Genomic DNA, 57,671 nt, shown 5'->3' with positions numbered 1-57,671 from the left:
CGGTAAATCCAGGCTGGACGGCCACTGCATTCGGAGGACGAGATACCAAACAGCCCGTGCCGGATGGAATGCAGACTGTTCAAGAAGGGGCACGACAGATTGTTAAATTAGCGAGTGATCCTCGAAATGATTTGAACGGAACATTTACAGAGAATGATGGCAGTTTGCCATGGTAATAAAAAAGAGGCTGGGAAAAATCCCAGCCTCATTTTCTTTGTTCAATCAATTAAAGTTCTACGCCGTTTACGATGTAGTCTGGCTTATCGCCTTTATCCATTGCAACGGTATTTTTAGCAACAATCTCAGCCATTGCGTCACGGGCTTCAACGGTTGCGTTACCGATATGTGGCGTTAAGATAACGTTCTTCAATGACTTGAAGCCATCGTCAACTTTAGGTTCGGCTTCATAAACGTCCAAGCCGGCACCGGCAATTTCATGGTTCTTCAATGCTTCAAGTAACGCAGCTTCATCAATCAATGGACCACGAGCGGCATTGATTAACATTGCACTGTCTTTCATTTCCTTGAATTGTTTTGCTCCCAGCAAATGGTGGGTTTCAGGGGTTGCGGGTGCATGAAGTGTAATGACATCAGCATTCTTAACGATGTCATCAACACTGGCGAATTTGGCACCCAACTTTTCCTCAGTGGCTGGATCGAGTTGGTGACGTTGGTTGTAGAGAATCTTCATGTCAAATGCATGCATTCTCTTGGCAACGGCTTGGCCAATTTGACCCATTCCAATGATTCCCAAAGTTTTCCCGGCCAATTCATGGCCTAGGAAGAATAGTGGTGCCCAGCCGGTGAAGCCCTTTGTCCGCATCAGTTGGTCGCCTTCAACAACCCGGTGAGCCAAGCTGATCATTAATGCGCATGCGACTTCAGCCGTTGAAGTGGTCGAAACCTTTGGGGTGTTGGTAACGGGGATGCCTTTTGATTTGGCATACTCGGTATCAATATTATTAAATCCGGCACCATAGTTGGCAATCAACTTCAAATTTGGTGCGGCGTCAATCACATCAGAATCAACTTTTGTGGAAAGTGGCGTGATCAAAAAGTCCTTATCGGCAACCCGTTTGCTCAACTCATCCTTTGTGATGAGGTTTTGACTATCATCAAATACATCAATATCCAATCCGGCATCCTTGAGAATGTTCATTGCGTGTTCCGGAATCCTACCTGCGATTAATACTTTTGACATAAACTCACTCCCTATCAAATATTTCATACAGCTATATTATAGGGCATGAAGGGGTTGGATTGGGACCGCTTCCTCTTTTTCTTTGAAATAGAAATTCCAATTATTTTAAGTTTACATGTTGACATGGTTATGACAGAAGGTTAGTATAATTGTTAAATAATTAGAAAACACTGTGAGAAAGTTGAGTAGCGTTGTGACATCCTGAAGCGAGCTTCGTTTGGTGAGAGGAAGCAGGATCAACGACGTGAAAATCCCTTTTGAGCGATGTACCGAAGAATGATAAGTAACGTACATTGGTGACACCCATTATCGTGTTAGCGTATCGCTTCTTTGAGGCCGTACGTGAAAGGCAGAGTTAGTGATAATTCTGCAAATATAAGGTGGTACAGTGCAGTAGGCGCCCTTAGTTCAGCATTAGCTGGAGTAAGGGCGCTTTTTATTTTCTTCAGGACATAGTTTTCTAATAATCTATTTTAAGAAAAGAGTTGGTGGAAATGAAATCTCAGATTGATATTAGTCAGATTAAAATCGAAATTCGCAAATTTTTAGACATTAAAGGAGAAATACATCTATGGAAAAATTACACGACTTGAATCCAAAACCATTACGAAAACGTGATTACTTTTTAGTGAGCTCCATGCTCTTTGGCCTGTTCTTTGGTGCCGGCAACCTGATCTTCCCAATTCATTTGGGACAGCTTTCCGGTGCTCATTGGGTACTGGCAGCCCTTGGCTTTCTGGTAACGGCGGTGCTGTTGCCATTGCTCTCAGTGCTGGCTGTCAGTGTGACCCGTTCAGAAGGGGTTTATGATATCGGTAAACCACTGGGCCCGGTCTTTGCTTTGGCCTTTATGGTCATGATTCACGCGACTATCGGTCCGTTATTTGGAACACCTCGGACTGCGACAGTTCCATTCACCGTTGGTGTTCAGCCATTATTGCCATCATCGATGGCCCACGTTGGCCTGTTGGTATTCTCGGCAGTATTCTTTGGATTGGCCTTCTTGGTTTCTTACAAAGAATCCAATGTCATGACATCAGTTGGTAAAGTTTTGAATCCTGTCTTTTTAGTGCTATTATTCAGCGTTTTTGCTTTAGGATTTGCCAATCCAATGGGCGTTGCCGGCAAACAGGCAGTGACAGCCGCCTACAAGAGTAACTCATTTTTCAACGGTTTTCTCCAAGGCTATAACACAATGGATGCCTTGGCTGGCTTGGCATTCGGGGTTACGGTTGTGACTGCCGTCCGTCAACTTGGTAAAACCAAGCCCAGCAGTAATGCCAAAGTGACTGCCAAAGCCGGTGTCTTTGCCACTGCGGCAATTGGTTTGATCTATCTCGGCTTGATCTGGTTGGGTTCAACCACCCTTTCAACTTACAAAGTTTCCGCTGACGGTGGGGTGGCGTTTAACCAGTTGGTTACCTATTATCTCGGTGGCTTCGGTCATGCCTTGCTGGTAACCTTGCTGACCGTTACATGTTTGACAACCGCCGTTGGGTTGGTTGCTGCTTTCGCTCAGGATTTCCACAATCATTTTTCAAAGGTCAGCTACCGCGGGTGGTTAGGATTCATGTGCCTGGCATCGTTTGGAACTGCCAACTTTGGTCTTGATACCATCATCCAATGGTCAACACCAATGCTGATGTTCCTCTATCCATTTGCGATGGTACTGATCTTGTTATCAGTCTTCTCACCATTGTTTGACCGTGATCCATTGGTTTACGCTTTGGTCGTTGGGTTCACGACTGTTCCAGCTCTGTTGGATATGGTTGCAGCATTCCCACCAGTTGTTAGTCAAAGTGGCTTTGGTCAAGCATTAGGTGCTTTCCAACAACACGTTCTACCATTCGCAAGTTTGGGGATGGATTGGGTTGTTCCAGCAGCCGCCGGTGCCGTGCTTGGACTGGGATTGCATTTTCTCCGTCCAACTTTGGGCAGAGCAAAAGCTGCTTCTTCAGAAGAAAATAATGATTAATTAAATCGTTCGTAATAATCCAAAAAGATCATTGGGCATGCCATTTCTGACAGCTCAATGATCTTTTTGCGTTGGTAAATAGTATTTTATAAATTAGTAAATGCACCATTCTCCTGTAGTAACTTCACGAATCCAGGGACGGTGTCTTTTCTGTTCCAGTCACGCTGTAACTCACACAATAATTGTGGAATGGTAATCAGGTGAGCACCTGCTTGTTCAACACGTCGGAGTGCCGTTTCGTGGGCAATGGTGGAAGTGCCACCAACTGCGTCGACAACCGGATAGACATCGTAGCCTTCAGCGAGTGCATCTAAAGTTGGGAAGGTTAGGCATGCTTCAGTCCATAAGGCCAAGATGATAATCTTCTTTCGGCCAGTGGCTTTGATTGCTTCATTGTAATCTTTATCTTCCCAGGCGTTAATTGATGAACGGTCATAGGAAGGGATGTCGCCAACAACGTCTTTAATTGGTTTGACGGTATCCGAGTTACGTTGGTTATGGGCGTTTACAGTTGATAGAATGATTGGTAAATTGAACAATTTAGCGGTCTTTGCAACCAACGAGGCATTTTCAAGCAGATCTGAATGCCTCATTGAGCCAATTGATCCGACTTGAACCGGTTGGTAATCAATAATTGTTAATAATGAATTGTCAGGTGATAATAAGCGGTCATCTGTCCCTCGTTTGTCAAAACTTGTCATAGATGAAATCCTCCTTATTCATAAATCAATACTGTCTTCTGAATTCGCTTACATCATACAACCATCGGTAGGCTGATACCACTAATTGCATCTCGACCATGATGGCTCGGAGAAGGGGGGCTAAATGTTGAAAAAAATACCCTAAAGACTAACATAGAAAGTAGACACGAAAGATATAAATAACAAAAAAAGCGGCGATAAATAAGATGTTTAAGAAAGTATTTTTAACAGTTTTTACAATCATGGTGACAGTATTGGCACTCGGAAGCATCAACACTCAGGCGAGTTCCAGTAAGCTCAATAACTACATAGCGAGTCACAATATAAAGCACAATAAAGTATCGAGTAAAGTGTGGGGCGGCTTTCCCCACTATAAATATCGTCATGGCAAGAACAAGCCTGAAGGGGTCGTTGTTCACGAGACGGGTAATCCCAATTCAACAATTTTTAACGAAATTGCTTATATGAAGAAAAATTACCGGAATGCGTTTGTCCACACATTTGTTGATGACGATCACATCATTAATATCGCTAGTACCAAGTATCTCTGCTGGGGTGTCGGCTATCCGGGAAATGCCCGGTTTGTCCAATTTGAACAGGTTGAAATGCACAGCAAGAAGAGCTTTGCCAGTGAAGTGGAAAATGCTGCATACTACACGGCTTATATTTTGAAGAAATATCACTTAAAGCCAAATGATGCTTGTTACGATGGCAAGGGGACTGTCTGGTCTCACAAAGCAGTTGCCCATTATCTTGGCGGGTCTGACCACACCGATCCGGCTGGTTATTATAAGAATCGCGGCAAAAAATATTTTCACCAGTCATATACTATGAAGCAGTTCTACAAGCTGGTTTTGACGAATTATGGCAATTTGTAATGTGATTAATTAAGTAAAAAAGTGAATAACTGCTTTACAACCATAACCTTTTAGATTATTATCAAAGAGTAACGATTACGATTTAAAGAGGAGAGGATATTTCATGTTACATAAGTTTTCAGGTTTAAAGGCAGTGCTGCTAGCCGTTCTGGTTGTTGCACTTGGAATTGGCCTGGCTGGATGTTCAAGCAAATCATCATCCAGCAATGGAAAGATTAAGATTACCGCAACGACTGACTTTTATGGTGAGGTTGCCAAGAAAGTTGCCGGCAATAAGGGTGATGTTACATCAATTATTACCAACCCCAACGTTGATCCACATGATTATCAACCATCAACCAAGGTTGCAAAAGAAACCGTTGGTTCAAAAATCGTGATTGCCAATGGAATCGGCTACGATGGCTGGATGAGCAAATTAGTAAAGGATTCCAACAAAGTCGATTACATCAGAGTCGGTGAAGATTTGATGGGCAAACAAAATGGTGATAATCCGCATCTTTGGTATAATCCAGCAACCATGCCTAAGTTAGCAAACACAATTGCTGCCAAGTTAGGTAAGATTCAACCAAAGAACAAGGCTTACTTCAAGAAGAACGCTAAGAAGTACATTGCTTCATTGAAGCCGGTTAACGCCAAGATTGCTCAACTTAAGAAGATTGCTGCAACTAAGCAGAACAAAGAAGTTTATGTCAGTGAACCAGTCTTTGACTATGCACTTCAAGCAATTGGATTTAAAGTTGGTAACCCACAATTTGAAAACGATACTGAAAAGGGTGTCGATCCATCACCTCAAACGATTCGAACAATGCAAAATGGCATCAAGAATCACAAGATTGCCTTCTTCGTATTTAAAAAGCAAGTTGATAGCAAGACAGTTAATAATTTGGTTGCCTTAGCTAAGAAGAATAAAGTTCCAGTATTGCCTGTTACCGAAACGTTACCAGCCAACAAAGATTACGTCAGCTGGATGGATTCACAATATAGTGAATTAATTAATATCCTTAAATAATTGAGTAAAGAAAAAAGTTCGAGACGGTTATTGATCGTTTCGAACTTTTTTGTGTTTCGGGACTGTTGGTGTTTGATGTTAATTTGCTGAAACGTGCTATACAAGCCAGCTTGTTTCGCACTCTAACTATTTCAAATACCCACGCCAGATCCAGCCGCCGTGATTGCCGACCGTGCTCTTAACGTGATAGTAAATAGCATATTTACCGGTATTCTTCTTATATAATTTTTCGTGTGCATCAGTTACCCAGGTAACGTTAGGTAAGTCGGCGTTATAACCATAACGGGTTCCTAAATGCTTTGAGTAACGTGCACCTTTGGTTGTTGTGTAATAGTGACGACCCATCGAAGTTCTCCAAATCAACTTAACTGAAGCTGATCGAGTAGCCGAATATTGTTTTCCGGCAGATGGACCTGGCACTATGACAATTGAACCTTTCTTCTTGGAATTGCTGGATGGTGTTGATGACGAGCTTGCTGATGAAGCGGAACTTGCACTCGAACTGCTGCTCGATGAACTTCCGTTGGCACCATTATCAGAGGTATCAATCGTTCCAGAATTCAAATAGTAGTTATTATTCATTTGGCTGACATCCAAGTTTTGAGTAATGGATGGGAACCGATAATCGGATGCCCACTGCCATGCGTTGGCGTTAGGGTATTTGTTGCCGGTAGGGTTAGCTGGATAATCGGCAATCCATCCTTGGTTAGTGGTATTGGTGTCAATATGAACACCTAACCAGCTGGCCATGGTATACAAATCTGTCTTATTATAGCCGGCTTGATTCAGCGTTGAATCAAACGCTGCCAGATTAGCATCATTCTGGGCTTTTGAAACGCCAGCTAATTCTGAAGATTCAAAATCGGCGACCATGACAACGTTAGTTGAACTGGTAACTGATTTTACAGAATTGATAAACTGTTGGGCCTCGGCCTGAGCTTGGGCAACAGTGGTGAAATGAACAAAGTGGTAGAAGTTAACACTGAGGCCAGCCTGTTGGGCATATTGGACTTGCTGAAGCAGGTATGGGTTGGTATACCCGGTGCCTTCTGACGCTTTGATTGTAACGGCTTTAACGCCATTTTGAGCTAATGTTTGATAGTTTGCTGCGGTTAAATTGGACTGCCAGCTTGATACATCGACCATATTGGCAGATGGCTGCGTACTTGATGGTGTCAGCGCAGCATGAGCAGCTGTCGTTGATGTGCCCAGAAGAATTCCGCCGGCAAAGAGTCCAAGGACTGCGGCGCCATTTTTAATAATTTTCTTCATAATGTTTCAACTCCCATCTATGTATATATACGTCAAGTTGATACTAACATGAATGGGTAGGTTTCGAAAGCATGTTTACTTATTGTTGCGGCTTCGTCGATCAAGTGAAAAAGACCAGTAAATTGCCAGTAATAATACGGCGGCAATTGTAATGGTTGTAATGTTATTTGGTTAGCCAGGGCATCTTCAAAATGGTCAACAGCGCTTGGACTGAGTGTATAAAAAGAGTTTAACAAATTAGTAAACGCCTTTTATCATTTGCTGATTTGATGTATAGTATAAACAGGTCCTGATGTTATTTCTGACATGACATCACTAACGAACCCCATTTGTAAAAAGGAACATTATTTAACACAAAAAGTCGACCATTTTTTTAGGTGATCGACTTTTTTATTTATCGAGCGTAATTGACACTTAAAAAAGCATTAGGGATTAATCGTTGTCAAAAATACGTCCCATTGTAAACTATCTTGACAAGGATTTTGACTTAAATCATACTTGCTTACATTTTATTTTCATTCTTAACGCTTACATCATGAAAAGATACTATAAATCTATATACGGTCTTTTTATTATGGAATATAATGGTCGGGAAAGCGGAAGAAGTGTAGAATATCGCTACTTTATGTGTTGAATGGGGAGGGTATAGTTATGAATAAAAAATCAGGAATGATGGCTTTTTCAATCTTAATGCTGTCATTATTACCAATGTCCACTGGTGCAACTGCTGCAACAATTCCTGGATTAATGAAACAATTTTCATCAGTTTCATCAGAAACCGCAGAGCTAACCGTTACGATTCCATCGTTTACGATGGCACTTATGATCGTGATTGCCAGTTTCATCGTTAAAAGAATTGGAACCAAGAAAATGGTTCTTACAGGAACGGCATTAACCGCTGTTGGTGCAGTTCTGTCAATGACTGCGCCAAGTGTTTCGGTATTACTGATTGCTCGAGCAATTATGGGGGCTGGAATTGGTACCTTCAATACATTGTGTATTAGTTTGATTGATCGTTTGTATAGCGGTCAGCAACGTGAAAAATTATTGGGCTTTCAGAACACATTTCAAGGACTTGGTGCCGCAGGTGGTGCGTTGGGCGTTGGCCTGATCTTGATGTACAGCAATTGGCGGATGGCATTTAGCATTTATTTAGTAAGTATTGTTCTATTTGTCCTATATTTGCTGTTTGTTCCAGAAGTTCGTTACGATGCTGAAAGCGTCGAGAAAAATACTAATGAAAATGAAGATGTAAAGGTACCGTTAACTTCTAAAGTTCAGTTTGGCTATTATTGGATTGTCATGTTTATCCTGATGGTCTTTTATATGACAGTTAACGTTAAGATCCCAACCTTTATTTTAAATAATAACTTTGGACCACTTTCTGTTGGATCCAGTGCTGTTGTGGTCATGTCAGTTGGAACAATTATCGGTGGTTTGATTTATGGTTATGTTGAATCAATCGTTAAGGAAGCAACTTTGGTCATGGCAATTGTCATCGAAGCAATTGGCGTGTTTATGATTAGTACTTCCGGTTCTGCAACGGCGTGCTTCATCGGTGCATTCTCAGTGGGCTTCAGCTTTGGTTTGTTTATTCCATTTATCTTTTCAAAAGGGCTGTCCTTTGTTCCTAAGAAATATGGTAATGATGCAACGACCATTTTGATGCTGAGCACAAATGGCGCAAACTTCCTTTGCCCATACGTCAGCAAGTTTATCAATGTCGGTGGAACCGATCGAAGCTTGTTCATGATTGCCGGTATTATTGCATCAGTTCTGGGAGTTATTGAATTGATTAAGCTATTCGCAAATAATTCTCGGCGAACGGTTACTGAATCATAAAATATTTAAAGCTTGTAAATCAAAAAAATGTTTGTGAAACCATGGATACGTATTAGTATCCATGGTTTTTGTTTCTCATGGAATCAAGCATCATTAATTATCGGAAGTGTTAGACTTAAATCAGATTGTAACGGAAGCGTTGTAATTAAAGTTAAATTCAAAGATGAATATGATGGTGATCAAATGACAACAATTAAAGATGTTGCGCGTGAAGCTGGCGTTTCAATATCAACGGTTTCACGCATTCTGAACTTTGATGAAACCCCTTCTGTGGGGGAAAATACACGAAGAAGAGTTTTGGAAGTTGCAGAAAAGCTACAATATAAGAAACGAAATCGTCACGTTCCAAAAGACAATAAGAAGATTGGCATTATTCAATGGCATTCAGATAAAGAAGAGTTATCCGACCTTTATTATCTTCAGATTCAATATGGCATTGAAAATAAGGCTGCCAGTTTGGGTACTGCCGTGGAAAAGCTCACATTTGAGTCGGTTGATAAGAATCGGGTCAAGACTCTTAGCGGTATGATTGCCGTTGGTAAGTTTGATAAAACCGAAGTCTTGAGCTTGAAATCGTATGGGGTTCCACTAATTTTCATTGGGGAGAATTATTTGTCGTACGATTGTGACAGTATAAGAAGCGATTTTGAATCACCTGTTCGTAAGATCATTGACCGGTTTATCGATCGTGGTATCAAAGATATTGGGATGATTGCCGGGAAAGAAAATACTGTCACTGAAAAGCAAGGGGTTCGCGATCCCCGGGTTTCCACTTTTGATTCATATTTGTCGGAAAAAGGATTGTTCAATGACGCGTTTGTGTTTCAGGGACCATTTGGGCCGGATTCTGGTTTTGAACTGATGAATCTCGCAATCAAACAATTGGGAGACAAATTGCCCCATGCGTTCTTGATCGGCAGCGATTCAATGGCTGTTGGTGTGTTACGAGCGCTTCAGCAGCAACACATCAAGGCTCCGGATCGGGTCAGCATCATCAGTTTTAACAATGTGGCGATTGCCAAGTATACCAGCCCGGCACTGACAACTGTGCATGTTCATACTGAATTGATGGGCGAGCGGGCAATTGAAATGTTAACAGATAGAATTAAAGATCCCAAGAAGGTTCCTGAGTTGACGGTTATTGCGACCGAATTAATGGAACGGGAAAGTAGTTTATAAGTCATAACATAAAACGGCTGCGAGTTAATCGCAGCCGTTTTTTTTACTTTTTATATTGGCGAATCTTCGGTGGAACGTAAGTGGTCATGAAGCTGTATATCTCATCCAGTGAATCTGAGAAGAGGACTTTTTTGCGGTCCTCTGCAGATAAGAATCCTTCGCTTGTCATCTTGTCGAACATTTGTGCCAAGGGATCATAATAACCGTTGACGTTGTAAAAGACGCAAGGATTGGGGTTGTCTCCCAAACGTGCCCAGGAAAATGCCTGAGTAATTTCTTCAAGCGTTCCGATCCCACCGGGAAGGGCAATGCATCCGTTAGAGATATTCATCATCTCTGCTTTTCGGGCGGACATATTGTCGGTAATGGTTAAATCTGCCAAGCCCTTTAATCGTGGTGACTCTGCTCCCCGCGCAACTAATTGTTTGGTGGTAACACCATGAACCTGGCCACCTTCAGAGAGAACCTGATCGGAAAGAATTCCCATTAGGCCAACTCCGCCACCGCCATAGATAAGTTCGATATGGTGTTGAACCAGCCATGAAGCAAGCTATTTGGTCGCATCTATGTATATGTCTTTATTTCCAGTTGAAGCGCCGCAATAGACCGCAATTCTTTTCATAACGTTACTCCTTTACGCGTAATATAGTATTATTTTAACAGTTTTTCTGAAAACAATTTTTGAAAATTTGGTTAGTGGTCTATAATTGAATTACGATTTCACGAAATTGTAAGAGGAGGTCACCATGGAAACCTATATTTTAGATGATTCAGATGACATGTGGAGCCATTTTGCCAAACTAATTGGTGATGTTTCCTGGCCTGCGGGCAAATACTTGGCAAACGAAATGCTGGGTGGTCGCTTGTCTGACTGGGAGCGGGTCATTGTTTTAATGGATCACGATCATTTAGTCGGCTTTTGTGCGGTTGTTCAAGAAGATATTGTTAAGAATACCGGATATTCACCATTTATCGCATTCGTCTTTGTGAGTGAGCAATACCGTGGAAAAGGACTCAGTCAAACATTAGTTAAGTTGGCGGAATCACAAATTAAGCAAACTGGTTTTCATAAAGCATACATTGTGACAAAGCATGTTGGTCTCTATGAAAAAGTTGGGTATCAACAAATTGATACTTCAGTGGATCAGATGGGAAGAAAGATGAGGATATTAGCTAAACAGCTATAATTTAATTGAGGAGAGAGTTTAATAATGAGAGAAGAGACCCCCGTAACAAATCGTCAAAAAGTATTTTTAGGTGCCCTCCTGATTTTTCTGGTAGGTGCCAACATGCGGACGGCGATTACGATTGTACCGCCAATTTTAACCAACATTCAAAATACCTTTAGTATGCCGGAATGGTTTCTCGGTAGTTTGACGACAATTCCATTGATTTGTTTTGGAATCTTGTCACCAACCGTTACGTACTTTATCAAACGTTTCGGTATTCTGCCGGTTACGATCGTCGATTTGTTGCTGCTGACCGTTGGAAACTTTATTCGAGTGTATTCGTTCACCAGTCTCATTTGCGGAACGATTTTAATCGGTGGTGGAATTGCCATGTTAAATGTTCTCGCTCCGACCTTGGTATCGTATTTATTTCCAATGAAGATTGGAACATACACAGGGATGTATGTCTTTGCACTTTCACTTTCCAGTTCAGTTTCTGCTGGGTTCAGTGCGGTTATCAGTCATTTGATTACATGGCAGACAATGATTCAGTTTGTTTCTGTTATTCCAGTTATTACGATTGTCGTTGCCTTAGTGTTGCGGAGCTCTGGTAAAAAGACAACCGTGAAGAAAGCAAAACGCAATTCCTTAAATCCTGAGGTGCAAGGCAGTGTATGGAAACGGCCATTAGCTTGGGCATTAGGTGGTTTTATGGGACTCCAGTCGTTATTATTTTATTCGATTTTGACCTGGTTGCCACCAATTTTGATGGCATCAGGAATTAACCAAAATACTGCAGGTTACTTATTAGGGCTGCTTCAGCTGGTTGCCTTACCAATTTCATTTGTCGTTCCGAGAATTATTAGTTCAGTTGCAAAACAATCGATTATGATTTGGACAATTTCAGGCCTATTCATTGTGGGACTGGGATCGTTAATGCTGGCAGGTCAGAGTTTCTGGTTTGCGGTTATTGCATGTATATTATTGGGACTATCCACAAATATCGCTTTTAGTGAGGCAATGACACTTTTCTCATTGAAGACAAGAACACCAAATGAAACGGCTTCGGTTTCCGGTATGGGCCAGTCATTTGGGTATCTCCTAGCTGCAACCGGACCAATGATTTGTGGCTGGATGCATGGACTGACTACAAACTGGTTTGCAGTTTTGATTTTCTTGTTATTGGTCACTTTTGTTATGACCTTCGTTGGTTTGCTGGTTGATCGAGAAGAATATGTATTTGAAAAATAATTCAAAAAGCTATCAAGATAATAAAATCTTGGTAGCTTTTTTTCTATACACTCGTATTAGGATTTGTTGTATAAGCAGCCCACGCTTGCACACCAACCGTTCCTAGAATAAGTACCGCACCGAATGTTTCAGGCAGTCCAAAGCTGACGCCCAAGAAGACAATCGATAGGAAAGTTGCCGATAAAGGTTCAAATGAGCCAAGCACACTCGCTGTTGTTGGCGTTATGAAGCGCAAACTTTGAAGATAAAAGAGATAAGCCAACATTTTCCCAAAAATCACCACAAAGCCGATACTGCCATATGTTGTCCAACTGAAAGCCGGCATATCGTCCCAAATTTTATAGTAAATACTGAATGAAACACCACCTATCAGCATTGACCAGCCAACAATTGGGATCGACCCATACTTTTTAAGGAGGTATCGTGGCAATAATGTGTACAACGTCGAACTAACTGCTGCTCCGAGACCCCATAGAAAGCCTCCCAGAGGCATTGTCAGTGTCGTTAACCGGCCGTGGGTAACCAATAGGATTGTCCCCAACAATGCCATGATGACGGATAATACATCGATTCTGCGGGGAAAACGGCGGGTCCACAGCGCCAGGTAAATAATAATAATTGCAGGTGATAGGAATTGTAAGATGGTTGCCGTTGCGACATTTCCCGCCTCAATTGCCATGAAATATGTATATTGTGACGCCGCCATTCCAACGAAGCTAAAGAAGATGAGACTCATCGAATCTTTTTTATGATGCCATACTGCCATTTCGGCACTTCGGTTGCCTAGCATGCCATAAATGACTAATAATATTCCGGATATCAGCATTCTCACTGAAACTAGCCAGTGTGAGCTGACATGAATATCTTTAAATAAAAATTGAGCAACCGTTCCTGAGATCCCCCATAATAAAGGTCCAAGAATTGCCAGCATAATCCCTCTAAGCTTCATGTTTTTCACAAAATTCACCTCCAATCCACAATGCAATAATTATATTACAAAGATAATGGTTTTAGAATAACCCTTTGTAAAATAAAGTGAATTGCGTTAAAGTATCATTAATATTTAATGATAAAATAAAAAAGGAGGCCTGCCAATGTTTGACACAATAGGCCAGATTATCTTCAACAATGAAATTGTGGCGAAAGCCAGCGACTTTAACATGGGAATCGAAGTTGAAACGATTCGAATTGATTCTGCGGGGCGATTAACGAAGGAGCCTTATCCAAAGGCACTTGGTAATCAGCGCAAGAACCACTTTATTAAAACGGATGTTTATCAAATTCAGAGTGAAATTATCACGCCAACAGCTCGGAAGTCCCTGGATGCCATGCATTATTTGATGGCCCTAAATGATACCTTGAGGAATGCCTTGGAGCCAAATGAATTATTATGGCCATTAAGTATGCCGCCGGTTTTGCCCAAAGATAAGAGCACGATTCCAATTGCCGACGTTGATCCTGATCAAAAAGCTTACTATGAGAAATGGATTAAGACTCGAAGCGATACGCAGGGAATTCCAGTTGGGGTTCATCTGAATGTCAGTATCAACGATGGTGTTTTGAAGACTGTTTGGCAGGCTGTCCAGAGTCAGTATGATTCATATGCCGACTTTGTTAATTATCTCTATATCAAAATTGCTCAAGGCTTTGATTATTACCGTTGGCTGATTACCTATTTATTTGGCAACAGTCCAATTGCCGAGAAAAACTTCTTTAAGCCGGATGAAGATCAACCTCAACGAGAAGTTCGCAGTATTCGTTCATCAAATTATGGATTAACTTCAGATGTTACCCATAACTATCGAAGTGTCCCTGATTACGTCAAAAATATCGAAAAAAACATTGCTGACGGCAATTTGTTTAGTGAAGCGGAATATCATTCCAGTGTTAGGTTAAAGACAATGCACGGCGATCTAACGAATATGGTGAAAAATGGAACTGACTACATCGAACTTCGAATGCTTGATTTGGATCCGACGACTGCCCTTGGGGTTCGGACATCAGCCATCCGATTCTTCCGAATTTTACTCAGCTACTTTATGATGATGCCGACTTTGGAAAGTGATGACAAAATCAATTTGAAGCTCGAACAAGGCCGGGCAATGAATGAAGTTGTCGCAATGGAAAGTCCAACCCAGCAAACAATTTATCACCATGAATCTCAAAATTTCTTGGATAAACTGCAAATGTTTGGTGCCCAAATTCAATGGGGACCGGAATATCAAGAAGTTCTGGATACCATGCAGGATCGCCTTGATAACCCCAATCTGACACCCGCTGCCACTCTGTGTGATCACGAGGTCGACGGTTCATTGATGTCATATGGATTGGCAATGGCCAATCGTTATCAAAATCGGGCTCATGAAAATCCAAATCCATTTACCGGATTCGAAGAAAAGCCGGATATGAATGCCAATGAATTAAGGCAACGTCTATTTGGCGTGATGGGAAAGCCTGAGAATTACAGTAAAGGTTAGGATTGTTGATTTATGCCTTTAAACGATGAATAATGATGTCAAAAGTGGTTGGCAGTCTCTCAATTGCGAAGCGTCCCCACAATCCGGTGTTGTGCGGGCGCTTTTTGGTAAGGAGGGTAATCTAATGAAACAGTCAAAAGTAGTCTCTGATTTTATTAATTCAACGGTTGGCTTGGAAGTTGAAACCCATCGTATCGATTCAAAGGGTGAACTAAGCCATCAATCATATCCACAAGGGTTACTAAATGAAAAGCAGCATAAATTTATAAAAAATGATTTTTTGGAAACACAGTCCGAACTGATTACTCCTCCCACTAAAACAACTGTTAAAGGGTTAAAGTATTTAGGAGTTTATCATCAAGCCCTCAGAAGTGAGTTGAAGAGTAAGGAGTATCTCTGGCCATATAGCATGCCCCCTAAGTTAAAGTCAGACCACTCAGATATTGTGATTGCGAAAACCGATCAAGAAAGTTATGAGTATCGGAAACGGGTTGCGAAAATTCGCAAACTGGCGCAAACCGCAGAAACAGGTGTCCATGTTAATATTGGTTTTACAAAAAAGGCGATGAGTGACTTAAAAGCTAAAGAGCCAGACGTCAATATTAACGAGTTGTATCTGCAGGCAGCAGTGGGCTTTATGCGCTATCGTTGGCTGTTCACATACTTATTTGGTGCAACGCCATATGCCTTTGATAATTACTTTCCAAATGACGCAGGGGTTCCCAAACATGCAGTGAGATCCCTGAGAAATTCCCATTTTGGGTTTGGAAATGGCTTTATATCAAGCTATCAAAGTGTGCAGGAATACGTTGACGGTATTTTGAAAGCGGTAGATGATCAAAAGCTTATTGCTCAACGTGAATACTACGGGACAGTGCGGCTCAAGGGTAGTGATGATGTTCGAAAACTGCTTACCGATGGCATTGGATATATTGAACTTCGAATCTATGATTTGGATCCATTTGAGCCATTAGGCGTTTCAGAAGATGCTGTCGATTTGGTTCGACTGATGTTTGCCTACTTTATCTACAAGCGCCCATTTGATTTGAAGTCCGCAGATCAGGATATTGCCAAAGCGTGCGAAAAAAATGATCAGGTGGCACTGGAAGATCCATTGAAAACCAGCGCATATCATGATGAAGCATCCGCATTTATTGATCAACTTGAGAAATTTAGTGCGCAAGTTGTCATTCCATTTAATTCCCAGCATTTGTGTTTTAAATTACAAGAGATGATTGATGATCCGGTCCTCACTCCAAGTGGGCGTTTGATCAATTGGCTGAGTGAAAATCCAGATAAGGCTTTTAAACAGCTGCTAAAGTTTGCCAAAGGTTACCAAGATGATTTGATCCACAATCCGGCCATTGGTTTTGAGTCCCTGAGCAAGAATGAGCAACAGGGGATCTTGGCAACTTTGAAAAAAGGCATTCCCGTTAGAATTAAATCCTGGTATAAATAAAGAAGCGTTCCCCAAAAGCAAAACTTTTGGTGGAACGCTTCTTAATTTAGGGATTATTCCTCCCAGCGGCCACCGCCACCTAAGCGTTCAACCATCTTAGGATCCCGGTGATCGAAGAACGCGGACTCTTTCATGTCTAATTGTTGAATCAGCTTCATCTCTTCGCTCGTTAATTCAAAGTCGAAGATGTTGATGTTTTGTTCCATTCGTTTTTTGTGGACCGATTTGGCCAATGTGACAACCCCACGTTGATAAAGCCAACGCAATACAACCTGGCCAACACCCTTTTTGTGGTTGTCAGCAATTTGACTCAACACATCATTTGTAAACAAACCATGCTTGCCTTCTGCAAATGGTGCCCAAGCTTCCGGTTGGATACCCAATTTTTTCATCCAATCCAGTTCGTCTTGCTGCTGGAACCAAGGGTTTAGCTCTACTTGGTTAACTTGAGGGGTGACATCATTGTGTTGAGTAAGATCCACAAATCGATCAGCGTTGAAGTTAGAGATCCCAATGGCGCGAACTTTACCTTCTTTTTGGAGATCTTCCATTGCCCGCCATGAGCCGTAGACATCACCGTATGGTTGATGGATTAAATATAAATCCAGATAGTCCAGCTTGAGCTTGATCAATGCTTCCTCAAATTCTTTTTTGGTTGCATCATAACCAGTCGAACTGACCCAGACTTTAGTGGTCACAAATAATAGGTCACGGGGAATGCCGGATTCTTGGATTGCTTCGCCAACTTCAGCTTCATTTCCATAGGCTTGGGCAGTGTCAATCAGACGGTAACCCGCGGATAGGGCGTCTAAAACAGCTTTCTTCGTACCGTTATTTTCAATTTGGAACACGCCAAAACCGGTTGCTGGCATCTCAATGCCGTTGTTTAGTTTAAATGTTGGAACTGTTATATTATTTTTCTCCTTTATCATCTTTCAAAAATGGTTTCTCCCACAATTCTTCAGTGTTATCTTTCGTCATTTGGCCAGAATCAAATTTTGCAAGATGCTCGTCAAAAGTGTCGATTTTATACTGAAGCATTGCTCGAGTTTCGGTCATTTGGACAAGCTTTTTGTTCAAAGTATCCAGTTGTTCATGAAGGATTTCCTTTTGGGCAGCTCGGACTGATCCGCCTTTTCGGGCAAGGGTTGCGAATTCGATTAATGACTCAATCGACAGGCCGGCTCCCCTGAGACTTTTAGCCAGATAAATCCAGTTAAGATCATTTGTTTTGTAATTTCGATATCCGTTATGATCCCGTTCTACCGGGGGAATAACTCCGATCCGCTCGTAATACCTGAGCGTGTCGGTTGAGACGCCCAATAATTCAGAAACCTTCTTGCTATTCATGTGTCGCACACCTCCATATTTCAATTAACAAGTATACTTTAAACCCTGGAGTGAACTCCATAGCAAGCATAAATAAAAAGAGAAGTAACTTTTGCGTAAAGTTACCTCTCATTTTTTATTTTCTGGTTTTATCCGCTACAACTTGACTTCGATCAATAAAATCCTTAAACAGTTTACGTGAATCTTCAAAATGCTTATAAATGTTTTCGGGATGCCATTGCACTGCAAGAATTTGGTCGTTATTAATGGATTCGATTGCTTCAATCACTTGATCATCTGCTCTGGCAGTTACTTTCAAGTATGGGGCAACATCTTTAACTGCCTGGTGATGTCGAGAGTTCACGTATGGCCGTGGTCCAATGATGTCGTTTAAACGGCTATCTGGATCAACTGTCACGTGATGGGACGGCATGTTACCTGGTGCCTCTTGTGAGTGCTTTAATGTTGCGTGAAGGTCCTGTGACAGGTCTTGATAGAGTGTTCCACCGAGACCAACGTTAATCAGCTGCATGCCACGGCAAATGCCCATAATGGCTTTACCAGCAGTGACTGATTGTTTCAATAATTCGATTTCAAATAAATCCCGCTTGAGGTAGGTCATTCCCAACTTTTGAAAAGGCTCTTCGCCATAGAAAGTAGGGTCAACATCTGCACCACCAAGAAAACAGACGCCGTCAAACAGTGTCATATAATCGCGTACATCTTCTGGATTAACACTTGGAAAAATAACTGGAACGCCACCGGATTTAACAATGGCTTCAATGGCTGGTCGCGGTGCGAACGCAGCGTTTCGTTCATTAATAACATTCGTTGCCTCGGCAAGAGTGTCTGCAGGTAATGCGATTCTTGGGCGCAATATAATCCCCTCCTCATAACTCACTTTAAATCTGTTTGTATTATTGTACTCCAAAAGAATAAAGTTACGTTATATTTTGATTGTTGTCAACATAAAATTGTTTTATTTCTTATCTTTTGCTTTACCGGGTTCCCAACTGCCCTTAAATAGTTCTTTCTCCAAGTCATTTGCCGTTAGTTCGGCGTTGCTTTCAAAGCCTTTGAATGGCCGAATTGACTGGAGGGCGGATTGTTGGTACCGCTTGGCTCGTTTGATCGCATATTCTTCTAGCGACCCATCCTTCAAGTGGGTAATCAATTTCGCACTTGGGGTTGTCAATGGGTTCTCTACCCGATCTTGGAGATCCTGAAGTTCTTCTTGATATTCGGGGCCAAGCTGAATCTTGTTGGAATACATTTCCAGACTTTGTAAAAATGCCCGGGCATTTGCCTGGTATTTTGAAACATCGTTTGGATGTTCTTCGGAAACTTCCTCATTCATTTTATCCGAACGGGCAATGACTTTCTCCACTTCATCCGCGTTCATTGCCGGAGACATGATGAAGTAACTGGCCATTAAACGGATGAACCGTAACGTATTAGTTCTAATCCCCACCGAACTGCTGGGGTCAAGATCAAGCATTCTTAACTCAAGGTACTTCACGCCGGTCTTTGGCAACTAACTGAGATTCGAATTTCCCTTAAACCGAACGGCACCGTGAAATTCATAATCTGAAATTAATTTACCGTCGGCAACTCCCTTTTCAATTCGGTTGACGTATCGCTGGACGTTGGTATAATCTCCCGCAAATGGATTGCCAAACCCATGTGAACTCTGACGAATACTTCTGATAGGTGCTTTGGGGCCTTTACCAGGATCAAAATAATTTGCCTCGGCTATCGGGCTTGCGCCAAACAGATATGTAATGACCCAGCGGTAACGTAGAAATCCTTGGGCAATCTTGGCATACAAATAATTTTGAAGGTCAATTTTAGATTTAAATCGATCATTCATGTTGGCTAAAACTAAATCAAAAATGTGAGGATCAATACTCAAGTTGATGTGGGCACCACATGGGGTTCCATGAGAGAAGCCATGGCGTTTCAGCCACTCTTTTAAGTAAGCCTCTTTTTTGGGACCCATTTTGGCCAGTGGAATTTTGCTCTTGTCCTTAGGCAACCGTGGCGGCATTGATAAGGGCCACAACAGTTCACCAGGAGATAGCGCTGTTCGTAAGGCGTTATTGATGTTGAATAAATAATGCATCGCGTCCAATGCATGGGCAGCCGGTGGTGTGACGACCTCAGACATTGTTTCCAAGAAATCGTTGGTAATCCATGGATTGGTTTGTTCGTCGCCAGCTCCAGCGGGATAGGGCTCTTGGCTTAAATTCCCGTTCTCATCGACTCGCTGCATTTCAATTTCGATCCCCATGGTAAAATCCGATGTTTTCGCAACGGCTTCATTGTCGAATATTAATTGACCAATTTCACTAAACATAGCATTCCTCCTATTCTAATTGATTAGAATTTGATGATAATTGATGTCAAAATAGTAACACTATAACCATTTATAAGCAATGCTAACAGTGTTATAAATATGAGTTTTGTGCTAAAATTATTTTATTTAATTAATTTCTAATTTAGAGGTGGAATCATGAGTATATTTGTTAAGCTGGGCTGGTACTTCAAGCGGGAATGGAAAATCTACCTGGTTGGTTTATTTGGCTTGCTGCTGACGGCACTGGTCGGAATTGTTCCGCCACGAATCATTGGTAACTTGGTCGATTCAATTCATGATGGAAAGTTGACAGCTAAATATCTCATTGGTTTGCTGATTGTCCTGACAATTGTGTCTTTTGCCCAATATGGCGCCCGGTATTTGTGGCGAACCGCTATTTGGGGAGAAGCTGCTAAATTGGAAAAAGTGTTGAGAAATCGATTGTTCTTTCATTACACCAGCATGGATCATGAGTTTTTCCAACGATACCGAACTGGGGATCTGATGGCTCATGCTACCAACGATTTGTCAGCTATTCAGCGAGTTGCCGGTGGTGGAATTTTACAGTTTGCCGATTCTATGATTACTGGTGGAACGACTTTGATTGCGATGATTACGCTGATTGATTGGCGTCTAACGTTAATCGCAATTGTCCCGTTCCCACTATTGGCAGTGATGTCCAGATTCTTGGGAAGCAAAATGCATGTTGCATTCAGAAATTCTCAAGCTGCTTTTTCACGACTGAATAATAAGGGTGAAGAAAGTATTACGGGTATCAAGGTGATTAAAGGCCTTGGTCAACAGAAAGAGGATATGCAGGATTTTGACAATCAAGTTGCCAAAACCATCAAGATCAACCGACGGGTAAATTATCTTGATTCGCTGTTTGATCCAATGACGACAATGATTATTGCATTATCCTATGTGATCACGATCGTTTACGGTGGTTACTTGGTCACAAACGGCACGATTACAATCGGTTCTCTGGTTTCCTTCGTTTCGTACTTGGCAATGATGATTTGGCCGATGTTTGCCGTTGGAATGCTGTTTAACACGTTGGAACGTGGAAATGCCAGCTATGACCGGGTGATGGACCTGATTAATGAAAAGACGAAAGTAATCGATGATCCAAATGGTGTGACCACGCAGCCAAAAGGTGAAATTGATTATGATATTAAACGATTCTCTTATCCGAATGATAAACGAATTGCATTGGAAAATATCAACTTTAAAGTTCCATCTGGCAAAACGGTTGGCTTGGTTGGTAAGGTTGGTTCCGGGAAAAGTACGATTCTGCGGCTCATCTTGCGCCAATTTGATAACTATGAAGGGACAATCAAGTTTGGCGGAATCGACATCAAAAAGTATAAGATGGATGCTCTAATTCCCGCGATTGGTTATGTCTCACAGGATACCTTCCTATTCTCTGAAAGTATTCGCGAAAATATTCGTTTTGCCCGTCCTGATGCAACTCAGGAAGAAGTTGAAGAAGCTGCCAAGAAGAGTGATCTTTATGATCAAATTCAATCGATGCCGGATGGCTATGATACAGCCGTTGGTGAAGAGGGAATTTCATTATCCGGTGGTCAGCGACAACGACTTTCGATTGCCAGAGCATTATTGATCAATCCTGAATTATTGATTTTGGATGATGCTTTGTCGGCGGTTGATGCGGAAACGGAAACTCAAATTTTGGAAAACCTCCACGCAGAACGTTCGGATAAAACAACGATTATTTCTGCTCATCGGCTAAGTTCGGTCATGAATGCCGATGAAATATTGGTTATCGATGACGGCAGAATTGTGGAACGCGGAACGCATGATCAACTCATGCAGCGTGGTGGTTGGTACCATGAAATGTTTGAGCGTCAAGAATTGGAAACCAAAGTGAAGGGAGGCAACAAGTAATGGCCAGTTCATCAAAGCACCAGTCTGCTTGGTCGAAATCAATTCCGGTTAGACAACAGATGCATATTATTTGGCGGCTGTTTAAATATGCTGCCCCCTATAAATGGTATTTTTACTTTTCAGTTGTGTTTGCGATTGCGGTTGCCATTGTCAATATTCTCTTGCCAAGAATCATTCAGACTTATATGGATAGTCACTTGGTAGTTGGCAACGTAGACTTTGAAATGATGTGGTTCTTTGCCGGCCTATACTTCTTTGGGATGCTGACGAAGGCCGTGATGCAGTTTGCTCAAACCTATCTTTATGAGATGGGGGCTGAGTATATGCTTGAAAACACCAGACGCAAACTGTTTGCAAAACTGCACACCTTGGGAATGCGATATTTCGATCAAACGCCCAGCGGTTCAATCCTGTCTCGATTGACAAATGATACCATGGCGTTCGCAAACTTTTGGGCGTTGTTCAGTAGTTTGGTTGTCACGATTTCGGCAATGGTTTCGTCATTTGTGGCAATGTATTTCGCAGATACCAAAATAGCGTTGTGGCTGTTAGTATTTATGCCGTTTCTATTTGTAACCGTTTGGTACTATCAGCGGTATAGTACCCGGGTTTATCGACGGATGCGGGAACGCTTGAGTCTGTTAAACGCTAAATTGGCTGAAGGAATTACCGGTATCAGTGTGGTTCAGCAGTTTCGTCAAGAAAAACGGATTAATCATGAATTTAGCGAAACCAACCAGCAGTATTACGATACCCGGCAGGCGATGATTCGGATCAACTCCTTACTGTTGAATCCAATTATTAACTTGTTTTATGCATTAGGAACAGTCTTGGCATTGGGGATGTTTGGTGTTCGCGGTCTGCATGGTTACGTTGCTGCCGGTATCATTTACGCATTCATCACCTATCTGTCCAACTTCTATAACCCAATGTCTCAAATGATGGATCGTTTAAGTGACTTCCAAGATGGTGTGGTTGCCGGTTCTCGAGTCTTACGGATTATGGATGATCAAACCTATGAACCTCAACAACACGTTGACCCCAAGGCAACCATTACCTGTGGGAAAATTGAATTTCGACACGTGACATTTTCATATGATGGTGAAAATGATGTTCTTCATGATATTTCATTTGTTGCCCAACCTGGTCAGACCATTGCACTAGTTGGTGAAACCGGTAGTGGTAAGACGTCGATGATTAATATTTTGATGCGCTTTTATGAATTTGGTAAAGGCGAGATTTTGATTGATGATCGGGACATTCGGGATTATTCTATCCAGGAGCTTCGTAAAAAAATGGGACTGGTTCTCCAGGAACCATTCATGTTTTATGGAACGGTTGCATCAAATATCCGGATGTTTAATAAAGAAGTAACCGACCAGGAGGTTCGCGATGCCGCCCACTTTGTTCAAGCAGATCGATTCATTGAAGACCTACCTGACGCATATGATTCTCGAGTGATCGAACGGGGAGCCAGCTATTCCAGTGGTCAAAGACAGTTGATTTCCTTTGCTCGGACATTGGTAACTGATCCGAAGATCTTAATTTTGGATGAGGCAACCGCAAACATTGATACGGAAACCGAACAGATTATCCAAACCGGGTTGGCACGACTCCAAGAAGGCCGAACGACAATTGCAATTGCCCACCGACTTTCGACCATTCAAAATGCGGATCTGATTTTGGTACTTGAATCAGGACGGATTGTTGAACGGGGAACCAATGATGAATTGTTGGCCAAGCATGGCTTTTATTATGATATGATTCAACTTCAAAACTCAGCTCATCTTGATTAGAGTGCCCAGCAAGCGGCCGAGGTTGGCTTGCGTAGCACGTTTAGGCAAAAAAAATGCACTCCGGAATGAAATCCGAAGTGCATTTTTATATTATAGCAATCGATTATTGAATCTCAATTTGTCCGTTGTCTTCGTGAGTATCTGCAGCTTTTGGCAATGTGATGGTTAATACACCATTCATTACTTGAGCTGAGATGTTGTCACGATCGACACCCGGTAATTCGTAAGTTCTGGACATTACGCCATGGCTGCGTTCGCTGGCAACGACACGGCCTTTTTCGTCCTTCTTTTCAGAATCACGTTGTTGGTCAATACTGATTGCCAAGTCTCCATGTTGATATGCCAAGTGAATGTTCTTCTTATCAATGCCTGGAACATCAATCTTCATAACATAATCCTTGTCATTTTCGGTAATGTCGGTCTTCAGATCACCATTTACCATGTAGTCATTGTCTGCATCAGTTGGGGTGAAGAAGCGACGTGCCAAAGTATCAAAGAATGGATCCATTGCGAAACGGTCATTAATTCATTTGCCATAATATCTATCTCCTTTGTTGATTATTAATAAGATACGTTAATAAGCGTCAAAGGTGGTGGGACGGGGTCTTTGAATCACGTTCCCCCAAATGAAGCTTTACTGAAGTTTCAAAAGCTAGTTGCCTGCATCCCTACCAACCACTCCAAAACTTTAATTAGTCAATATCAATATTTCCAGTTGTATCTTCGCTTTCAGTTAGCTTTGGTAATGTAACGTTCAAAACACCATTATCAATGTGGGCTGAAATATTTTCACGGTCAACACCAGGTAATTGATAGCTTCGTGACATTACGCCATGACTACGTTCACTGGCAATAACCTTGCCATTTTCATCTTTTTGTTCATTTGAATGTTCTTGGTTGATGTTAACTGAAAGAATGCCATCTTGATAATTCAGATGGATGTTGTTCTTGTCAACACCTGGAACATCAATCTTCAATGAGTAATCCTTATCGTTTTCGTTAATATCGGTCTTTAAATCACCGAAGTTTTCGTAATCCTTGTCGAAATCAGAAGGGCTAAAGAAACGATGAGCCATACGATCGAAGAACGGATCCAAATCGAAACGATTCATTAATTCATTTGCCATAATACCAATCTCCTTATTTTCGAAATTTATTAGTCGAGGTAACGGGAAACGATGCTTCATTCTTTTGCTCCTCCTTTACCTTTCATCTTCTATAGTAATCAGTTTTAAACAGAATGCCAGCATTTAGCAATCGAACGCTTAGAGTGCTAAAAATGTGCTGAACTGTGATTGATTTGATATGGTTTCGGACGCCACCAACCGCGTTGCTTCAGTAAATATGCTATGCTAAAGAAGTAAATAGAAAAGCAGAGTGAAGGTTAATGATGGAACGGTTGATCCCACAAAAACAGATTTGGAAAATGATTTTGATCCTGATTGTCACAATGATGTTGACTTTAATGTTGTTTCTAACCGAATTTTCTGCGCGGTTATCACCCGCATTGTTGAGTCAAAATAATCAGCCAACCCAACAAGTAGATGCAAGCCCAACTCCTGCCTATAATCCAAAAATCAATTTCCACTGGCCGTCAAGGACGATTTCCTATCATATTACTCACAACACGCCCGCCCATTTTCGTCGTGCTTGGCGGCGGGCAGTCAAAGCTTGGAATGCCGTGAATGTGGTTGATTTGATCTCCACTAATCATTACCAAAAAGCTGATATTATTTTAGGTGTGAAGAATTCCTACCATAGTGGTGGCGGGACCGTTGAGAATATTTCCGGCGGTGTTGTGGGTTATACCAGCGAAGAATTTGGTCATGTCAACGGTGTGCCATTATTTGTGCATCAAAACAAGAGTTACTTAGTGATCAGTTCGATGAAGCAGGCTCACTATGATGCTGTCAATGAACAGGCGAGTGTGGCCATGCATGAGTTGGGCCATGATCTCGGTTTGGAACACAGTGACAGTCCACATTCAATCATGCAGCAGGCAGCCCCAACGTACTTGTATAGTATTCCAGAAGTGGATGCCAAGCATCTTCAGCAGTTATATAAAGGCATCTCATAACTGGGTCAAAAAAAGCGTGAGTCCAAATATGGATTCACGCTTTTTTGAAAGTTTATAAAGTTATTTGATTCACGTCTTAGGCAGCTAACAAAATTCCTAGGGAATAGTGAATGATCATCGTAACAATTCCGACGATAACGTTTCGAATAATAGCTGTTTTAACTAATCCATTTCCAAGTCGGGCACTCAGATATCCGGTAATCCCAACTGACAAACAAACTGCCAGGATAGTTGCCGGCCATTGATAGGCGACTGGTGATAATGTCATTGCGACAAGTGGGAAAACACCACCCGCTGCGGCTGAAAATAGTGATGAAAATGCAGCGTTCCAAGGATCCATGTAATGTCCCAGATTCAAATCATATTTAACGTTGACGATTGTTTCCAGAGGCTTTTTACTCATTAAATCCTTGGCAATCTTATCAGAGGTTTCCTTTGAAACTCCTTGATCAACGTAATAATCGGAAACGACTGTCAGATCATTCTCATAATCTGTCTTTAAAAGTTTTTCTTCTTTTGCGACAACTGACTTTTCAGTATCCTTTTGGGTACTAACTGAAGCATATTCTCCTGAAGCCATTGAAAACGCGCAGGCAAGCAAATCGGCAAGCCCAGCGATGAAAATTGTAAATTGATTGGTTGTTGCTACGGCAACACTGAACAAAACACCAACAACGGTTAAGATACCATCATTTGAACCTAAAACGCCGGCTCGTAATGTGTTCAGCTTCTCTTCCATTGTTTGTGAATCTTTATTATTCTTGGATTTAGCACTGTCCATGCCAGTTCCTCCCATCTGTGATTAATTTATGAACCAATTAATGTTCCGATTGTGTAGGTAACCAACATGGTTAAGACACCGGAAACAATATTTCGAATCATTCCACGAGTCTTGTTGGCATTTCCCAATTGGGCAGCCGTGTATCCCGTGATTGCCAAGGCAATCACCACAGCGATAAAAGTTGCTGGAATTCGGATGGCTTTTGGAAACATTGTGATTGCTAATAGTGGTAGAATTGAACCTGTTGGAAATGAAATCATTGAAGCAATTGCGGCTGAAAGTGGGTTGGTATATTCACCAACGTTAAATCCATACTTTTGGCGGACAGTTGTTTTGACAGGATCTTTCGTCATCATTTCTTTAGTGGCTTGATGAGCCAGGTCCGTTGAAATTCCATCTCCCATGAGCTTGTGCTGAACGGTGTTAAACTCATTGTCATATGCTGAATTTAACGCAGCCTTTTGAAGACTGATGGCGTGACGCTGTGAATCCTTTTGGGTATTAACAGAAACAAATTCACCCATTGCCATTGAAACAGTCCCGGCGAGCATACCTGAAATACCAGAAATAAAAATTGCAAAATTGTTTGATGTCGCACCTGCAACACCGATAACGATACCAGCAACAGAGACAATGCCATCGTTGGCACCCATTACTGAAGCTCGTAAGACGTTAATTTTTTGAGAAAGCGATCTTTTTTTCGCCATTGTTTCACCTGCTTTGTAGTTTATAATCATTATTATCTAACGGCTTATATTCTAACCCATTAGTATTCAAATGTAAATTAAAAATACTGATATAATCGTATTTTTGAGCTGAATATCAAAAATAATCAAAAGAAAGCGCTAAATTAGAATAGCTATCAAATAATTAGCTAGACGTGATGAATTTAAAATTAGGAGAACATACAATGACCAATTCCATTCTAGAACAATTGACTCATCATAGAAGCATTCGTCACTTTGAAAATAAATCTTTAAGTTCAGAGCAGGTTGCCCAACTGGTTGATGCGGCTCAGCATGCATCGACCAGCACTTTTTCGCAACAGTACTCTATTATAAGTGTGACCGATCCGGAAACATTAAAACAGATTGCTAAAATTACGGGCCATGGCTGGATGTTAAACGCCGGCCATTATTTTGTGATGATTGCGGATCAGTATCGGAATCTGAAAATTGCTCAACAAAATGATGCGGACGCATATATTCTCCATACGACTGATAAGTTCTTAGCCAGTACTTTTGATGTGGCAATTGCCACTGAGAATATCATGGTTGCCGCTGAAAGCATGGGCCTCGGCGGAACAATCATGGGAAGTGTTTTGAATGATCCCCGAAAAATGATTGAGCTGTTGGATTTACCTGAATTGACTTTTCCACTATTGGGAATTGCTCTTGGTTATCCAAAAGACAAACCAGAATTGAAACCCAGGCTGCCAAAGTCAGCATTTCACTTCAGTAATCACTACAATCTGGGTGGAAACTTTCAGCCTGAGCTTTTACAGTATGATCAGCTGGTAAGCGAATATTATAAGGAACGAAGCACAAATGACAGAACGGAAACCTTTACCCATCATATTGTTTCCGAGTTGAGTCGAGGCCACGATGTTCGATCCGATCTGTTTGCGATCATTCGCGAACAGGGGCTTATGTTACATTAAAAGATTATGAGTAAAAACAGTTGACTTTTAAGGTATTAAACATTACATTATTAGGTAATCGATTGACAGTCATTTTGAATTTCACAATGTTGAAGAGAAGAGTAAGTTGATATCTCGGTAAAGCGACCACCGATAGTGAAAGGGTGGAGGGAATCAGCTGAAAGTGCGCTCGGAGTTGTGCGTTTGATATTAAATATGTATTTTAACGAGGCATCTTGAATTCTTTGTTTAGGATGCGAATAAAGGGTGGAACCACGGTAATTCGTCCCTGACAGCTGGCTATGCCAGTTGTTGGGGATTTTTTACGTTCAAATGATTGTTTAATAAATTTATGAGGAGATGATTGAAAATGAGCAGCTGGACTATTATCCAACAAAGCTTACCAGTGTTTATCAAGGGATTTGAACTGACCCTTTGGCTTTCACTTATTGGCATAATTGGATCCATCATTGTTGGATTAATTGTGAGCCTGCTTCAATATTTCAAAGTACCGGTTCTTCATCAGATTGCATCTGTCTACGTTGAGATATCAAGAAATACACCGTTGTTGATTCAGCTATTTTTCCTGTATTACGCATTCCCGGTTATTGGCATCAAATTTGGTGCCGAACTTTGTGGCATCATCGGATTGGTCTTTCTTGGCGGCAGTTACATGGCAGAAGGCTTTACCGGAGGCTTTAACGGTGTCTCCAAAGGTCAAATGGAATCCGGCAAGGCCATTGGGCTCAGCCGCTGGCAGCTTGCCAGATACATTGTCTTCCCACAAGGATTTTCATTAAGTGTTCCGGCAATGGCCGCTAATGTTATCTTTCTGATTAAGGAAACTTCAATTTTTACGGTGATTGCGATTCCTGAACTAACCAACACCGCGTTGGACTTGATTGGGATGTATTATCGTTCCAATGAGTACCTGTTTGTGCTTGTTATCGGTTATGCAATTATCTTGATTCCATTATCAATCGTTTTGACTTTACTAGAAAAGAGGGTTCGCTATGGATCATTCGGGAATTAGTGTTTTATTCGAAGGAACCAATTTTCAACGGCTGCTCGGCGGACTCTGGGTAACAGTTAGAATTGCGGCAGTCGCTTTGATTATCGGCTTAATTTTAGGAATCATGTTAGGGGTTTTACGAACGTTTAAGAATCGGCCGCTCAGAGTGATCTTGAGACTGTACCTTGAATTTTTCAGAATTGTTCCAACCGTTGTATTGCTATTTTTGTTCTATTACATTCTGCCGCGCCAGATGAATTTTAATTTACCAGGTGATCAATTGGCCACTTTGGTATTCGCATTGTGGGTTGCAGCAGAAATGAGTGATATTGTCCGTGGGGCACTCATCTCAGTTCCCCAGCATCAAAAAGAATCCGGTAAAGCAATTGGACTCAATCGTTATCAGTTGTACCGATATGTTCTGATCCCCCAAGCAATTAGCCTGGAAATTCCTGCGACCATTAACTTGGCCACCAGGGTGATCAAAACAACCTCATTGCTGATGCTGATTTCGGTCATGGATGTGATTAATATTGGTCAGCAAATTATCGAAGCTAATAATCACAGTCATCCAACTGGGGTATTCTGGGTTTACGGATTAATATTCCTGTTCTACTTTTTGATTGATTATCCACTTTCCTGGTGGGCAAAACGATTAGAGAAGAAGAGATTGGAGAGGGCAAATGGCTGAGCAGATATTACGAGTTGAACATCTAGAAAAATCTTATCAAAAGAAACATGTTTTACATGACATCAACTTTCATGTCGACAAAGGTGAAGTGGTGACGCTGCTGGGGCCATCCGGGTCTGGTAAGAGTACCTTGATTCGCTGCTTGAATGGATTGGAAGAATATCAGAAAGGTACCATTACTTTTGAGGGGAAAGAGATTGTTCCAACTGAGAAAAATTGGCAGCAGATTCGCCAAAAGATTGGCATGGTTTTCCAAAGTTACGATTTGTTCCCCAATCTGACCGTGATGGATAACATTTTGTTAGGTCCAACCAAGGTTCAAAAGCAGGATAAATTTGCTGCTAAAAAAGAAGCTCTGGATTTATTGAAGCGGGTTGGCCTGCAAGATTATGCCAACGTTTATCCACGCCAACTTTCCGGTGGCCAAAAGCAGCGGGTAGCGATTGTTCGTGCGCTTGCCCTTCATCCGGACTTCATGTTGTTTGATGAAGTAACCGCATCTCTGGATCCGGAAATGGTTCGCGGTATTCTTAATATCATTCAGGATTTGGCGGATGTTGATCATATGACAATGATTGTCGTGACCCATGAAATGAACTTTGCCCAGCAGATTGCCGACAAAGTGATTTTCCTGGAAGACGGTCACATTTTGGAGCAGACACCATCAAAACAGTTTTTCAGTGCACCACAAACCAAACGCGCACAAGAATTTTTAGACAGTATGGACTTTTAATTAAGGAGGAATTATTTCATGAAGAAGAGATCATTAACCAGATTAATTGCCGTTGTCAGTGTCTTCGCAACTTTATTATTGGTGTTGGCCGGCTGTGGGAACAGCAAGAAGTCAAGCTCACAAAGTAATAATCCGAGTTCCGTTCAACAAATCAAGAAAAACGGAACTATTCGGATTGCGGTTTTCGGTGATTTGCCACCTTATGGTTGGGTTAACAAGGATGGTAAACGAGTAGGTTACGATGTCACCTTGGCACACCGGGTTGCTAAAGACCTGGGTGTAAAGGTCAAGTTTGTTCAAGTAAATGCCAACAACCGTGTGGATGCATTAAATTCCAACAAGGTTGATTTGGTCCTTGCCAACTTTACGGTTACTCCGGAAAGAAAGCAGGTTATTGACTTTGCCAAGCCTTACATGAAGGTTTCCGTTGGAGTTGTTTCACCTAAGAGCAAGCCGATCACCAGTGCCAGCCAGCTTAAAGGCAAAAATGTGATTGTTACCAAGGGAACCACTGCTGAGAACTACTTCACTTCCAAGCAGCAAAATGTGAAATTGCTGAAGTTTGATTCCAAGACACAACAATTTAACGCTTTGAAGAATGGCCGTGGAGTTGCCCTTGCGGATGATAACTCATACTTGTACGCATGGTCAAAGAACAATCCTAAGTACACGGTTGGAATTAAGAGTATTGGACCAAAGTCTTACATTTCACCAGCTGTTAAGAAGGGCAACAAGTCACTCCTTAACTGGACCAATAAAGAAATCAACAAGTTAACCAAAGAAAGCTTCTTCGTAAAAGATTACAACTCACAATTGAAGCCATACTTTGGCAAAGAAGTTAAACCATCAGATATTGTTTTACCAGTTAAATAAATTCATTAAGCAGCCAGAGTTTAATTGTGGCTGCTTTTTTGTGATTTTGATGGGCTTCTCGATCATTAAAAACAAATTAGAGTTGACGAGATAATATTAATATGTTTTAATGTATTCAACATTTCAAGAAAGGAATTATACCAATGAATACTCAACTTCAACAACTGAATGCCTGGTATTACGGCTATGCATGGTTTAAGTAGCGCTCGTGAGATGCGAGCGCACAACGCGTTCGCGTCTAACCTGGGCAAAGTCGTAACTTTGTTGTTGCCAGCTAGACGCTAGAGTCTAGCTGGATGGGTATAATTTCTTAAGCGAGTGAATAAGAAATCAGCCAGCTGGATTCTAATATCCAGCTGGCTTTTTATTTACTTACATACTTGGGAGTGGTTACTATGACAAAATCAAATAAAAGAAGATTATCAATGGCACTATACCTGAATTACCTGGTTCACGGGATCGGATTAATTATCCTAACCCAGAATATGCAGGCCCTGGGCGGTTTCTGGCACGTTCCAATTGCGACTGTTTCTTATGTCATTTCTGGGATTGGAATTGGTAAGTTGATCGCCTACTTCTTGTTTGGCTACTTATCAGATCGTTTTGGCCGGAGAAAGTTGGTATTGACCGGTACATTGAGCTACATGGTATTTTTCATTGGGATTCCTTTTACCCATAACATCGCCATTGCGTACCTGTTTGCGATTGTTGCGGGGGTTGCCAATTCGGCACTGGACTCCGGAACTTACCCAACCTTTGTTGAAATGGGCGGTAATTCAAGTGCTTCAAATGTCTTCATTAAGGCCTTCATGAGCTTGGGTGAATTCATTCTTCCACTATTTATTGCGACCTTGGAAGCTCGTCAATTATGGTTTGGATGGTCATTTATTGGTGCACTGCTTGTCTTAGTCGTCAACCTGTTTGTCCTTCACGGTGCGCACTTTCCTGACAGAAACCACACTGATGAAGCGTTCAGTCAGGCTCACCAGTCACTTTCAAAAGCCCGCAGAGTTCTTGCAACCATCGCCCTGGCCTTGTATGGCTATACAACAATGGCCATCATGATCCTGTTTACGCAATGGATTAGTATGTTTGCAACGAAGGATCTTGGATACACCTCACTGGTTTCACATGGATTATTGTCGCTTTACAGTATTGGTTCCATCAGTGGGGTGATTGTGATGTTTACCTTGCTTAAGTTAAGCATTCCGGAAACCAAACTGTTGGTGGTCACGAATACAATCTCGCTGATTGCCTTGTTACTGGTCACCAACGCTTCAAACGTTATGTTGACATCAATTGGCTACTTTGTATTTGGATTCACGGCTGCTGGTGGGGTTATGCAGATTGCCCTCAATGTGTTGCTGAAGATGTTTCCAACCCATAAGGGTGTCATTACCGGAACTTACTTCACTTTTGGGAGTATTGCGACCTTTACGGTTCCAATCGTAACCGGAATCCTATCGAAAACTAGTATTCGATCGGTCATGGACTTTGATGTCATGATCGGAGTTATTGGAACTGGATTAGTGATTGTGACTTCCCTTGCTATCGGTACCGGCGGTGTATTCGCCAACGTCGGCCATTCGGTTGTATCATTCTTGCATATTGGCGCAAGCCCACTTGGTCAAGGACAGTCTAAAGATGAATAGCGACAAAAAGAGGAAACTGCAAACGTTGCAGTTTCCTCTTTTTATTTATCAAATATTTTCATTTCTCTACGAAGGGTTTCAATATCCATTTGGCCAGGGGCTGAAGCATCTCCAACTGTGGCGAAGCTCATGACTGAGCCGAACACAGGTGCAGTAACTCTTGAAATTTCGCCAAGATGACCCATTGAAATCGCAATGATCGGAATCTCTAATTTTTCGGATTCAATGCTGGTTGCTTTCATCAGTGTCAGCACATCTTTGAATTTGCGGGGCATGGCAGCGATTTTTGCAATATCAGCATTTTGACTCTGCATTTGTTCTAATATGTTGATGATTTCCAGTTCTGGGGGTGTTCCTTGGAATTCATGAGCACTCAAGATGACACTAATGTTGTGCCGGTGGGCCAAATAGATGAGTCGGCTAATGGTTGCTTCGTTAAAATGATCTTCGATATCCAACATATCCGTCAGCTGATTTTCAATAATTGATTGATAGAGTTTCATATATGCTTGTTCATCAATGACCAGCTGGCCGCCTTCTCCGGTTGTTCGGAATGTGGTTAGCAAAATGGTATCTCCTAAGATTGCTCGGACTTTTTGGGCAGTCTGGAGATAGGCCTCAGACTTCAGGACCTCATCGTAATAATCGATCCGCCATTCAATGGTGTCGGGCTTAAAGGCGATTGCGGCTTTGGCTTGTTCTTGGATTTCGACTGCGGTGTGGCCAGTGATTGGAACGGCAATTTTTGTTTTTCCGGTTTCAAAAGTTGTGTGACCAACAGTTGCTTTTGCACTCATTCTGCACGACCTTTCCATACGGATAGTTAACTAATTGCCCCAATTTTACCAATCTGGCTACATATCTGCAATATAAAAAAGCCTCCCAATCAGGAAGCTTTTTCGATCGTATTTAGAAGCCTCGGTAATCGTTTCTACCGAAGTATTGCAGGTTTGCGAGCAATGGTTTTTGCATTAATGTTGGCAAGGTAACAAATGTGTACCCGCGTTTCTTTAATGAACGGATGATTTGTGGGACTGCCGCAACTGATGTTGGATGAATGTCGTGCATCAAAATGATGGAACCTGGATAGGTTGTTGCCAATACGTGATGAACGGTTTTCGGTGTGTTCAGATATGCCCAGTCACGTGAATCAACATTCCAACGAATAATTGGCCGGTCAAACAAATTACCAACTCGATTGTTAACAGCACCATATGGTGGGCGGACGTAAGTCGGAATTGTGCCGGTTGCTTTGTAAATTGCAGCATCTGTCAGTGCGATTTGATGAAGTACCTTTGTGCTGGAGAGAGTCGTGAGATCCGGATGATTCCATGAATGGTTTCCGATTTGGTTACCGTATTTGAGAACCAACCGACTCACGCTTGGGTAGCGAATGACACTGCTGCCAACTTCAAAGAACGTTGCGTGAACGTTGTAGTGTTTCAAAATCTTGAGGAGCTTAGGTGTCAAAGTTGGGCTTGGACCATCATCAAAAGTCAATGCGACAACTTTCTTTGGTGTCTTAGGTTTCACAAAATCATATTTTGCCGGCATGTATCGATTTAAGATGATGCCGGTTAATTTACTTAATGGAATGGCGACGTTCTTGACGCCGTAGGAATTTTTCGTTAAATGAATCGTTAAGCTGGTTTTACTAAGCGTAAAGTTATGCGCAGTCAATCGTTTTGGTAATGGCAGGTAAACCAACTTTTGAACCTGTTTGCCAGTTAACTTATGGTCCTCAGCTAATTGAGTTCGGGTCAGTTGACGAATCGTTCCCAATCGATGAAGACTGTTGTTGGTAATTTTTCCATACGTTAAAGTAGTGGCTGCATGAGCTTGTGGAACTGAATGATTGCTGATGCTGAATGCGAATACTGATGCTGCCGCGATACCCAACGTTAAAAAAATATGTTTGTTAATCATCATGATCACCCCGATATACTTTCATTTTTTACTTCAACCACATTTTTACATTGCAGAAGAGGCAAGTCAATCAAACATATTTGTGAATTTGGAAAGTTGTGGTCAAGCCATACCGACGTTGACTTACTAAACCATCTTAACAATCAATAACTAAATTATTTAATAAAATGTGGTTGACAATTTTAACTAAGTTCGTTATTGTACTAAACATTAGATATCGATGAGAAAGTGCTTAGATAAATCGAGGATTCGGTATTAAGAAATTTCAAGAGAGCGTCGTTATCTGTGAAGGCGTAATTTCTTAATTACTTAAAGTCAATTTTGAGCATGATGATTTGTAAAAGTCATCAGGGTGCGCCCAGTACAGCGCCAACGTATACCGAGTCGACCGGTTGTACGTGAGAGGTGGAGTGTCTTACTCCATAATGAAGGTGGTACCGCGCGAAAGCGTCCTTTTAGAAGCTTTACTTCTGATTGGGCGCTTTTTTGTGTTTCATGGACACAAGCGTGACTGTATGTTCATCGATATCAATATAAATATACTGGAGGAATTGCGATGTTTAAGGATATAAGAATTACAGCCATTGTTAGTGTTGCTATGGGACTTATGGCTGTCTTATTAAGCGGCTGTGTGTCGACGGCAGTAGGCGGAGGTGCTGGAAGTACTGAAGAAGCCTTAAAGATAACAATTCCAGGAGAACCGTTAACAATTGATCCAACTAAATCGATTGAAACAAATGGCGGTGCGGTAATTGATCAAGTGAGCGAAGGAATCTATCGACGAGATGCAAATAATAAAATTGCTCCAGGAGTTGTTGAACAGCTTGTCAAGCCAACTGACAATGGAACAAAATACACATTTAGTATTAGAAAAGATGCCAAGTGGCAAGATGGTTCTCCAATCAAATTAGAAGACTTTGTAAATTCCATTGACCGTCAAGCTGATCCTAAGACCAAATCACAGCAGACAACTTCGATTCAATATATTGAGAATTTTAGTGCCGTAAATAGTGGTAAATTAGATCCTAGCAAGCTTGGAATTCACGCCGTGAATGACCGGGTATTTACAGTTAAATTAACCAAACCTGTGCCATTCATGAATTACGAATTTACCAACTTTTATCCAATTCAAACGAAGGCTATCAAAAAATATGGTAGTCAATACGGTTCCAGCTCAGATAAGACAGTTGCCAATGGTGCATATGTCATTGATGGTTGGAATGGGACAAATGATTCTTGGAAGTACAAGAAGAATAAGAATTATTGGGATGTAAAAAACGTTAAGATTCCAGAGGTCGACGTTACGGTTGTTAAAGATAATAACACCGCACAAAATATGTTTAACGGTGGTCAGATTGATCTTACGAGCCTGACTGGACAATATGTCAAGCAGAATAAAAACAATAAAAATTTGGTTGTTACCGAGACTGGACGCAATAATTACATTTATTTTAATGACAAGAAGAAAGCGACTTCTAACGAGAACTTAAGAAAAGCGATCAGTATGGTCGTTGACCAGGATCAATTGGCAAAGAACGTATTGCAGGATGGCTCGATTGGTGCAAATAACATTGTTCCTGAGGACTATGCAAAAGATCCAAAAACCGGAGAAGACCTTACTTCAGAGATGGGAGATCAAGCCCCAACAGATACGGCTAAAGCTAAAACATATTGGGCCAAAGCACAAAAAGAGATTGGTAAAGATAAGATTTCCTTGGATTTCTTGGTTGATGATACAGATACTGAAAAGAAGCTTGCCGAGTATGTTCAAGGAGCAGTGTCCAACAATCTTAAAGGCCTGACCATCAATATTGAATCCGTTCCACATGCAACCCACGTTACCCGTGATTTCTCAACAGACTTTGATATTTGTACAGTTGGCTGGGGGCCTGACTATCCCGATGCGCAAAACTTCTTGGATGGCATGCGAAGCAATAACACCATTAATTTCTCGAAGTTCAAGGATCAACAATATGATGATTTGATGAATAAGGTTGACGATACAACGAAATATGATTCAAGCCAGCGTTGGGAATTTGAAAAGCAGGCTGATAAACGATTGATGTCAATTGCTGCAGTTGTACCGACATACCAAGCATCACAAGCCCATCTAATTAATAGCAAGATTGGCGGATTAAAATGGGATGCAATGTCAGGACAATCTGGGAAACTACAATATGCTTACTGGAAATAAGAATGTTTGACCAAGTAGAAACAATTCATTTAAGGAGGTGGTTGCCATGGCATACCAGTTAAAAGATTCTAAAAATGTTCCATCTCAGTTAGTCTGCAACCAAGTGTATTACAACGAAAGGAAGATTTATTATGACAAAAATCAATTATACGAATGTCGCAATTTACAAACATGAGGACCAGAATTTTGTAGCCAACCAACATATGGTAGTTGACACTGAAACCGGGAAAATCGTTGAAGTTGGAAATGGCAGTTCCACTAATCAAGTTGTTGATGAAGTTTCTGATATGCACGGAAGATATGTTATGCCGGGGATAATGAATGCCCACACTCATATTGCCAGTATTCCAACATATTGGTGGAATGATGGTAAGGAACAACGGCACTCCGATTCACGAGAATTTAATACCATGTTTGCTGTGAGAAATATGGCTGATGCAATTGATCATGGTATAACATACATCAGAAATGTCGGGGCAGCCTTTGATATTGATATTGAAATTAAAAAAATGCAGCAAAAAGGTTGGATTAGAGGGCCCAAAGTGATGACCTCAGGCAAAGCGTTTTCGATTACCGGCGGTCACGGTTCAGGCGGTGGCTACGAAGTTGATGGTGTTGATGAGGTTAGAAAAGGTGTCCGCCAGGCGATGAAGAATGGCGTTGATAACATCAAAATGATGGTCACCGGAGGAGTTCTTAAAAATGGCGAAACACCTGATGATATTCAATTTACTCCTGAAGAGGCTCGAACGGCTGTTGAAGAAGCACATCACAAGGGTAAGACAGCTGCAGCTCATGCTCAAGGCAATGCAGGCGTAAAAGAGGCGGTTGAAGCCGGTTTTGATACCATCGAACACGCCTTTGATATTGATGACGAAACGATTGCTATGATGAAAGAGCACGGAACCTATGTCGTTCCAACAATGAACGCAATGTACGCGATTTATAAATACGGCAAAGATACTGTTCCAGACTGGGCCAGAGAAAAGGTAATCGTTAATATCAAGAAGCATTTTGCTAGTATCACTAAAGCCGTGCAGGCAGGTATTCCAATAGCAACGGGGACTGATGCCGGAACCCCTTATAATGGATTTGGTAATGAAAGTGCCTATGAGATGGAACTGTATGTTGAGAAAGCAGGGATGACTCCAGCTCAAGCAATCGATTCAGCCACAATTAATTGTGCCAGAGCAATGCATATTGATGATCAATATGGGCAAATTATTCCCGGCAACTTTGCGGACTTTATTTCAATGGAAGAAAATCCCATTGATGACATCAGTGTTATTCAACGAGATAAGGACGTTTATCAAAATGGCACGCGTGTTCACGCGCAAACTGTTGCTGAGGCAGTTAAACAAAGTCGTGTGACAGGTAAAGTTAACGCTGTAATCTAAATGCAGATTGAAATTTAATAATTAAAATCCCATGAGCAAATTATTAGGCTTGACGAATATATTCTAATATGTTTTAATGAATACAACTTTTACGAGAGGAATTGATAACCATGACAAAGCAAACAACTGTAACGACAGCCTATTATTTTGACTATGCCTACTTTAAGTAGTGTCCGCCTCGGGGCGGACGCAAATTGAGCGTTCGCGTCCAAGTGGTGCAGAGTCAATGCTTTGTTGAGCCCACTAGACGTAATAGTCTGGCTGGGTAAGTTACCATTCTTTACGAATTTAGTAAACCAGCTGGATACCATATCTAGCTGGTTTTTTTCATGGAAATATGAGGTGTGGATAATGACAAATAATATTGAAAATACAACTGTCAATGATAGTGGCGAGATTCAAGCAGCTCGTGAGCGAGTTAATGATTTGGATAAATCGATTGTCGATTTACTTAAAAAACGATTTCAGGCATCGGCACGGATTGGTCAGCTAAAAGAAGAATCAGCAATGCCCGTCCTGGATAACAGCCGTGAAAAGCAAGTGTTGGAGCAGGTTGCCAAGCTTGATGATGATCCGGATACCCAAAGTTATCTGCAAAACATCTTCCAAGAAATTTTGAAAAATTCTCGAAATTACCAGCATCATCTTATAGAAAAGGAGAACGACTAATGAATTACTTAACTGCAGGAGAATCTCATGGTCCCCAACTAACCGGAATTATTGAAGGAATCCCTTCAGGACTCCACTTGGACATTGATGCGATCAACGACCAATTAAAGAAGCGCCAGGGGGGATATGGCCGTGGCAACCGTCAAAAGATTGAGCACGATCAAGTCACTATCACGGGTGGCGTTCGTCACGGAATTACACTGGGCTCACCAATCTCTTTGGTCGTTCAAAATCGGGATCATGCTCATTGGAACCAAATTATGGATCCGATCAGCCCGGAAACCCCGGAAAACACTTTACGAAAAGTTGAACGCCCCCGTCCAGGACACGCTGATCTGGTAGGCGGTATGAAGTACCGGCATGAAGATTTAAGAAACGTTCTGGAACGGTCATCGGCACGGGAAACGGCGATTCGAGTTGCCATCGGTGCTGTTTGCAAGCAACTATTACAGCAGGTTGGAATTGATATTGTTGGATACGTTGAGCAAATTGGCAAAATTTCAACAGATGAGAATCCAGAACTTGATGTTGCAAAGATTGAAACAGAAATTCAAAAAAATGATTTAAGAATCATTGATCAATCCAAAGTTGATCCAATTCACGATCTGATTGACCAAACCAAGCGTGATGGTGATACTTTGGGTGGCATTATCAGAGTCGTTGCGACAAATGTTCCTGCAGGCTTAGGCAGCTACATCAGCTGGGACACCAAGTTGGATGGTAAGCTGGCTGCCGCAGTCATGGGCGTTAACGCGATGAAGGGCGTTGAAATTGGTGATGGCTTCAAGGCAGCAACCAGTTTTGGCAGTCAGGTGATGGATGAAATTGACTGGAATAAAGACAAGGGCTTCTTCAGAAACACCGATCACCTTGGTGGTTTTGAAGGCGGGATGACTAATGGGATGCCGATTATTGTAAAAGCAGCCATGAAGCCAATTCCTACATTATATAAGCCGCTTCAAAGTGTCGACATCCAAACTAAGGAAGTTAAGAAGGCAAACGTCGAGCGTTCGGATACAACGGCAATCGTTCCAGCTTCAATCGTGATTGAAAGTGTCGTCGCAATTGAGTTGGCCAAAGCATTAACCGATAAATTTGACGGTGATAACCTGCAGCGCTTGCAGGAACAACTCATCGAATATCGTGAAGAATTGCAGAAATTCTAGGAGGTTCCCATGGAAAACGTCAAACCAAAATCCAGTAGACAGCTTCACGGCCGTCTCAAGTTGGGATTACACGGAAAGTTAGCCGTTCCCGGTGATAAAAGTATTTCTCATCGTGGAATCATGTTCGGGGCGATTAGCGAGGGGACGACCGTCTTGCATCACTTTTTATTGGCAGCCGATTGTTTGTCTACGTTGAAAGCCTTTCAAAACCTGGGGGTTCCAATCACCAGAGATGGTCAAACAGTCACAGTTCAGGGAGTTGGTCTCCATGGCTTGAAAAAGCCTAACCAGGCACTGGATATGGGAAACTCCGGAACAACGACCCGACTGATTATGGGCCTTTTAGCGGGGCAATCATTCCAGACCAAATTAATTGGCGATGCTTCCTTATCCAAGCGGCCAATGAAGCGGGTCAGTGAACCCTTGGCTGAAATGGGTGCAAACATCGAGGTAACGGATGGCCATTTGCCGGCAACGATTACAGGATCAAAGCTGCATGCGGTTGATTACCATTTAAAAGTGGCTAGTGCCCAGGTCAAAAGTGCGTTGATTTTGGCTGCACTGCAGGCTGATGGTGACTCTGTTCTCGTTGAAAAACAGCCGACTCGAAATCACACAGAGAAAATGCTGCGGGCGTTTGGCGCCGATATTCGAACCGACCCCGATGATGTCACCATTACGGTCCGGCCAGAACCTCATTTGCAGGGAATCGATCTGAATGTTCCTGGAGATATGTCATCGGCAGCCTTCTTTATGACGGCTGCCAGCATGGTTCCCAATTCCCGAATAAAGTTACTCAATGTTGGAATGAATGATACCAGAACCGGCTTATATGAAATCCTGAAACGGATGGGCGGTAAGGTGACTGTTTCAAATGAGCAAAACGCTGGGGAACCAACTGCTGATCTCACAATTGAGTCGGCGGATTTAAAGCCAATCACAATTGGTGCGGATGAAATACCGGCGGTGATCGATGAACTTCCATTAGTTGCGTTGCTTGCGGCTAAAGCAAACGGTGTTAGCCGGATAACCGGTGCCGGTGAACTGCGGGTAAAGGAAACGGATCGGATTGCGGCAATCGTCGAAGAGTTTCAAAAGCTTGGAATTGCAATCGAAGAGCTGGAAGACGGCTTTGTGATTGATGGTCGAAAGCCATGGCACGTTGTAGATCCTCATCTTGACAGCCATGGCGATCATCGAATTGGGATGGTGATGGCCGTTGCGGCACTCTTGGTTGATCAGCCCCTGACACTTGCCGCGGCCGATAGTATCAATATCTCATACCCGGAATTCTTCGATGATTTGGATGCATTAATTCAGAGGTGATGGACAATGACAACGGTTCTCATAAGTGGACTTGGATTGATTGGCAGTTCAATTGCCAGAATTATTCGGGAAGGCGACGATACAATTGAAATAATCGGCAGCGATCCCAATGATGACTCCAGTGAGTTTTTGCTGCAGCATCATATCATCAATTCTCGGGCCAAGTTCATAGACGCAGTGCCAAATGCCGACATCATCATTCTTGCCGGCCCGGTTTCCGTCATCATTCAGCAAATCGGTGTCCTTTCAAAGCTGTCATTAAAACCCGGAGCACTGATTACTGACGTTGGCAGTACCAAGCAGATGATTATGGATGAAGCCAAAAAACTGAATCAATCAGATGTTGGCTTTATGGGTGGCCATCCGATGGCCGGGTCTCATTTAACTGGCGGAAAAAATGGCTCATCACACCTGTTTTCCGGTTCAAAATACTTTCTGGTAACCGGTTCACAAACCGACCGTCAACTTCGCGAATTTAAGAGATTGATGAGGCTGGCAAACGTTGATTGGATAACAACTTCGGCAGTAGCCCATGACAAACTGGTTAGCGAACTTAGCCACGTTCCTCATGTTGTATCTGCTGCCCTAGTTAATAGCATTGCCGATCGCCTACAGACTGATCCAATTGGCTTAAAGGCTGCTGCGGGCGGATTCAAGAGTACGACTCGAATTGCCGCATCCGATCCGAAAATGTGGACTGCCATTATGCTGAGTAATTCAAAAGAAATCAGTTCTGAAATCGACGAGTTCCAAGAAGAGCTCCGTCAACTTCAAGAAGCAATCAAAACTCAAGATGAGAAAACAATTTTTGAGACTTTTGCGAAAGCACAGAAAATCAGAAAGTCATTGGATGATTAAGGAGAAAGCGTATGAAAGCAATATTGGTCGGATTTATGGGGAGCGGCAAAACGACTGTTGGCCATTTGTTGGCGGAAAATCTGAATGTTCCCTATCACGATTTGGACGATATGATTGTGGAAAAAGCCGGGAAATCGATTAAGCAAATTTTCGCTGATGATGGCGAGCCCGCTTTTAGACAACTTGAACATGATGCCCTGAGAGCTGCACTTAATGACGATGGTATTTTGGGCACCGGCGGTGGGACGCCCATCCAAGATGTTAATTTCGAAATGCTTAAGAACAGTGAAGTGCCGGTTGTTCTTTTAGATGTTATGCCGGAAACAATCATCTTCAGATTAAAGAATGACACTGACCGACCTTTGGCAAAACAACTTGGATTGGACGGTCTGGTGGATTTAAAAGGCCAACGGGATTTCCGTTATGATCAGGTAAGCGACTTTCGGGTTGCGACTGATGAACTCACCCCGAATCAGGTTGTGGAAGCAATTAAGCGCAACTTATTTATCAAAATGTAATTGTGGAGGGATTCAAATGATCGATGGACATACAAAACTATATGGACTATTGGCTCACCCGGCGGCCCACAGCCTATCACCACTGATTCACAACACCAGCTTTAAGGTGACCGGGATTAATGGGGTTTACCTGGCTTTTGACGTGACTTCGGCCGGCCTCAAAGACAGTTTAGCTGCGATGCGGGCCATGAACATTGGTGGCTTTAATTTGTCGATGCCTTTAAAAACGGATGTCATTTCACTTCTTGATGAAATTACTCCCCGAGCTGATCGGCTTCAGGCGGTTAATACGGTTGTTAACCGTGATGGCCGGTTGATTGGCGACAGTACCGATGGACAGGGCTTTGTCGATGCTTTGAAAGCTGATAATATCAGTATTGATGAGAAGTCAGTGACCGTTTTGGGATCTGGTGGTGCCGGTCGGGCAATCATTTCAGCGGCAGTTGATGCCGGGGCTCAAAATGTCTATGTATTTAAACGAACCAATGATTCATTTGAATCTCGCAAACACCAGTTGGAAAGCTGGTCAAATGTGGTGAAAGTGTTGCCTTATGAGGATGAGGACTTGATGGCACGTGCTTTTGACCATAGCCAAATCATTGCTAATTCAACAAATGTCGGGATGGCTGGTGATCAATCATTGCCCGTTTCCGATAGGGTATTGAAACACTTAACCCCACAGCACGTTGTGACTGACGCGATTTATTTCCCCTTGGAAACACCTTTTATTCATGCCGCCAAGAAGCAAGGCAGTCGTACATATAACGGCATTGGGATGTTGGTGAACCAAGCTGCCGGCTCATTTTTGGAGTGGACTGGCCAAAGAATGCCGGTAAAAGAAGTCAGTGAATCTGTTCAAAAAGCGGTGCTTAAAAGGGAAAATAATTAGTGCAAAATTCCCACCAAGTATCAGAATTTCGGGTATACTTAATGAAGTGCCTAAATTAAATATCCGATAACATTAGGGGAGCCATTTGGCTGAGACGGAAACATATACGGACCCTTCGAACCTGATCTGGTTAGCGCCGGCGTAGGAAAGTGTTGAAAGAAGCGAAAAGCCTCCTTTTGTTATCGAACAAAAGGAGACTTTTTATGCAAAAAAATATGACATACAAGATGGTGCTGACAGCGATCTTATCCGCAATTGGGGTCGTTGGCGGCAGTATGTTTGAATTTACAGTTGGCGTGGCCAAAGTTGCGCCAATGCAGCATTTGATTAATCTGATTTCCGGTGTTCTTGTCGGTCCGTGGTGGGCGGTTACCCAAGCATTTATTACGTCGTTAATTCGGAATTTACTGGGAACCGGAACGGTACTAGCTTTTCCCGGCAGCATGATTGGCGCATTTTGTGTTGGCTGGTTATTCCAAAAGACGCAAAAGCTGATTGTTGCCGCCTTTGGTGAACTCATTGGGACTGGGATCATTGGGGCAATTGTCGCCTATCCAATTGCCAGCTGGATGATGGGCACAACCGGTGCCATTTACTTATTCATTCCCAGCTTCTTCTTGAGTGCTTTGGTAGGCGTGATCTTTGGCTATATTATTTTGAAAAGTATCTGGAAACGGATTGTTGTCCCACAACAGCAGAAATTGGCCAGTCATCGAAAGTAGCTAATCCAAGTTGAAAGTTTCTCGATAGTGGATTTTTCCTGGAAGGATGTTGCGGACGTGCCAAGTTCGTGGGAACTTCACCAGCGTTTCGGCGTGGAGAACGGCAGCATATCCCAGCTCCACTTTTGGCAGCCAAATACTGGTTAAAGAAGGCGTTAGATAAGATGTAAATTCCATGTCATCGTAGCTAACGAGATACAAATCTTTGCCGGGGATGAGATTGTGCTTGGCCAACCCCTTCATGACACCCATGGTGAGTGGGTTGGAAGCAACCAATAAGCCATCCAGTTGATGACCGTATTCCTTCAGTAAATCATTAACGGCCTGCATTGATTGTTTGGCCGTCCAGTCAACGAGCTTTACGATTGGTTGACGGCCATGAACGATACACCAATTTTTGTATGCAACCGTCCGAATATCTTCAATATCTTTTCCGGCACTGCCGTCTAAATTGACTTCGTGTCTGAATCCACCAATAAAGCCGATTTGTTTTGCTTTTTGACCGAGTTTGGATAGAACTTGATCTGTCAATTCTGCTAAATTTGTATCAACAACATCGACGTTATCGTCATTGTTGCCACCACCATCGACCAGGACGATGTTATGATTAAATTTTTGAATTTGTTGGAGGGCGGACTTTGAAATTGTTCCAACAATCAAGACGGCATCGTATTCTTCAAAGTCTTGCGGTTTAATGTGCTCGCTTGTCCGGATCACCCGCTTGATATTGATGTTTTGGGCTTCGCCAGCTTCATAAACACCTCTTCGCACGAACCGCCAATACTCATCTCGAGTTTCTTCTTCGAGGGTCAAAGTTGTGACCAACGCGAAATTTAAAAGGTGTTTGGATTGGCTTGGTACCAGAGAGTATTTATAGCCAAGCTTGTCGGCAACCTGGCGGACTTTGTCACGAGTTTCTTTTGCGACATATTCACTTTTCTCAGGACTCAGCGCACGGGATACCGTGCCGGGCGAGACATTTGCTAATTTGGCAATATCTTTTATTGTTGCCATGATTTTCACTCCTTAGGACGTATAAATTAAAACTTATTAAACGGGATTAAATCTTTTAATAAATATACTATAACATTTAATAAAATTAATTGACAATTTAACTGAAAACGTTTACATTTTAGATAGCAATTATTTTTTAAACTTTATTTTATGGGGGCTAATATTTATGGCAAGTAATAGTAACGTTACTACTGGTCGTCGAATCACTTCACGACTTTCGTACTCGTTTGGTGCGTTTGGTCATGATATGTTTTATGCGACATTATCAACTTACTTCATCATGTTTGTCACCTCTCACTTGTTTGATAAGAGTGCGGGTGGACAAAATGATAAGATGATTTTTTACATTACCACGATTATTTCACTTTTGCGTTTCGTTGAATTGGCAATTGATCCGTTCATCGGAAACACAATCGATAATACTGAAACCAAATGGGGCCATTTTAAACCATGGATCCTTGCTGGTGGTACGATCGGCTCCATTGCATTAGCTATTTTATTCACTAATATGGGTGGCTTAAACCAATCTAATCCATTGCTTTATCTGTTGATATTCGGGGTTTTATATATCACAATGGATATCTTCTACTCATTCAAAGATGTTGGTTTCTGGTCAATGATTCCTGCTATTTCGTTTGACTCGGCTGAGCGTGAAAAGACCGCCACTTTTGCTCGTGTTGGTTCTAACATTGGTGCCAATATCGTTGGTGTCATCGTTATGCCACTGGTTGTCTTCTTCTCAATCAATGCCAACCATGGTCAAGGTGATATGCGCGGCTGGTTCATGTTTGGTGCAATCATTGGTTTGATTTCATGGCTGTCAGCCGTTGTTGTTGCCATGGGGACCAAAGAAAATGATTCACTGCTTCGAAAGAATGCTGAGAAGACTCGGATGCGTGATGTATTCAAGGTTCTTGCCCGCAATGACCAACTGATGTGGTTATCATTAACCTATGGACTTTATACTTCAGGAATTGCCATTACCAACTCACTGGAACTTTACTACTTCACTTACATCATGGGTAAGCCTGGCGAGTTCTCTGTATTAGCTTCATTGAACATGGTTATCGGAATTGTTTCAGTTCTCTTATTCCCACCATTGGCTCAAAAGTACAGTCGTCGAAATGTTTTCTTCCTATCTGTTGGGATTATGGCATTCTCACTGATTTTATTCTCATTTGCCGGAACTTCATTGCCGCTTGTTCTTCTTGCCGCAATTTTGTTCTACATTCCACAACCACTGATTTTCTTAGTTGTTTTGATGATTTTGAGTGACTCTGTTGAATATGGACAATTGAAATTTGGACACCGTGATGAATCATTAACTTTAGCTGTTCGGCCATTGCTTGATAAATTAGGTGGTGCGCTTTCCAACTGGGTTGTTGGTATCGCTGCTGTTTTGGCAGGAATGACTGCCGGAGCAACTGCTGGTGACATTACCCCTCATGGTCAAATGATCTTTAAATTATTCATGTTCGGTGTTCCAGCATTACTGATCCTTAGTGGAACTTTTATCTTCTTCAAAAAGGTTACTTTGGACGAAAAAGAACATGCCAAGATTGTTGATGAACTTGAAAAAACTTGGAACGAGCATTTGGAAACTGATGGTGAGGAATCCATGGCTGACATCGTTAAACACGTTGCCAAAGAGACATCTTACAAAGCACCTATCAGTGGAACAATGATCCCATTATCAGATGCTTCCGATGAAAACTTTGCTTCAGGTAACATGGGTAAAGGATTTGCAATTAAGCCATCTGATGGTAAGGTATATGCCCCATTTGACGGAACGGTTGAAGCAACCTTCCCAACCCGTCATGCAATTGGTCTTCGTTCAGACAGTGGTATCTTAACGCTGATTCATATTGGAATTGGCACGGTTAAAATGCGTGGTACCGGATTTGTTCAATATGTTGATCAGGGCCAACACGTATCTCAAGGTCAACAACTAATTGAATTCTGGGATCCGGCAATTAAGAAGGCCGGCCATGATGATACTGTGATGGTTGTGATCAATACCTACAAAGATATTAAAGACTTCAAATACGATGTTGAATCTGGTGAAGTGACTCATGGTGAAGATTTGCTGACACTGTCCAAGCCGGAAGACAAGTCGAATACGAACGATCAAAAATAACGCTTAACAAGCACTGAAAAGGGATTGATAAACGTGGCAATTAGAATTGAAGATCAAAATCTGCTGTTTCATTTACAGACCGACCATACCAGCTATATCTTTCACGTAATGGAAAATGGCGAACTGGGCCAGATTTACTATGGTAAAAGAATTCACTCCAAATCTTCATATGACAATCTGACAACTCGGGAATGGCATAATGCTTCAGCTGCTTTAAGTCTTAAACAAAAGGACTTTCAGCTGCAGACGATTAAGCAGGAATACGCCAGCTTGGGAAAGGGTGATTTCCGTAACCCGGCTTACCAGGTTACCCAAGCAAATGGTAGCCGAATTACTGAATTTAAGTATGAAAACTACAAGTTGGTTGACGGTAAGCAGCGGCTAAACGGGTTACCTTCAACATTTGATGATAACGATGATGATGCCCAGACACTGACCATCGCGTTAAGGGATAAATTGTTGGGATTGGTCCTTCATTTGAATTACACGATTTTTCCTCATCAGGATGTGATTATTCGCAGTGCTGAATTTCAGAATCAAGGAAATGAGAAGCTGACTCTGAACTCGGCAGCCAGTGCCCAACTTGACATGCCGGATTCAGACTATGACTTCATTCAGTTCTCGGGTGCCTGGGCGCGCGAACGCTACATGATTAGGACCCACTTACGTTCCGGCGTTCAAAGTATCAGTAGCTTGCGGGGAACTTCCAGCCATCAGCAGAATCCGTTTGTGATGTTGGCCCGGCCAAATACTGATGATGCCAATGGTTCCGTCTTTGGATTTAACCTTGTCTATTCTGGTAACTTTGCCGATCAAGTGCAGGTTGATCAATATGATGCCAGCCGAATGATGGTCGGAATCAATCCTGAAGAGTTTGCTTGGAATCTGAAGCCCGGCGAGAAGTTCCAGACGCCGGAAGCGGTTCTTAGTTACACTGATCAGGGGATGAATCAACTGAGCCAGCAGATGGGGGCGTTTTACCAGAACCACCTGGTTAACCAGAAATTTGCCCACGTTGAACGGCCAACTTTGATCAACAATTGGGAAGCGACCTTCATGGATTTTGATGAAGACAAGCTCCTCAGCTTTGCGACAACTGCTAAGAAATTAGGCTTGGAAATGTTTGTCTTGGATGACGGCTGGTTCGGTCATCGAAATGCGGATAATAGTTCTCTGGGGGATTGGTTCGTAAATGAGCCGAAGTTCCCGAGCGGGTTTGACACCTTTGCCAATAAGATTCACGATCTAGGATTGAAATTTGGATTGTGGTTCGAACCGGAAATGATTTCAATTGACAGTGAGTTATATAAAGAACATCCGGATTGGCTGATTAATGCGCCCGGTCGGCATGCATCTCCTGAGCGACAGCAGTTTGTCCTCGACATGACACGGCCGGAAGTCGTTGATTATCTCTTCGACGCGATGAGTAAGATCATTGATATGACCAAGCTTGATTACATTAAATGGGATATGAACCGAAACATTACCGAGACATACAGTAATCAACTGAGTGCTGCCGATCAATTGGAGATGCCGCACCGGTACATTCTTGGCGTCTACCAACTTTATGATCGACTGGTAAAAGCGTATCCCGATGTGTTGTTTGAATCCTGTTCATCAGGTGGTGGGCGTTTCGACTTGGGGATGATGTACTATGCCCCTCAAGCTTGGACCAGTGACGACACCGATGCCGTGGAGCGGATGCTGATTCAATTTGGCACCTCATATGGCTACCCACAAGCAATGATGGGCGCCCATGTTTCTGCCGTACCAAATGATCAGGTTGGCCGAATCACGTCATTGAAGACGCGAGCCAACGTTGCTTACTTCGGTGACTTTGGTTACGAGCTTGATATTACTAAGATGTCAGCTGAAGAACAGCAGCAGGTCAAAGACCAGGTTGCGTTCTATAAAGCACATCGTCAGCTCTTCCAATTCGGTAAATTCTACCGGATCGACAACCCATTTGAAAATGGCGGTAACGTTATGAGCTGGGAAGTTGTCAGCAATGACAAGCAGCACGCGATTGCCGGCCGTTACCAAATCCTGAATTGCCCAAATACCGGCTATCTTCGGTTATATATTGAAGGACTTGATCCTGATACTAAATATACCGTTAACGGTGGTTCCGAGGAATTCTATGGCGACGAATTGATGAATGCCGGACTCTTTGTGAGTGACATTCTTCATGAAACGCATGGAACAGAGCAGTCTGCGGACTTCAATTCGAAGCTGTTTGTGATTGATGCTGTCAAATAAATGATGATTAATAGAGCGTTTCCCGCACAGAATGAATTGTGTTGGGAAACGCTTTTTTGAGTTGTTTTTAGAATTCCTCCTTTCTTATGCCTATGTAAAAGTTGTAATATAGATAGAGTGACTTTTACAAGAAAGAGGCGAATACCTTGTCTAAACGCGACATCATGATTGTGACTTGTGCGCTGTTGCTGTCAAATGCAATGGGTGGATTGGACAGCACAACCATCAATACTGCATTACCAGCAATTATATCTGACCTTCACGGTATTGAATTAATGGGATGGATCGTTGCCGTCTTCCTGCTTGGAACTGCCGTTAGTACGCCTCTATGGAGTAAGTTGGGGGAGCACATTGGCAACAAACGCAGTTACCAGTTGGCCGCAATTTTCTTCGTTGTGGGGTCATTTCTTCAAGGGATGGCACCCAACATCGTCTTTCTGATTCTTGCCAGAACCCTGATGGGAATTGGAAATGGCGGAACGGTTTCTCTACCATATATTATCTATGCCAGAATGTACAAGAATCCCCGCAAGCGAATGCAGGTGTTGGGATTCGTGTCGGCCAGTTATAGTATGGCAACGATCATCGGGCCACTAGTTGGTGGTTATATCGTTGATACATTCAGCTGGCACTGGGTCTTTTACTTAAATGTGCCAATTGGGTTGATCTCAATTATTCTGGTTCAGCTTTATTACAAGGTTAGTTCCGAAACTAAGCAAACCCAATCAGTTGACTATCGTGGAGCTGTTATGATGACAATTGGCTTGGTCAGCTTGCTTACAGGGATTGAAATGATTGGGAGCGCCAACCTGATCATTGTCCTTGGCTTGATCGCATTTGCAATTATTATATTGATTGTGATGGGAATTCTGGAAGAAAAGGTCGACGATCCGATTATTCCAAGTCGGCTGTTCAAGAATCTGCCGTTAATGATTGATTTTGTCTTATTTACCCTTATATGGGGTGCTTTTATTGCCTTCTTGATTTATAGTCCAATGTGGGCTCAAGGGCTTTTGGCAACCTCCGCACTAATTGGTGGTGCCACCCAGATTCCCGGTGCCTTTACCGACTTTATTGGATCGGAAGCTGTTGCTCCGATGCGGAACTTTTTAACCCCGCAACGAGTGATTGCGGTTGGAATTGTAACATTGATGATTTCATTTATTATTATGGTTGTGTCCGGTGTTCAAACACCGTACTGGGTATTACTGATTGCCGGCGCTTTTGAAGGTTTTGGTAATGGTGCCTGCTTTAATGAACTCCAGGTTAAAGTTCAGCAGGATGCCAACCCTACTGATATTCCGATTGCGACCTCATTTAGCTTTCTTATTCGGATGTTGAGTCAGACGTTCACTGCTTCAATCTTTGGAATCATTATGAATAATGCTCTGCGGGATGGTGTTGATAAATCCGGTGGTTTGATCACCATGAAGATGATGAATGAATTGAGTGATGCCTCCAGCACGGGTGGGTTACCACAGCACCTGCTGCCACAGATGAGAATGATTCTGTACAATGGGCTGCATAATATTATGTGGTTGTCGTTGATCTTAATGATCATTTCCTTACTGATTAATATTTGGGCACAGAAGTTGGAACACGACAAGCTTGTAAAACAAGTCAATTAAACAAATAGGTTAAAAAAAGCCTTCATCGGAAACCAGTTTGTGGTTTCCGATGAAGGCTTTATTTGTGATTATTTTTTAGCTGTTAATGCATTATCTTTAAACGTTGAAAGTGAAACATTTGCTGTCGAGAGGCCTTTTCCGCCGGTTGATTCAGCTTTAAAGCTTACCCGATCGCCTTCTGCGATGAACTGGAATAATGGGTTGAAGTTCTTGGCAGATGTATCCATCTTGTAGACCTGATTATTATTCTTCAAAATGAACAACAGATTATCATCATTCCGGACAATCCGGTTGACGGTACCTGTGACCGTCTTACCCGTTGGGATGGTTGCCGTAACCCCAGTCTTGGCTTCGACTCGTTGTTCGAAGAGGGCCAGGGTGCTTTGAGCATCATCACCAATTGCGTAGGTTCCGCTTTGGTTGTTACCATCCGCCAGGAGATAAACGTATTTCATAAACGAGTTATTGTCCCGGTCAAGCATGGAGACAACCCAGGTTGGATCACCATTAATTCTGTAGAGCAATGGCAATGTTCCACGATAGTTTTGTGGGTTGATATCCTGTTGGGCATAAGAGATAGCTCGTTCAGGTGTCATGACATTTCCATGCTCACGGTAGTAATGCAAGGTGTTCGTCCGGGCATCCACGAATGTATAACCCAGAATGGAACTTTGGTGTTCGTTAACACTGGTCATTCCAGTGAAGTAGTAAACTCGACCTTTATAAGCGTAAGGTGTCAGCTTGTCGCCACCTTCAGTACCGGCAGTGGTTGGCTTCATAACGCCACTGTGACCACCGAAACTGGTAGCGTTCCAAAATCCGTGACGGTATCGACCAAATAACGAAACTTCCTGACTAACAAATTCAGGAGTGACTGAGATATCAACAAACTTTGGGACTTGTTTTGGCGAGTACACTTTAACTTTACCGGTAATCGTGTTTAACACTGCAACTTTGTAATGCTTGAAATCATAATTCCGGTTAAGGTATGAAATTGGTTTTGCTAAAGTTCGAACATAGTAAGGTGTTCCGTTATCGTCAATTTCCAATTGAGCGGTGGCACCAACCATCGAATAACCCAAACTGTGGGCACTGATACGACGATCAGCATCGTTGTTAAAGTAGGCACTTGGCGTATACTTCATTGGTTTAGCGACAAACTTTGGATCGGCATTTTTATCAGTCGCGTTGGTCCTGAAGTAACCGGGAACTTTCAAGTAGTGAATGTAACGCCAGAAGCCACCGGAAAATTCAACAGGGGCAACGTAAACCATTTTGCCTTTGTACATTTGAACCCGCATATGATTCAAATCATAAACGTTGGAATTCTTAAAACTGTTCAGTGAGTTATTCATATCAGTGGAAATTGTTTGTGGTGCGTTAACCACTGGTGTTTCTGCACTATTCTTGATAATTGGCATTGGGGCATTCTTGGTATCGTCGTTCATATCGGTTTTAATCGATTGAACAGCGGGCCTTGGGTTCATCTTGGTAACCAAAGAAGTCACACTTCCAAGGATAATGAAGACAATGACGGCTAAGACGGCGACCATGGCAACTTTACCGATCCAGCCAAATGCACCGGTGAACCGTTGAACGACTTCGCCAATGATCCCATCGCCGGATTGTGCGGTTCTGGCAACTGCTGCGTTCGGCGAATATAAGAAGCGGCGGAGTGCAGCCACCAAAATCATTCCGAAGATAAACCACATCAGCCAGCCATCGATTAGTGATGGGTAGGCGAGATCCGGCAGATTAAAGTAAGTATTAATGTAACTAACAATGAACAATAGCACAATGGCTAAAGTTCCGAACAATCGGCCCCGGCGATCTGCGATGATCAGCAGCCAGATGAATGGTATTAACAAACCTGACAGCTTAACCAGGGTAATGAGCGCAAAATAACTAAGCATGAAATTTCTCCCTTCAATACACAAGCTTGGTTGGATATTAAGACCATTATACCGTACTCATGTCTTAACTCCTAACCGCTTTCAAACCTTTAACTCCGGCACTTGTTTGCACCATAAAATGACAAATGCATTTGAACCTAAATGGGTTCCGACAACTGGGCCGATTTGGCCAACTTGGAAGCTGGCATTTGGATACTTGGGCTTGATTGAGTCACACCATTTGGTAACGGCTGATAAGTTGTTGGTTCCAGTCATCATGACATGAATTGGATAGTCGAGTTGCTGGTACTGTTGATTAAATTCATCATCCAAATATTTAAGGGCTTTTTTCATCGTTCGAATTTTGCCGATTGCCTCAATTTGGTATTTGTCATTTAAAGTTAAAATGGGCTTGATTCGAAGTAAGCCGCCGGCAAATGCAGCAGCGTTGGTCAGTCGGCCACCGGTAACCAGGTTCTTTAAGTCATCGACAATGAAGTATTCGTCAATTGTAGCTCGAATGTCGTCCAATCCTGCGAGAATTTCTTGAACTGATTTACCTTGATTGGCTAACAACGATGCATATTTGACCAGGTAGCCCAAAGGCTCAACCGTGATGTGGGAGTCATAGACGTGGACCTTGGCATTTGTGTATCCGCGGACCACGGTCTTCAAATTATTCACAAATCCGGTAATACCGGATGTTAAATGAATACTGATGATGTCATTGTAACCGGCGGTGGCTAGTTGATCGTATACTTTCAGCATTTCCATTGGAGTGGGTGGGGCGGTTGTTGGCAGCTTTTTGACTTTCGCCAAAGCTGTATAAAACTCATCGTTGGTGATATCAATTCCCTCACGATAAGTGTTGCCGTTCATATTGACCACAATGGGTACGACAGTCACGTTTCCCAACTTTTTCACTTCATCTTCGGAAAGGCTGGCCGTACTATCGGTCACAATTGCGATTTTGCTCATAGGTTCATCTCCAGTTCTTTCCTTTTATGACATTAATTATATCATATGGTCCGATATGGCCTGACGCAATTCAGCCGTTATAATGACACAATCATTGTCGATTATGTGAAAAAACTAATGTAAATGTCTTTACAGATGAGAATCCATTTCAAATTATTTATAAAATTAGCCATTTGTTTTTTGAATTATGTCTAAATTAGCTAACTCAATGGTTATCAATCTTGCTAGCGCTTACGAGAAAAAGTGGTCTATCGCATTATTCTTGATGATAATCGATCCTTTATAAAATGGGTGTTGACATCCTCACGGAAGGATGTTTAAATGATAACAATTCCATTTTTATCATTATTTTCTCATGCAATTATTATAATTATTAAAAAGCGAGGTTATGCCAATGGATACAGAAGCAAATAAGCCAGCTGATAAGCTGACAGTTAAAGATTACGTATACTTAGTTTCAGCGGGGGTTTCAAACGCCGTCCTAGTTATGTTAGGGGTTGGGCTTTTAACCCAAACCATTGCCAACTTCGTCAATTGGCCACAATTACACCAAGTTGGTGCAATTGCTCAATGGTTACTGGCACCAGCATTTGGTGCTGCTGTTGCATCTCAATTAAAAACCAACACACTGGTCCTGTTTAGTTCCATGATTGCCTCAACTGTTGGGGCCAACGCCGTTTACTTCATTTCATCCGGTGTTCACGCAGCAACCGCTACTGGTAACCAAATGGCACAAGCAGCCGGAACCGGTGTCTTCACAACTGGTCAACCTATTAGTGCCGTTGCCGCTGGATTAATTGCCGCATTAGTCGGTAAGTATTTAACCGGTAAGACACCGCTTGATATGATGTTGGTACCACTTGCCGCAACTTTAGTTGGTTCAATCGCTGGTTTAGGCCTTGCAAGTGTTACAACACCTGCTCTTAACTGGTTCAGTGCTTTCATCGCTCAATCAATGCAAGTTAACCCTATTCTTGGTTCAATGGCTGTTGCCTTAGCTTGGTCACTCTTCTTGATGACCCCAGCTTCGTCAGCCGCACTGGCAGTTGCCGTTATGCTTGATCCATTGTCATCAGGGGCAGCATTAATCGGGACCACCGCTCAATTTGTTGGATTCACTGTTATCTCATGGAGACAAAATAACATTGGTGCCAACATCGCCCAAGGCTTCATCACACCAAAGGTTCAGTTCCCGAACTTACTGGCAAATCCACGGCTTGCGATTCCTTCAATGACCGCCGCTGTGGTGGCTGCTCCAATTGCAACAATGTTCTTCGGTTTCAAGGTACCATACACATTAGGCGGGCTGGGTTTGAACTCATTCATTGCCCCACTTAACTTGGCATCAACCAACATGAACATGTTCGTTGCTTACCTGGCAATGGGAATTGTTGTTCCAGCTGTGATCTCAATCGTGCTTTACAGAGTTCTTCTCGGTATGCACTGGGTTAAGGATCAACAGTTGCATCTTGAAATTGTTTAGTCTATTACTACCTATATTGATAATATAAAATCAATAACAAATGGAAGCCCTGGAGCAAAAATGCTCTGGGACTTCTTATTTTGTATATTATAATTATTGACGTTTAATGCACAATTGCTGTGACTTTGGAAACTGGGGTAGCAGTGTAATGCTGGTAATGAATAGCTGGATATTTTGGCTCCCCATTGACAGACGTGATTTTATAACCGATCTTGACTGTATTCCAATTCTTAACTGGTGTAATAAAAATCCAGACAGCTTTTGACGGATCACTGTTATCTGATCCGTTTAGCACGTATGTACTGTAATCGTGTGTGTAAAGTATCCATTTGCACCTGATTGTGCCATTCGCTGTGTTTTTGAGGACAAAGCCATCCTTGGTTGCGTAAAAATACATATGTTTCTGGACAGAATTAGCTTTTCGACTGACTATGGCGCTCCAGTATCTCCCCTGAATTGGCGTCGGGATGCCATCGTGCACTTCACTGGCACTGACTGTGGTACTTAATGTGAATGATAATACTAAGACACCGGCAAATGATATTATCCACTTCATAATCTTATTCATAATAATTCCCCCGTTTGAATAATTTTATTCCCCAGAAATTAGATTAGTTCTGTTGGTGTGGCTTGTCAATTAGTTTTTTAGAGAAAATTGTGAATAAAATTCTTAAAATATTTTTCCCTTTTGTTTATTCTTCGCATATATAGAAGAAAAAATGAAAACCCGTTCCAACATGCCATTACCAATTGGACAAGACATTGTAATCTATTTGTAAAGTGCTATAACCAGCAATGGGTTCAATAAATGTAACCCGAGAGAAAATTATATTTTGGGGGAATGAATGATGAAAATGAATCACGTAGTTCGGGAATTGTTGGTAACGCTTTCGGTAGCTGGAATACTGTTAGGGGGATCTGTTGGGGTTCATGCAGCCGATGTCAACACAAGTAATCAACCGCTTGCTCAAAATTCGACTCCATCACCTGCGGTGAACCAATCTACAGACGTTAATTTTTCGTCACAGTCGACAAGTGTCAACCAAACATCTAACAACAATTCGACTGTGCCAACTGTAAAGAAAGCCGATAGTCTCAAGACTGGTGTGGGGACATCAGCCCAAACACCCAAAGAGAAGAAGAGTGTTTCTCGATCAACAGAATATAAAGAAACCACGACCAACTATAAGGTCAAGAAGAATAAACATGGCAAGAAAACTGTTAAGCAGCAAATAATTCGAAAACAGGTCGCTAAGAATACCAAGAAGGCTAAGCAGCCGAAGCCAGTTAGTGACAATTCGAATAACGCCACGACGATTGCACCAGCCAATCCATCAACAAGCAATACTGCTGCC

49 protein-coding genes, 3 pseudogenes and 1 riboswitch (1 of these 53 running past the window's edge) are annotated in these 57,671 nt (G+C 42.2%); of the genes and pseudogenes, 33 read left to right on the top strand and 19 right to left on the bottom strand.

Annotated features, from left to right (window positions below; translation table 11 throughout):
* On the top strand, positions 1-176 hold the end of the coding sequence (locus tag LKE01_RS01935) for an SDR family NAD(P)-dependent oxidoreductase (protein ID WP_056983049.1). The gene continues 580 nt to the left of window position 1, outside the view; 176 of the gene's 756 nt are visible here — the last part of the coding sequence; the start codon falls outside the window, past its left edge; it ends in the stop codon at positions 174-176.
* A 50-nt stretch (positions 177-226) separates the two neighbouring features.
* Here LKE01_RS01935 and LKE01_RS01930 read toward each other — a convergent pair whose 3' ends face one another.
* Entirely contained in the window at positions 227-1,201 is a 975-nt protein-coding gene (locus LKE01_RS01930; protein WP_054768762.1) for a 2-hydroxyacid dehydrogenase family protein, read from the bottom strand.
* A gap of 571 nt (positions 1,202-1,772) precedes the next feature.
* On the opposite strand from LKE01_RS01930, the gene brnQ reads away from it, so the two are divergent.
* On the top strand, positions 1,773-3,176 hold the full coding sequence (gene brnQ, locus LKE01_RS01925; protein ID WP_056983051.1) for a branched-chain amino acid transport system II carrier protein: 1,404 nt from the start codon (positions 1,773-1,775) through the stop codon (positions 3,174-3,176).
* 86 nt (positions 3,177-3,262) lie between these two features.
* Here the strand turns inward: brnQ and LKE01_RS01920 are convergent, their stop codons facing one another.
* Positions 3,263-3,877 (bottom strand): hydrolase, encoded by a 615-nt coding sequence (locus tag LKE01_RS01920; RefSeq protein ID WP_056983053.1) that lies wholly within the window; start codon positions 3,875-3,877, stop codon positions 3,263-3,265.
* Positions 3,878-4,083: 206 nt separating this feature from the next.
* Between LKE01_RS01920 and LKE01_RS01915 the strand changes: the two genes are divergently transcribed.
* A complete protein-coding gene (locus LKE01_RS01915) occupies positions 4,084-4,755 on the top strand; it encodes a peptidoglycan recognition protein family protein (protein WP_095347819.1) in 672 nt (223 codons plus the stop codon).
* Between the two features lie 103 nt (positions 4,756-4,858).
* Positions 4,859-5,764 carry a metal ABC transporter solute-binding protein gene (locus LKE01_RS01910; RefSeq protein ID WP_056983057.1) on the top strand — a complete coding sequence of 302 codons (906 nt, stop codon included), beginning with the start codon at positions 4,859-4,861 and terminating at the stop codon, positions 5,762-5,764.
* Positions 5,765-5,890: 126 nt separating this feature from the next.
* On the opposite strand, the gene LKE01_RS01905 is transcribed toward LKE01_RS01910, so the two are convergent.
* Entirely contained in the window at positions 5,891-7,036 is a 1,146-nt protein-coding gene (locus LKE01_RS01905; protein ID WP_054768760.1) for a GH25 family lysozyme, read from the bottom strand.
* Positions 7,037-7,687: 651 nt separating this feature from the next.
* Between LKE01_RS01905 and LKE01_RS01900 the strand changes: the two genes are divergently transcribed.
* Positions 7,688-8,878, top strand: coding sequence for an MFS transporter (locus tag LKE01_RS01900; RefSeq protein ID WP_054768758.1), 1,191 nt, complete (start codon positions 7,688-7,690; stop codon positions 8,876-8,878).
* Between the two features lie 183 nt (positions 8,879-9,061).
* Positions 9,062-10,057 (top strand): LacI family DNA-binding transcriptional regulator, encoded by a 996-nt coding sequence (locus LKE01_RS01895; RefSeq protein ID WP_054768806.1) that lies wholly within the window; start codon positions 9,062-9,064, stop codon positions 10,055-10,057.
* A 43-nt stretch (positions 10,058-10,100) separates the two neighbouring features.
* Here the strand turns inward: LKE01_RS01895 and LKE01_RS01890 are convergent.
* Positions 10,101-10,679 (bottom strand): annotated as a pseudogene (locus tag LKE01_RS01890) (LOG family protein).
* Positions 10,680-10,803: 124 nt separating this feature from the next.
* Here LKE01_RS01890 and LKE01_RS01885 point away from each other — a divergent pair.
* Positions 10,804-11,244, top strand: coding sequence for a GNAT family N-acetyltransferase (locus LKE01_RS01885; RefSeq protein WP_054768757.1), 441 nt, complete (start codon positions 10,804-10,806; stop codon positions 11,242-11,244).
* Positions 11,245-11,268: 24 nt separating this feature from the next.
* Positions 11,269-12,477, top strand: coding sequence for an MFS transporter (locus LKE01_RS01880; protein WP_082619765.1), 1,209 nt, complete (start codon positions 11,269-11,271; stop codon positions 12,475-12,477).
* Positions 12,478-12,520: 43 nt separating this feature from the next.
* Here the strand turns inward: LKE01_RS01880 and LKE01_RS01875 are convergent, their stop codons facing one another.
* Entirely contained in the window at positions 12,521-13,435 is a 915-nt protein-coding gene (locus LKE01_RS01875; protein ID WP_056983058.1) for a DMT family transporter, read from the bottom strand.
* Between the two features lie 136 nt (positions 13,436-13,571).
* On the opposite strand from LKE01_RS01875, the gene LKE01_RS01870 reads away from it, so the two are divergent.
* Positions 13,572-14,954 (top strand): glutamate--cysteine ligase, encoded by a 1,383-nt coding sequence (locus LKE01_RS01870; protein WP_056983060.1) that lies wholly within the window; start codon positions 13,572-13,574, stop codon positions 14,952-14,954.
* Positions 14,955-15,078: 124 nt separating this feature from the next.
* Positions 15,079-16,413, top strand: a complete 1,335-nt coding sequence (locus LKE01_RS01865) for a glutamate--cysteine ligase (protein WP_056983061.1) — start codon at positions 15,079-15,081, stop codon at positions 16,411-16,413.
* Positions 16,414-16,466: 53 nt separating this feature from the next.
* On the opposite strand, the gene LKE01_RS01860 is transcribed toward LKE01_RS01865, so the two are convergent.
* From LKE01_RS01860 to LKE01_RS01845, 4 genes and pseudogenes are all read right to left on the bottom strand, one after another.
* Positions 16,467-17,324, bottom strand: coding sequence for an aldo/keto reductase (locus tag LKE01_RS01860; RefSeq protein WP_095344977.1), 858 nt, complete (start codon positions 17,322-17,324; stop codon positions 16,467-16,469).
* A gap of 1 nt (position 17,325) precedes the next feature.
* A complete protein-coding gene (locus LKE01_RS01855; RefSeq protein WP_054768756.1) occupies positions 17,326-17,763 on the bottom strand; it encodes a MerR family transcriptional regulator in 438 nt (145 codons plus the stop codon).
* A 115-nt stretch (positions 17,764-17,878) separates the two neighbouring features.
* Positions 17,879-18,619, bottom strand: a complete 741-nt coding sequence (locus LKE01_RS01850; protein ID WP_054768755.1) for a gamma-glutamyl-gamma-aminobutyrate hydrolase family protein — start codon at positions 18,617-18,619, stop codon at positions 17,879-17,881.
* A gap of 102 nt (positions 18,620-18,721) precedes the next feature.
* Positions 18,722-20,098 (bottom strand): annotated as a pseudogene (locus LKE01_RS01845) (glutamate--cysteine ligase).
* Between the two features lie 156 nt (positions 20,099-20,254).
* Between LKE01_RS01845 and LKE01_RS01840 the strand changes: the two are divergent.
* Together LKE01_RS01840 and LKE01_RS01835 are read left to right on the top strand one after the other, a co-directional pair.
* Positions 20,255-22,006 (top strand): ABC transporter ATP-binding protein, encoded by a 1,752-nt coding sequence (locus LKE01_RS01840; protein WP_056983065.1) that lies wholly within the window; start codon positions 20,255-20,257, stop codon positions 22,004-22,006.
* Positions 22,006-23,802 (top strand): ABC transporter ATP-binding protein, encoded by a 1,797-nt coding sequence (locus LKE01_RS01835; protein ID WP_056983067.1) that lies wholly within the window; start codon positions 22,006-22,008, stop codon positions 23,800-23,802. The genes LKE01_RS01840 and LKE01_RS01835 overlap by 1 nt, the downstream gene beginning before the upstream one ends.
* A 103-nt stretch (positions 23,803-23,905) precedes the next feature.
* Here LKE01_RS01835 and LKE01_RS01830 read toward each other — a convergent pair.
* Together LKE01_RS01830 and LKE01_RS01825 are read right to left on the bottom strand one after the other, a co-directional pair.
* Positions 23,906-24,339: pseudogene (locus LKE01_RS01830) on the bottom strand (Hsp20/alpha crystallin family protein).
* A gap of 155 nt (positions 24,340-24,494) precedes the next feature.
* Positions 24,495-24,929: an Hsp20/alpha crystallin family protein gene (locus LKE01_RS01825; RefSeq protein ID WP_056983069.1), complete on the bottom strand. Its 435-nt coding sequence runs from the start codon at positions 24,927-24,929 to the stop codon at positions 24,495-24,497.
* Positions 24,930-25,189: 260 nt separating this feature from the next.
* On the opposite strand from LKE01_RS01825, the gene LKE01_RS01820 reads away from it, so the two are divergent.
* Positions 25,190-25,879: a matrixin family metalloprotease gene (locus LKE01_RS01820; RefSeq protein ID WP_056983071.1), complete on the top strand. Its 690-nt coding sequence runs from the start codon at positions 25,190-25,192 to the stop codon at positions 25,877-25,879.
* A 76-nt stretch (positions 25,880-25,955) separates the two neighbouring features.
* Here the strand turns inward: LKE01_RS01820 and LKE01_RS01815 are convergent, their stop codons facing one another.
* Complete coding sequence (locus LKE01_RS01815) at positions 25,956-26,660, bottom strand: VIT1/CCC1 transporter family protein (RefSeq protein ID WP_054768754.1); 705 nt, start codon at positions 26,658-26,660, stop codon at positions 25,956-25,958.
* Between the two features lie 26 nt (positions 26,661-26,686).
* On the bottom strand, positions 26,687-27,367 hold the full coding sequence (locus tag LKE01_RS01810) for a VIT1/CCC1 transporter family protein (RefSeq protein ID WP_056983073.1): 681 nt from the start codon (positions 27,365-27,367) through the stop codon (positions 26,687-26,689).
* Between the two features lie 203 nt (positions 27,368-27,570).
* Here LKE01_RS01810 and LKE01_RS01805 point away from each other — a divergent pair, with 203 nt between their 5' ends.
* From LKE01_RS01805 to LKE01_RS01780, 6 genes are all read left to right on the top strand, one after another.
* Complete coding sequence (locus LKE01_RS01805) at positions 27,571-28,320, top strand: NADPH-dependent oxidoreductase (RefSeq protein WP_054768752.1); 750 nt, start codon at positions 27,571-27,573, stop codon at positions 28,318-28,320.
* Positions 28,321-28,669: 349 nt separating this feature from the next.
* Positions 28,670-29,332, top strand: coding sequence for an amino acid ABC transporter permease (locus tag LKE01_RS01800; protein ID WP_056983075.1), 663 nt, complete (start codon positions 28,670-28,672; stop codon positions 29,330-29,332).
* On the top strand, positions 29,313-30,002 hold the full coding sequence (locus LKE01_RS01795; protein WP_054768751.1) for an amino acid ABC transporter permease: 690 nt from the start codon (positions 29,313-29,315) through the stop codon (positions 30,000-30,002). The genes LKE01_RS01800 and LKE01_RS01795 overlap by 20 nt, the downstream gene beginning before the upstream one ends.
* The gene (locus LKE01_RS01790) at positions 29,995-30,735 is read left to right on the top strand and encodes an amino acid ABC transporter ATP-binding protein (RefSeq protein WP_054768750.1); all 741 of its coding nucleotides are present in this window, start codon (positions 29,995-29,997) and stop codon (positions 30,733-30,735) included. Before LKE01_RS01795 ends, LKE01_RS01790 begins: the two co-directional genes overlap by 8 nt.
* Before the next feature lie 18 nt (positions 30,736-30,753).
* Positions 30,754-31,608, top strand: a complete 855-nt coding sequence (locus LKE01_RS01785; RefSeq protein WP_054768749.1) for a transporter substrate-binding domain-containing protein — start codon at positions 30,754-30,756, stop codon at positions 31,606-31,608.
* Positions 31,609-32,003: 395 nt separating this feature from the next.
* Entirely contained in the window at positions 32,004-33,260 is a 1,257-nt protein-coding gene (locus LKE01_RS01780) for an MFS transporter (RefSeq protein WP_056983076.1), read from the top strand.
* 41 nt (positions 33,261-33,301) lie between these two features.
* On the opposite strand, the gene aroD is transcribed toward LKE01_RS01780, so the two are convergent.
* Positions 33,302-34,057, bottom strand: coding sequence for a type I 3-dehydroquinate dehydratase (gene aroD, locus LKE01_RS01775; protein ID WP_054768748.1), 756 nt, complete (start codon positions 34,055-34,057; stop codon positions 33,302-33,304).
* Positions 34,058-34,169: 112 nt separating this feature from the next.
* The gene (locus LKE01_RS01770) at positions 34,170-35,186 is read right to left on the bottom strand and encodes a polysaccharide deacetylase family protein (RefSeq protein ID WP_056983078.1); all 1,017 of its coding nucleotides are present in this window, start codon (positions 35,184-35,186) and stop codon (positions 34,170-34,172) included.
* 556 nt (positions 35,187-35,742) lie between these two features.
* Here LKE01_RS01770 and LKE01_RS01765 point away from each other — a divergent pair.
* The 9 genes from LKE01_RS01765 (at position 35,743) to thiW (ending at position 44,925) form a co-directional block, all read left to right on the top strand.
* Entirely contained in the window at positions 35,743-37,380 is a 1,638-nt protein-coding gene (locus LKE01_RS01765) for a peptide ABC transporter substrate-binding protein (RefSeq protein ID WP_056983080.1), read from the top strand.
* Between the two features lie 131 nt (positions 37,381-37,511).
* Positions 37,512-38,777 carry a metal-dependent hydrolase family protein gene (locus LKE01_RS01760; RefSeq protein ID WP_056983082.1) on the top strand — a complete coding sequence of 422 codons (1,266 nt, stop codon included), beginning with the start codon at positions 37,512-37,514 and terminating at the stop codon, positions 38,775-38,777.
* 351 nt (positions 38,778-39,128) lie between these two features.
* On the top strand, positions 39,129-39,446 hold the full coding sequence (locus LKE01_RS01755; RefSeq protein ID WP_054768747.1) for a chorismate mutase: 318 nt from the start codon (positions 39,129-39,131) through the stop codon (positions 39,444-39,446).
* Positions 39,446-40,612 (top strand): chorismate synthase, encoded by a 1,167-nt coding sequence (gene aroC, locus LKE01_RS01750; protein WP_056983084.1) that lies wholly within the window; start codon positions 39,446-39,448, stop codon positions 40,610-40,612. The genes LKE01_RS01755 and aroC overlap by 1 nt, the downstream gene beginning before the upstream one ends.
* A 9-nt stretch (positions 40,613-40,621) precedes the next feature.
* Positions 40,622-41,938 carry a 3-phosphoshikimate 1-carboxyvinyltransferase gene (aroA, locus tag LKE01_RS01745; RefSeq protein WP_056983087.1) on the top strand — a complete coding sequence of 439 codons (1,317 nt, stop codon included), beginning with the start codon at positions 40,622-40,624 and terminating at the stop codon, positions 41,936-41,938.
* 6 nt (positions 41,939-41,944) lie between these two features.
* Positions 41,945-42,796, top strand: coding sequence for a prephenate dehydrogenase (locus LKE01_RS01740; RefSeq protein WP_054768746.1), 852 nt, complete (start codon positions 41,945-41,947; stop codon positions 42,794-42,796).
* An 11-nt stretch (positions 42,797-42,807) separates the two neighbouring features.
* Positions 42,808-43,314, top strand: coding sequence for a shikimate kinase (locus LKE01_RS01735; protein WP_054768745.1), 507 nt, complete (start codon positions 42,808-42,810; stop codon positions 43,312-43,314).
* A gap of 16 nt (positions 43,315-43,330) precedes the next feature.
* Positions 43,331-44,203: a shikimate dehydrogenase gene (aroE, locus tag LKE01_RS01730; RefSeq protein WP_056983089.1), complete on the top strand. Its 873-nt coding sequence runs from the start codon at positions 43,331-43,333 to the stop codon at positions 44,201-44,203.
* 64 nt (positions 44,204-44,267) lie between these two features.
* Positions 44,268-44,368: riboswitch (TPP riboswitch) on the top strand.
* 38 nt (positions 44,369-44,406) lie between these two features.
* Positions 44,407-44,925 carry an energy coupling factor transporter S component ThiW gene (gene thiW, locus LKE01_RS01725; protein WP_054768744.1) on the top strand — a complete coding sequence of 173 codons (519 nt, stop codon included), beginning with the start codon at positions 44,407-44,409 and terminating at the stop codon, positions 44,923-44,925.
* Here the strand turns inward: thiW and LKE01_RS01720 are convergent, their stop codons facing one another.
* Entirely contained in the window at positions 44,926-45,939 is a 1,014-nt protein-coding gene (locus LKE01_RS01720; RefSeq protein ID WP_056983090.1) for a LacI family DNA-binding transcriptional regulator, read from the bottom strand.
* 166 nt (positions 45,940-46,105) lie between these two features.
* Here LKE01_RS01720 and LKE01_RS01715 point away from each other — a divergent pair, with 166 nt between their 5' ends.
* The 3 genes from LKE01_RS01715 (at position 46,106) to LKE01_RS01705 (ending at position 51,963) form a co-directional block, all read left to right on the top strand.
* Positions 46,106-48,076: a sugar MFS transporter gene (locus tag LKE01_RS01715; protein ID WP_056983093.1), complete on the top strand. Its 1,971-nt coding sequence runs from the start codon at positions 46,106-46,108 to the stop codon at positions 48,074-48,076.
* A gap of 33 nt (positions 48,077-48,109) precedes the next feature.
* A complete protein-coding gene (locus LKE01_RS01710) occupies positions 48,110-50,335 on the top strand; it encodes an alpha-galactosidase (protein WP_056983095.1) in 2,226 nt (741 codons plus the stop codon).
* Positions 50,336-50,481: 146 nt separating this feature from the next.
* The gene (locus LKE01_RS01705) at positions 50,482-51,963 is read left to right on the top strand and encodes an MFS transporter (protein WP_179286821.1); all 1,482 of its coding nucleotides are present in this window, start codon (positions 50,482-50,484) and stop codon (positions 51,961-51,963) included.
* A 68-nt stretch (positions 51,964-52,031) separates the two neighbouring features.
* Here the strand turns inward: LKE01_RS01705 and LKE01_RS01700 are convergent, their stop codons facing one another.
* Together LKE01_RS01700 and LKE01_RS01695 are read right to left on the bottom strand one after the other, a co-directional pair.
* Positions 52,032-53,876, bottom strand: a complete 1,845-nt coding sequence (locus tag LKE01_RS01700) for a hypothetical protein (RefSeq protein WP_056983097.1) — start codon at positions 53,874-53,876, stop codon at positions 52,032-52,034.
* A gap of 81 nt (positions 53,877-53,957) precedes the next feature.
* Positions 53,958-54,833, bottom strand: a complete 876-nt coding sequence (locus LKE01_RS01695; RefSeq protein ID WP_054768743.1) for a DegV family protein — start codon at positions 54,831-54,833, stop codon at positions 53,958-53,960.
* 394 nt (positions 54,834-55,227) lie between these two features.
* Here LKE01_RS01695 and LKE01_RS01690 point away from each other — a divergent pair, with 394 nt between their 5' ends.
* Positions 55,228-56,316: a PTS sugar transporter subunit IIC gene (locus LKE01_RS01690; protein WP_054768742.1), complete on the top strand. Its 1,089-nt coding sequence runs from the start codon at positions 55,228-55,230 to the stop codon at positions 56,314-56,316.
* 103 nt (positions 56,317-56,419) lie between these two features.
* Here the strand turns inward: LKE01_RS01690 and LKE01_RS01685 are convergent, their stop codons facing one another.
* Positions 56,420-56,884: a hypothetical protein gene (locus LKE01_RS01685; RefSeq protein WP_056983098.1), complete on the bottom strand. Its 465-nt coding sequence runs from the start codon at positions 56,882-56,884 to the stop codon at positions 56,420-56,422.
* A 277-nt stretch (positions 56,885-57,161) separates the two neighbouring features.
* On the opposite strand from LKE01_RS01685, the gene LKE01_RS01680 reads away from it, so the two are divergent.
* The coding region (locus LKE01_RS01680; RefSeq protein ID WP_146979213.1) for a hypothetical protein at positions 57,162-57,671 on the top strand (510 nt) is incomplete at its 3' end.

Origin of the sequence: Lentilactobacillus kefiri (genome assembly GCF_007989105.1) — a bacterium.
Classification (GTDB): domain Bacteria; phylum Bacillota; class Bacilli; order Lactobacillales; family Lactobacillaceae; genus Lentilactobacillus; species Lentilactobacillus kefiri.
This window is presented reverse-complemented; position numbering and strand designations above follow the sequence as displayed.

What these genes read in the sequence shown, in the direction of transcription:
- LKE01_RS01895 (WP_054768806.1), top strand. Translation starts at nt 9,062, where the DNA reads ATGACAACAATTAAAGATGTTGCGCGTGAAGCTGGCGTTTCAATATCA.
- LKE01_RS01765 (WP_056983080.1), top strand. Translation starts at nt 35,743, where the DNA reads ATGTTTAAGGATATAAGAATTACAGCCATTGTTAGTGTTGCTATGGGA.
- LKE01_RS01920 (WP_056983053.1), bottom strand. Translation starts at nt 3,877, where the DNA reads ATGACAAGTTTTGACAAACGAGGGACAGATGACCGCTTATTATCACCT.
- LKE01_RS01695 (WP_054768743.1), bottom strand. Translation starts at nt 54,833, where the DNA reads ATGAGCAAAATCGCAATTGTGACCGATAGTACGGCCAGCCTTTCCGAA.
- LKE01_RS01805 (WP_054768752.1), top strand. Translation starts at nt 27,571, where the DNA reads ATGACCAATTCCATTCTAGAACAATTGACTCATCATAGAAGCATTCGT.
- aroD (WP_054768748.1), bottom strand. Translation starts at nt 34,057, where the DNA reads ATGAGTGCAAAAGCAACTGTTGGTCACACAACTTTTGAAACCGGAAAA.
- aroC (WP_056983084.1), top strand. Translation starts at nt 39,446, where the DNA reads ATGAATTACTTAACTGCAGGAGAATCTCATGGTCCCCAACTAACCGGA.
- LKE01_RS01755 (WP_054768747.1), top strand. Translation starts at nt 39,129, where the DNA reads ATGACAAATAATATTGAAAATACAACTGTCAATGATAGTGGCGAGATT.
- LKE01_RS01795 (WP_054768751.1), top strand. Translation starts at nt 29,313, where the DNA reads ATGGATCATTCGGGAATTAGTGTTTTATTCGAAGGAACCAATTTTCAA.
- LKE01_RS01690 (WP_054768742.1), top strand. Translation starts at nt 55,228, where the DNA reads ATGGATACAGAAGCAAATAAGCCAGCTGATAAGCTGACAGTTAAAGAT.
- LKE01_RS01815 (WP_054768754.1), bottom strand. Translation starts at nt 26,660, where the DNA reads ATGGACAGTGCTAAATCCAAGAATAATAAAGATTCACAAACAATGGAA.
- LKE01_RS01835 (WP_056983067.1), top strand. Translation starts at nt 22,006, where the DNA reads ATGGCCAGTTCATCAAAGCACCAGTCTGCTTGGTCGAAATCAATTCCG.
- LKE01_RS01825 (WP_056983069.1), bottom strand. Translation starts at nt 24,929, where the DNA reads ATGGCAAATGAATTAATGAATCGTTTCGATTTGGATCCGTTCTTCGAT.
- thiW (WP_054768744.1), top strand. Translation starts at nt 44,407, where the DNA reads ATGCAAAAAAATATGACATACAAGATGGTGCTGACAGCGATCTTATCC.
- LKE01_RS01735 (WP_054768745.1), top strand. Translation starts at nt 42,808, where the DNA reads ATGAAAGCAATATTGGTCGGATTTATGGGGAGCGGCAAAACGACTGTT.
- brnQ (WP_056983051.1), top strand. Translation starts at nt 1,773, where the DNA reads ATGGAAAAATTACACGACTTGAATCCAAAACCATTACGAAAACGTGAT.
- LKE01_RS01870 (WP_056983060.1), top strand. Translation starts at nt 13,572, where the DNA reads ATGTTTGACACAATAGGCCAGATTATCTTCAACAATGAAATTGTGGCG.
- LKE01_RS01880 (WP_082619765.1), top strand. Translation starts at nt 11,269, where the DNA reads ATGAGAGAAGAGACCCCCGTAACAAATCGTCAAAAAGTATTTTTAGGT.
- LKE01_RS01760 (WP_056983082.1), top strand. Translation starts at nt 37,512, where the DNA reads ATGACAAAAATCAATTATACGAATGTCGCAATTTACAAACATGAGGAC.
- LKE01_RS01820 (WP_056983071.1), top strand. Translation starts at nt 25,190, where the DNA reads ATGATGGAACGGTTGATCCCACAAAAACAGATTTGGAAAATGATTTTG.
- LKE01_RS01885 (WP_054768757.1), top strand. Translation starts at nt 10,804, where the DNA reads ATGGAAACCTATATTTTAGATGATTCAGATGACATGTGGAGCCATTTT.
- LKE01_RS01770 (WP_056983078.1), bottom strand. Translation starts at nt 35,186, where the DNA reads ATGATTAACAAACATATTTTTTTAACGTTGGGTATCGCGGCAGCATCA.
- LKE01_RS01800 (WP_056983075.1), top strand. Translation starts at nt 28,670, where the DNA reads ATGAGCAGCTGGACTATTATCCAACAAAGCTTACCAGTGTTTATCAAG.
- LKE01_RS01915 (WP_095347819.1), top strand. Translation starts at nt 4,084, where the DNA reads ATGTTTAAGAAAGTATTTTTAACAGTTTTTACAATCATGGTGACAGTA.
- LKE01_RS01810 (WP_056983073.1), bottom strand. Translation starts at nt 27,367, where the DNA reads ATGGCGAAAAAAAGATCGCTTTCTCAAAAAATTAACGTCTTACGAGCT.
- aroE (WP_056983089.1), top strand. Translation starts at nt 43,331, where the DNA reads ATGATCGATGGACATACAAAACTATATGGACTATTGGCTCACCCGGCG.
- LKE01_RS01900 (WP_054768758.1), top strand. Translation starts at nt 7,688, where the DNA reads ATGAATAAAAAATCAGGAATGATGGCTTTTTCAATCTTAATGCTGTCA.
- LKE01_RS01930 (WP_054768762.1), bottom strand. Translation starts at nt 1,201, where the DNA reads ATGTCAAAAGTATTAATCGCAGGTAGGATTCCGGAACACGCAATGAAC.
- LKE01_RS01780 (WP_056983076.1), top strand. Translation starts at nt 32,004, where the DNA reads ATGACAAAATCAAATAAAAGAAGATTATCAATGGCACTATACCTGAAT.
- LKE01_RS01720 (WP_056983090.1), bottom strand. Translation starts at nt 45,939, where the DNA reads ATGGCAACAATAAAAGATATTGCCAAATTAGCAAATGTCTCGCCCGGC.
- LKE01_RS01740 (WP_054768746.1), top strand. Translation starts at nt 41,945, where the DNA reads ATGACAACGGTTCTCATAAGTGGACTTGGATTGATTGGCAGTTCAATT.
- LKE01_RS01910 (WP_056983057.1), top strand. Translation starts at nt 4,859, where the DNA reads ATGTTACATAAGTTTTCAGGTTTAAAGGCAGTGCTGCTAGCCGTTCTG.
- LKE01_RS01715 (WP_056983093.1), top strand. Translation starts at nt 46,106, where the DNA reads ATGGCAAGTAATAGTAACGTTACTACTGGTCGTCGAATCACTTCACGA.
- aroA (WP_056983087.1), top strand. Translation starts at nt 40,622, where the DNA reads ATGGAAAACGTCAAACCAAAATCCAGTAGACAGCTTCACGGCCGTCTC.
- LKE01_RS01840 (WP_056983065.1), top strand. Translation starts at nt 20,255, where the DNA reads ATGAGTATATTTGTTAAGCTGGGCTGGTACTTCAAGCGGGAATGGAAA.
- LKE01_RS01790 (WP_054768750.1), top strand. Translation starts at nt 29,995, where the DNA reads ATGGCTGAGCAGATATTACGAGTTGAACATCTAGAAAAATCTTATCAA.
- LKE01_RS01785 (WP_054768749.1), top strand. Translation starts at nt 30,754, where the DNA reads ATGAAGAAGAGATCATTAACCAGATTAATTGCCGTTGTCAGTGTCTTC.
- LKE01_RS01700 (WP_056983097.1), bottom strand. Translation starts at nt 53,876, where the DNA reads ATGCTTAGTTATTTTGCGCTCATTACCCTGGTTAAGCTGTCAGGTTTG.
- LKE01_RS01865 (WP_056983061.1), top strand. Translation starts at nt 15,079, where the DNA reads ATGAAACAGTCAAAAGTAGTCTCTGATTTTATTAATTCAACGGTTGGC.
- LKE01_RS01905 (WP_054768760.1), bottom strand. Translation starts at nt 7,036, where the DNA reads ATGAAGAAAATTATTAAAAATGGCGCCGCAGTCCTTGGACTCTTTGCC.
- LKE01_RS01855 (WP_054768756.1), bottom strand. Translation starts at nt 17,763, where the DNA reads ATGAATAGCAAGAAGGTTTCTGAATTATTGGGCGTCTCAACCGACACG.
- LKE01_RS01685 (WP_056983098.1), bottom strand. Translation starts at nt 56,884, where the DNA reads ATGAATAAGATTATGAAGTGGATAATATCATTTGCCGGTGTCTTAGTA.